Annotated in this window: 35 protein-coding genes; 20 read left to right on the forward strand and 15 right to left on the reverse strand. The window is 72.3% G+C overall.

All coding sequences use genetic code 11. From position 1 onward, the window contains the following. Positions 1-107 precede the first annotated feature (107 nt). Positions 108-602, reverse strand: coding sequence for a DUF4188 domain-containing protein (locus ACMA1D_RS30220; protein WP_414727176.1), 495 nt, complete (start codon positions 600-602; stop codon positions 108-110). Between the two features lie 601 nt (positions 603-1,203). Here ACMA1D_RS30220 and ACMA1D_RS30225 point away from each other — a divergent pair. Then, positions 1,204-1,956: a dienelactone hydrolase family protein gene (locus tag ACMA1D_RS30225; protein ID WP_414727177.1), complete on the forward strand. Its 753-nt coding sequence runs from the start codon at positions 1,204-1,206 to the stop codon at positions 1,954-1,956. A gap of 126 nt (positions 1,957-2,082) precedes the next feature. Here the strand turns inward: ACMA1D_RS30225 and ACMA1D_RS30230 are convergent, their stop codons facing one another. Then, a complete protein-coding gene (locus ACMA1D_RS30230) occupies positions 2,083-3,156 on the reverse strand; it encodes a chitinase (RefSeq protein WP_414727178.1) in 1,074 nt (357 codons plus the stop codon). 187 nt (positions 3,157-3,343) lie between these two features. On the opposite strand from ACMA1D_RS30230, the gene ACMA1D_RS30235 reads away from it, so the two are divergent. Then, positions 3,344-4,864, forward strand: a complete 1,521-nt coding sequence (locus ACMA1D_RS30235) for an Nramp family divalent metal transporter (RefSeq protein WP_414727179.1) — start codon at positions 3,344-3,346, stop codon at positions 4,862-4,864. Between the two features lie 228 nt (positions 4,865-5,092). Here the strand turns inward: ACMA1D_RS30235 and ACMA1D_RS30240 are convergent, their stop codons facing one another. Continuing rightward, the gene (locus tag ACMA1D_RS30240; protein ID WP_414727180.1) at positions 5,093-6,826 is read right to left on the reverse strand and encodes a chitinase; all 1,734 of its coding nucleotides are present in this window, start codon (positions 6,824-6,826) and stop codon (positions 5,093-5,095) included. A 703-nt stretch (positions 6,827-7,529) separates the two neighbouring features. On the opposite strand from ACMA1D_RS30240, the gene ACMA1D_RS30245 reads away from it, so the two are divergent. The 11 genes from ACMA1D_RS30245 to ACMA1D_RS30295 all read left to right on the forward strand — a co-directional run bounded on the left by ACMA1D_RS30245 (position 7,530) and on the right by ACMA1D_RS30295 (position 17,998). After that, positions 7,530-8,402 carry a hypothetical protein gene (locus tag ACMA1D_RS30245; RefSeq protein ID WP_414727181.1) on the forward strand — a complete coding sequence of 291 codons (873 nt, stop codon included), beginning with the start codon at positions 7,530-7,532 and terminating at the stop codon, positions 8,400-8,402. A gap of 187 nt (positions 8,403-8,589) precedes the next feature. After that, the gene (cpaB, locus tag ACMA1D_RS30250; protein ID WP_414727182.1) at positions 8,590-9,303 is read left to right on the forward strand and encodes a Flp pilus assembly protein CpaB; all 714 of its coding nucleotides are present in this window, start codon (positions 8,590-8,592) and stop codon (positions 9,301-9,303) included. Between the two features lie 30 nt (positions 9,304-9,333). Beyond that, positions 9,334-11,064: an AAA family ATPase gene (locus ACMA1D_RS30255; protein WP_414727183.1), complete on the forward strand. Its 1,731-nt coding sequence runs from the start codon at positions 9,334-9,336 to the stop codon at positions 11,062-11,064. A gap of 276 nt (positions 11,065-11,340) precedes the next feature. Continuing rightward, the gene (locus tag ACMA1D_RS30260; RefSeq protein ID WP_414727184.1) at positions 11,341-11,679 is read left to right on the forward strand and encodes a TadE/TadG family type IV pilus assembly protein; all 339 of its coding nucleotides are present in this window, start codon (positions 11,341-11,343) and stop codon (positions 11,677-11,679) included. A 60-nt stretch (positions 11,680-11,739) separates the two neighbouring features. After that, positions 11,740-13,083, forward strand: a complete 1,344-nt coding sequence (locus ACMA1D_RS30265) for a CpaF family protein (RefSeq protein ID WP_414727185.1) — start codon at positions 11,740-11,742, stop codon at positions 13,081-13,083. A 294-nt stretch (positions 13,084-13,377) separates the two neighbouring features. Then, positions 13,378-14,316 (forward strand): type II secretion system F family protein, encoded by a 939-nt coding sequence (locus tag ACMA1D_RS30270; protein WP_414727186.1) that lies wholly within the window; start codon positions 13,378-13,380, stop codon positions 14,314-14,316. Positions 14,317-14,365: 49 nt separating this feature from the next. Then, positions 14,366-15,259: a DUF5936 domain-containing protein gene (locus tag ACMA1D_RS30275; protein WP_414727187.1), complete on the forward strand. Its 894-nt coding sequence runs from the start codon at positions 14,366-14,368 to the stop codon at positions 15,257-15,259. A 548-nt stretch (positions 15,260-15,807) separates the two neighbouring features. Further along, a complete protein-coding gene (locus ACMA1D_RS30280) occupies positions 15,808-15,972 on the forward strand; it encodes a hypothetical protein (protein WP_349993089.1) in 165 nt (54 codons plus the stop codon). Beyond that, positions 15,972-16,760: a pilus assembly protein TadG-related protein gene (locus ACMA1D_RS30285; protein WP_414727203.1), complete on the forward strand. Its 789-nt coding sequence runs from the start codon at positions 15,972-15,974 to the stop codon at positions 16,758-16,760. Before ACMA1D_RS30280 ends, ACMA1D_RS30285 begins: the two co-directional genes overlap by 1 nt. Positions 16,761-16,780: 20 nt before the next feature. Continuing rightward, the gene (locus tag ACMA1D_RS30290; protein WP_414727188.1) at positions 16,781-17,380 is read left to right on the forward strand and encodes a hypothetical protein; all 600 of its coding nucleotides are present in this window, start codon (positions 16,781-16,783) and stop codon (positions 17,378-17,380) included. Positions 17,381-17,386: 6 nt separating this feature from the next. Further along, positions 17,387-17,998, forward strand: a complete 612-nt coding sequence (locus ACMA1D_RS30295) for an OmpA family protein (RefSeq protein ID WP_414727189.1) — start codon at positions 17,387-17,389, stop codon at positions 17,996-17,998. A gap of 402 nt (positions 17,999-18,400) precedes the next feature. Here ACMA1D_RS30295 and ACMA1D_RS30300 read toward each other — a convergent pair whose 3' ends face one another. Next, a complete protein-coding gene (locus ACMA1D_RS30300; RefSeq protein ID WP_414727190.1) occupies positions 18,401-18,859 on the reverse strand; it encodes a DUF192 domain-containing protein in 459 nt (152 codons plus the stop codon). Between the two features lie 105 nt (positions 18,860-18,964). Here ACMA1D_RS30300 and ACMA1D_RS30305 point away from each other — a divergent pair, with 105 nt between their 5' ends. Further along, entirely contained in the window at positions 18,965-19,852 is an 888-nt protein-coding gene (locus ACMA1D_RS30305) for a prepilin peptidase (protein ID WP_414727191.1), read from the forward strand. A 332-nt stretch (positions 19,853-20,184) separates the two neighbouring features. On the opposite strand, the gene mgrA is transcribed toward ACMA1D_RS30305, so the two are convergent. Then, positions 20,185-21,219, reverse strand: coding sequence for an L-glyceraldehyde 3-phosphate reductase (gene mgrA / locus ACMA1D_RS30310; RefSeq protein WP_414727192.1), 1,035 nt, complete (start codon positions 21,217-21,219; stop codon positions 20,185-20,187). 172 nt (positions 21,220-21,391) lie between these two features. Between mgrA and ACMA1D_RS30315 the strand changes: the two genes are divergently transcribed. The 4 genes from ACMA1D_RS30315 (at position 21,392) to ACMA1D_RS30330 (ending at position 27,001) form a co-directional block, all read left to right on the forward strand. After that, entirely contained in the window at positions 21,392-22,153 is a 762-nt protein-coding gene (locus tag ACMA1D_RS30315; RefSeq protein ID WP_349993077.1) for an isoprenyl transferase, read from the forward strand. A 381-nt stretch (positions 22,154-22,534) separates the two neighbouring features. Further along, positions 22,535-23,857: a PhoH family protein gene (locus tag ACMA1D_RS30320; protein ID WP_414727193.1), complete on the forward strand. Its 1,323-nt coding sequence runs from the start codon at positions 22,535-22,537 to the stop codon at positions 23,855-23,857. A 509-nt stretch (positions 23,858-24,366) separates the two neighbouring features. Then, a complete protein-coding gene (locus tag ACMA1D_RS30325; protein WP_414727194.1) occupies positions 24,367-25,146 on the forward strand; it encodes a transglycosylase SLT domain-containing protein in 780 nt (259 codons plus the stop codon). Between the two features lie 121 nt (positions 25,147-25,267). After that, entirely contained in the window at positions 25,268-27,001 is a 1,734-nt protein-coding gene (locus tag ACMA1D_RS30330) for an AI-2E family transporter (RefSeq protein WP_414727195.1), read from the forward strand. Between the two features lie 469 nt (positions 27,002-27,470). Here ACMA1D_RS30330 and ACMA1D_RS30335 read toward each other — a convergent pair whose 3' ends face one another. Together ACMA1D_RS30335 and ACMA1D_RS30340 are read right to left on the reverse strand one after the other, a co-directional pair. Beyond that, a complete protein-coding gene (locus ACMA1D_RS30335; RefSeq protein ID WP_349993618.1) occupies positions 27,471-28,004 on the reverse strand; it encodes an alkyl hydroperoxide reductase in 534 nt (177 codons plus the stop codon). Positions 28,005-28,027: 23 nt separating this feature from the next. Beyond that, positions 28,028-28,585, reverse strand: a complete 558-nt coding sequence (locus tag ACMA1D_RS30340) for a peroxiredoxin (protein WP_414727196.1) — start codon at positions 28,583-28,585, stop codon at positions 28,028-28,030. A 145-nt stretch (positions 28,586-28,730) separates the two neighbouring features. Between ACMA1D_RS30340 and ACMA1D_RS30345 the strand changes: the two genes are divergently transcribed. Further along, complete coding sequence (locus ACMA1D_RS30345) at positions 28,731-29,681, forward strand: LysR substrate-binding domain-containing protein (RefSeq protein WP_414727204.1); 951 nt, start codon at positions 28,731-28,733, stop codon at positions 29,679-29,681. Between the two features lie 167 nt (positions 29,682-29,848). On the opposite strand, the gene ACMA1D_RS30350 is transcribed toward ACMA1D_RS30345, so the two are convergent. From ACMA1D_RS30350 to ACMA1D_RS30375, 6 genes are all read right to left on the reverse strand, one after another. Beyond that, positions 29,849-30,385: a hypothetical protein gene (locus ACMA1D_RS30350; RefSeq protein WP_414727197.1), complete on the reverse strand. Its 537-nt coding sequence runs from the start codon at positions 30,383-30,385 to the stop codon at positions 29,849-29,851. 548 nt (positions 30,386-30,933) lie between these two features. After that, complete coding sequence (locus ACMA1D_RS30355; RefSeq protein WP_414727198.1) at positions 30,934-33,378, reverse strand: FtsX-like permease family protein; 2,445 nt, start codon at positions 33,376-33,378, stop codon at positions 30,934-30,936. Then, positions 33,375-34,061, reverse strand: a complete 687-nt coding sequence (locus tag ACMA1D_RS30360) for an ABC transporter ATP-binding protein (protein WP_414727199.1) — start codon at positions 34,059-34,061, stop codon at positions 33,375-33,377. Before ACMA1D_RS30360 ends, ACMA1D_RS30355 begins: the two co-directional genes overlap by 4 nt. Then, the gene (locus tag ACMA1D_RS30365) at positions 34,058-34,582 is read right to left on the reverse strand and encodes a PadR family transcriptional regulator (RefSeq protein WP_349993625.1); all 525 of its coding nucleotides are present in this window, start codon (positions 34,580-34,582) and stop codon (positions 34,058-34,060) included. Before ACMA1D_RS30365 ends, ACMA1D_RS30360 begins: the two co-directional genes overlap by 4 nt. Before the next feature lie 416 nt (positions 34,583-34,998). After that, complete coding sequence (locus ACMA1D_RS30370; RefSeq protein ID WP_414727205.1) at positions 34,999-35,280, reverse strand: hypothetical protein; 282 nt, start codon at positions 35,278-35,280, stop codon at positions 34,999-35,001. Between the two features lie 44 nt (positions 35,281-35,324). Further along, positions 35,325-36,314 (reverse strand): SPFH domain-containing protein, encoded by a 990-nt coding sequence (locus ACMA1D_RS30375; protein ID WP_414727200.1) that lies wholly within the window; start codon positions 36,312-36,314, stop codon positions 35,325-35,327. A gap of 570 nt (positions 36,315-36,884) precedes the next feature. On the opposite strand from ACMA1D_RS30375, the gene ACMA1D_RS30380 reads away from it, so the two are divergent. Beyond that, positions 36,885-39,233 (forward strand): transglycosylase domain-containing protein, encoded by a 2,349-nt coding sequence (locus tag ACMA1D_RS30380; protein WP_414727206.1) that lies wholly within the window; start codon positions 36,885-36,887, stop codon positions 39,231-39,233. Between the two features lie 92 nt (positions 39,234-39,325). Here ACMA1D_RS30380 and ACMA1D_RS30385 read toward each other — a convergent pair whose 3' ends face one another. Further along, positions 39,326-40,792: a catalase gene (locus tag ACMA1D_RS30385; protein ID WP_414727201.1), complete on the reverse strand. Its 1,467-nt coding sequence runs from the start codon at positions 40,790-40,792 to the stop codon at positions 39,326-39,328. 314 nt (positions 40,793-41,106) lie between these two features. Beyond that, the coding region (locus ACMA1D_RS30390; RefSeq protein WP_414727202.1) for a SpoIIE family protein phosphatase at positions 41,107-42,948 on the reverse strand (1,842 nt) is incomplete at its 5' end.

Below are 42,948 nucleotides of genomic sequence, written 5' to 3' on the forward strand. Positions count from 1 at the left end.
GGCGCGAGGGCCGCGCCCGGCGCCGGGCCGAACGTCACGGCGTCCGGCCCCACGGTCCGGCGGCTCCGCCCCCGCCCCGGCGGGCGCCCCGCCGCGTACCCGCACGCTCACTTCCCGGGCCGCGCCGCCAGCCGCTGCGCGGCCCGTTCGCCCCGGCGGGCGACCGGTTCGACGCCGTACGCCGCGCCGAGGCCGGTCGGTGGCATCGCGTGGTAGATCGACTCGTACGAGCCCGCCGGCACGAGGAAGGTCTCGTGCCAGATGCCGACGCTGCCGGCGGCCTGCCGCGCGCTGCGGTTGAACGCCGCCCAGGCGGGGTGGTGTGTGCGCTGCGGGTCGGTCGCGTAGGCGAGCAGCTTCTCGCGCGACTCCCAGTACTGGACGACCGTGAAGTTGCGCGGCCCGGACATGTGGTTGCGGTAGCCGAGGAGTCCGCTGGTCTCGTCGCGGGCGAGTTCCTTCAACATGCGCGGCATCGCCGCGACGACCGGCGGCCAGCGGCGCACCGCCAGCCAGCGGTTGATCCGCATCCCGATGAGGAACACCACCACGTCCCCGGTGGCCGCCGTGGTGACCCGCCCCGCTATGGGTGCCGTGCTCATGGTCCACTCCCCGTTCCCTGGTAGGTAGCATCGCTATCTATAATCGATAGTGCCGCTATCTGTGTGAGATGGCAAGGGGTGCCGGCCGGGTGTGCCCGGCCAACCGGCCCGGGGGTACTCGGCGGGGGCGGGTGGGGTGGCGGGGGCTGTCGGGGCTGCGGCGTACGGGCTGCGGAGATCGCGGCGTACGGGCGGCCGGGCCCGCGAACCCCAGACGGCAGTGCTGGTACGGGCTTTGGCCCGTGGGTTACGCTGCGTCCGATGAAGACCGGGACGGCCTCGCGCCACACACTGATTGGCGACCCGGTGCTCTGCTGAGCGCCGAACGGGTCGCGGCGAACGCGCAGTTCGGACGGGGAGCACCCGTCGGTGCGCGGGCCGGCGGGGCATGGGCCGTCAGTGTGCGGTCCGGCGGCGCACGGCCCGTCAGCGTCCGGGCCGCCCATGCGCGAACCGCCGGCGTGCCGGCCGTCGAAGCGCGAATCGCCAGCGCGCGGAGTGCCAGTCCGCGGACCGCCAGCGCGCGGAACGCCAGCGCACGCGCCCCACCTCCCCCGTGGTGACCACAGCTTGCCGAAGCCACCACCCACAGGAGATCCCGATGCCCACCACCACGTTGCACATTCCCACCACCGACGGCCGGGCCGACGCCTTCGTCGCCTACCCCGACCAGGGCGAACGGCACCCCGGGGTGCTGGTCTACCCCGACGCCATCGGCCTGCGCCCGGAGGTGGAGGACAAGGCCCGCGAACTGGCCGCGCACGGCTACTACGTCCTCGTCCCCAACTTCTTCTACCGCGTCGGCCCCGCCCCGATCGTCGAACTGCCCGCCTTCATCGACGCGGAGTCCAGGGGCGCGCTCTTCGAGCAGATCGTGCCGCACGTGCACGAGCACGCCGCGGACCGGGCGCTGCGCGACGCCGAGGCGTTCCTCGCCTTCCTGACCAGCAGGCCCGAGGTCAGCCCGGGCCCGGTGGGTGCGGTGGGCTACTGCATGGGGGCGGCCCTCGCGCTGCGTACCGCCGCCGCCCATCCGGACCGGGTGGCCGCGGTCGCCGGGTTCCACCCCGGCCTGGTGGTCACCGACGGGGCCGACAGCCCGCACCTGTCACTGGCCGACCTCACCGCCGAGGTGCACCTCGGGCTCGCCGAGGGCGACCTGCCGCCCGAGGAGTTGGCCGCGCTCAACCAGGCGCTGGACGCCACCGGCGTCCCGTACGCGACCGAGCTGTACGCCGGCACCCGGCACGGCTTCACCATGTCCGACACCGACGCCTTCGACGCCGACGCCCTCACGCGCCACTGGGACCGGTTGCTCCCGCTGCTGCGGCGCAACCTGACCCCGGCCCGGTGATGCGGCGGCCGGGTGTGCGCCCGCCAGTTGGTCGCACACCCGGCCGCCGGTCGGTGCGGCGCCCGGGCCGCAGGTCACGGGGTGCGGACCGCGGTGGCCGGGCGCGGGGCGCCGGGGTCGTGCGGGTTACGGCAGGCCGTGGACGTGCCCGCCGACCTGGGAGGCGAACGCGTTGCCGTTGCTGGCGTCCCAGTTGGTCGACCAGGTCATCGCGCCGCGCAGGCCCGGGTAGGTCCTCTCCGGCTTGAAGGTGCCGCAGCCGGTGCCCTTGGTGAGGCAGTCGAGCGCGGCGTTGACCACGCCGGGCGCCGCGTACCCGCCGCCGGCCGCCCGCGGCGAGGCCGGCACGCCGAGGCCGATCTGCGACGGGTCGAGCCCGTTCTCCAACTGGATGCAGGCGAGCGCGGTGAGGAAGTCGACCGTGCCCTGCGCATAGACCTTGCCGTCACAGCCGAGCATCGCCCCGCTGTTGTAGTACTGCGTGTTGACGACGGTCAGGAAGTCCTTGATCGCCAGCGCCGTCTTGAAGTACTCGCTGCCCGGCGACTGCATGTCCAGCGTCTGCGGCGCCATGGTCACCACGAGGCCGCTGTGCTGGGCGTGGATCGCCTTCAGCGCCTTGGTCATGTACGTGGAGCTGAGCCCGTTCTCCAGGTCCACGTCGACGCCGTCGAAGCCGTACTCGTCCATCAGCGACGAGATGGAGGCGGCGAACGCGTTGGCCGACGCGTCGTCGCGGACCGACACCGCGCCCTTCTCGCCGCCGACCGAGATGATCACCGACTTGCCGGCCGCCTGCTTGGCCTTGACGTCCGCCTTGAACTGGGCCTCGGTGTAGTTCAGCGCCGGATCGAGGGTGAAGTCCACCTGGCCCGGCTTGCCCGTGGCATCCGCGAAGGCGACCGCGATGATGTCGTACTCGGCGGGGACGTCGCTGAGCTTCTGCACCGTGGCGCCGTTGTTGAAGTTCTGCCAGTAGCCGGTGATGGCGTGCTTGGGTACGGCGGCGTGGGGGGCCGCGGTGCCGGTGCTGCCACTGGTCTGCGCGGGTGCCGCGGGAGCTCCGGGCGTCGCAGCGGACGCCTGCGCCGGGCCGGCGAGCGAGGCCGCAAGCAGCGCGGCTGCGGCCAGCGTGCCGTACAGAGTGCCGCGGGAACTGATCGAAGAGGTACGGGAATTGCCTGATCGTGCGCGTACCACGACTGCCTCCGTGGGGAGAGGAGATGGGGGGAAGTGGCTGTGCCTGCGCGTTCAGGGGCCCCTGAGCTTCCGGTACAAGGTGGTCCAGACCTTTGGGGATGTCAACCCCCGGGTGCGCCCCCTTGTGCGAGGGGGCGGCCGGGCGGTCTCCTGATCCGCACACCCGGGGCGAGTGCGGAGGCGACGCATGACGCACACCAGTCACAGCGGCGAGCAGCAGGGCGGCGGCACGGGGCGCGCCGCAGGCGCGGGGGCCGGGGCCGATGCGGCGGGCGCGGAACCGGCCCGGGCGCCGGCGCAGGACGCGGCGCCGACCGGCGGGCCACCGGGTTCGCGCTGGCGGGCGGTCGGGCCCGGGATCGTGGTCGCGGCGACCGGCGTCGGCGCCGGCGACCTGGTGGCGACGCTGATCGCGGGCAGCAAGTTCGGCTACACGCTGCTGTGGGCGGCGGTCATCGGCTGTCTGGTGAAGATCTCGCTGGCGGAGGCCGTCGGCCGCTGGCACCTGGCCACCGGACAGACCCTCTTCCACGGCTGGCGCACCCTCGGCCCGTGGACCAGTTGGTACTTCATCGGCTACGTGGTGATCTGGGGCTTCGTCTACGGGGCGACCGCCATGTCCTCCTCCGCGCTGCCGCTGGTGGCGCTCTTCCCCGACTTCATCGGCCTGAAGACGTGGGGCGTGATCACCGGCCTGGTGGGGCTGGCGTTCGTGTGGTGGGGGCGGTACGCGGTCTTCGAGAAGGCCATGACCGTCCTGGTCGGCGTGATGTTCGTGGTGGTGGTGTACGTCGCGGTGCGGGTCGGACCGGACGCCGGTGACTCCTTCGCGGGGCTCGCGCCCACCCTGCCGGACGGCTCGCTGCTGTACACGCTCGGCCTCATCGGCGGCGTCGGCGGCACCATCACGATGGCCGCGTACGGCTACTGGGTGAACGCCAAGGGGTGGACGGACACCCGCTGGATGCGCACGATGCGGCTCGACAACCGGGTCGCCTACCTCACCACCGGCATCTTCGTGGTGGCCATGCTGATCGTCGGCGCCGAACTGCTGCACTCCGCCGACATCGCCCTGACCAAGGGCGACAAGGGGCTGCTCGACCTCGGCGACGTACTCGAAGACCGGTACGGCACCGCCACCGCCAAGCTCTTCCTGGTCGGCTTCTTCGCCACCTCCTTCTCCTCGCTGATCGGGGTGTGGCACGGGGTGAGCGTGATGGTGGCGGACTTCGCGGCCAACCACCGGGGCGGCGGCGTGGGCCGCACGGCGGCCGGCCCGCCCCCGGGCGCCGCCCCGGCCGCCGCCGCGCCGGCCGTCGCGACTGCCTCCGCCCCGCAACCCGGCGCCCACCCGGCGGCCGACGTCGCGACCGACTCCGCCCCGGGCGAGGCCCCCGCCACCCCCACCGACGAGCGGACCATCGGCCGGCACGAGCGCTCGTTGCCCTTCCGGCTCTACCTGCTCTGGCTGACCTTCCCGCCGATCAGCCTGCTCTTCCTGGACCAGCCGTTCGGGCTGGTCATCGTGTACGGGGTGCTCGGCGCGTTCTTCATGCCCTTCCTCGCCCTGACCCTGCTGTGGCTGCTCAACACCTCCCGTACGCCGCGGCAGTGGCGCAACGGCCCGCTCAGCAACGGGATGCTCGCCGTCTCCGGGCTGCTCTTCCTGGTGCTGTGCGTGCAGCAGGTGCGCGAACTGCCCTGGTAGCGGGGCCGGGCTCGCCGCCGGGGCGCGGCGGCTGCGCGGGCCGGAACGGGAACCGGCCGTGTCACCCCGCAGCGGAGGGCAGCGGGGTGACACGGCCGGTCGGCGGACGCTGCACGGAGCGTGCCGTGCGGCGTGGCGCCGGTGGGGAACGGCGCCCGGACGTCGGGGAAGAGCCCGCCGGGCTTGGAGCGCCCACGGCCCGGGCGGCGGGCCGTGGGCTCGTACGGGTTACGGCAGCTTGTGCACGTGCGGGCCGACCACGTTGGACCAGGCGTTTCCGGCCGTGGCGTCCCAGTTGGTGGACCAGGTCATCGCGCCGCGGATGTCCGGGTACGTGGTGGACGGCTTGAACCGGCCGCAGTTGGTGCCCTTGGCCAGGCAGTCCAGCGCGTTGTTCACCACGGTCGGGGAGACGTAGCCGCCGCCCGCGCCGCGCGTCGACGCCGGCAGGCCGAGGCCGACCTGCGAGGGCTTGAGGCCGCCCTGGAGCTGGATGCAGGCGAGCGCGGTGAGGAAGTCGACGGTGCCCTGCGAGTAGACGTTGCCGTCACAGCCGAGCATCGAACCGCTGTTGTAGTACTGCATGTTGACGACGGTCAGGATGTCCTTGATGTTCAGCGCCGTCTGGAAGTAGCCACCGGAGGTCGACTGCATGTCGATGGTCTGCGGGGCCATCGTGATGACCAGGTCGGGGCCGGCCTTGGCGGACAGGGCCCGCAGCGCCTGGGTCATGTACGTCGGGTTGAGCCCGTTCTCCAGGTCGATGTCGACGCCGTCGAAGCCGAACTCCTGCATCTGGGCGTACAGCGAGTTGGCGAAGTTGGTCGCGGCGGCCGAGCTGCCCACCGAGACCGTGCCCTTCTCGCCACCGACCGAGAGGATGACCGACTTGCCGGCCGCCTGCTTGGCCTTGATGTCGGCCTTGAACTGGGCCTCGCTGTAGTTCAGCGCCGGGTCCAGGTTGAAGTCGACGGCGCCCGGGGTGCCGGTGGCGTCCGCGAAGGCGACGGCGATGATGTCGTACTGGTCCTGGACGTCGCTGATCTTCTGGACGGTCGCACCGTTGTTGAAGTTCTGCCAGTAGCCGGTCACGGCGTGCTTGGGCACGCTGCCGCCGCCGTCCCCGCCGCCCGCGGTGGTGGTGCCGGTGACCTCGGCCGACTTGGGCGACTCACCGGCCGAGTTGGTGGCGGTCACCTGGAACTTGTACGAGGTGGAGGCCGCGAGCCCGGTCACCGTGGTGGAGGTGGCCGTCACCGCCTGCACCTTCTTGCCGTCCTGGTAGACGTTGTAGCCGCTGGCGCCCTTGGTCGGGTTCCAGCTCAGCGTCACCGACGACGAGGTGGGCGCGGACGCCGCGAGGCCGGCCGGCGCCGCCGGCACCTCCTCGCCCGGCGTGCCGCCGCCGGGGCCGTTGAGCTGGAGGTCGTCCGCGTGGTAGGCGGGCTGCCCGTACCAGCCGTGCGTGTAGACCGTCACCGACGTGGTGTTGGGGCCGGTGGTGAACTTGGTGCTGAGCTGCTTCCAGTCGGAAGCGGACGCGCTCCAGGTGGAGACGTCCGTGGTGCCGGTGCCGCTGGCGCCCAGGTAGACGTAACCGCCCTGCACCCAGCCGCTCAGCTCGTACGCCGAGTTGGGGAGCACGCTGACGGTCTGCGAGCAGCGGGCCTGGTCGGCGCCGGCCGGGGTCGCCTTCAGCGAACCGGTGCCGGCGTGTACCGGGGAGGTGGCGGCGCTACCGCTGCCACCCGAACACGTCCAGCCGTTCAACCCCGACTCGAAGCCGGGGTTCTGGATGAGGTTGGGCTCGGCGGCGGCTTGGGCACCGCTGCCGCCGAGCGCGACGATCGCCGTGGCGGCGAGGGCGGACGCGGCTGCTGACGCCAGCCCCCGGTTGATCCGCCTGCGGCCGGTGGGCCACCGTCTGCCTCTGGTGTACCTGCTACGTGGTGCACGGTCCACGACTGCCTCCGTGGGGAAGTGTGGGAGGAGGGGCTTGGGAAGGGTGGCCACCGCTTGGCGTGAGACTGGTCCAGACCAATGCCCTTGTCAAGGGTGTGCGCAGCGCCGATTGCCGGTCAGTTCACCTCGGGAGGTGACCGGAAGGCCAGGTCGCGGGCCCTGCGCGGTCCCCTGTGCGACCTCTTTGCGCGGCCTGTGCGGCCCGTTTTCGAAGGCGCCGTACGGGCCGATGCGCGGGCCGCGCGCCGGCCGGATCGGCCTGTTCCGGATGGCTGAACTCCGTTCCGTACGAGCCGAGTTCGCGGCGCTGCGTACGGTCTCTTGGCTGCGGGCTGGTACGGGCCCGGCGGCCGGTTCGTACGGGTCCGGGGCGGGCCCGTGCGGGGTCCGTCAGTCGACTCGGGTCCGGGGCCGTGGGCCGGGCTCGTACGGTCCGGCAGTCGACTCGCGCATGGGTCCGGGGGCCGGCGCGCACGGGGGCCGGGGAGGCCGGTTCGTGACGGGGGCGGCGGCCCCGCGTGAACTCCCGGTGCCGAGCCCCGTGATAACCCCGGAGACCTGTTCTCAGCCGCCGCAATCGTGGCTAAAGTGCTGAGTCATCTGTACGGGGAAGTAGCGGACGGTTCCGGTCCGTGACGAGCGTGCCGCGCCCACCGCGGCGCCCGACGTGGAGGGCGGGGGCCCGGAGTGGACGGGAGCTGACGTGACCACCGCCATCGCCGTCACCGGCCCCGAGTTGGTGTTGCCGCCGCCGGACGCGCTCACCCCGTCCGCGGTCGTGCTGCGGCCCCCCGAGAGCCAGCCCCTGGAAGCCGCGATCGCCGACCTCGCCACCCTCCTCGACCAGCAGGGGTACCTGATCGCGCTCTATCCGGCGGCCTCCCCGCCGGAGCTGGTGCGCCGACTGCACACGATGCGCGCGGTCCTGGAGAGCGACCGGATCGCCCTGCTGCCGCTCGACCTGCCGCCGCTGGCCGTCGCGGTCCTGGCCCGCCAGTTACGACAGCTCTCGGTCGCCGACTTCAGCCCCGGCGTGCTGGCCTGCGCCGCCCGGCTGCTCACCCACTACGTCTACGCCGGCGCCCAACTGGCCAGCGTCGCCCGCCTCGACCGGGTCCACGTCGGCATGGGCGCCCACCTGCGGTCCTGGGTGCCCGGCGCACAGTTCGGCGTGCTCACCCACCCCGCCCCGCACCTGGTGGCCGTCGGCCGCGACGACCCGCCGGCAGCCCCCGGCTTCACCACCCAGCTCACCGTCGCCAGCGGCCAGGCCCACACCGAGTGGGTCACCGGGACGCTCGCCGCCGCCTGGCGGGTCAGCGGCGTACAGGAGGTGCCGCTGCCGGCCGAGTCGGCACGCTGGTGGGGCACCTCGCGGGTGACCGAGTTCGCCGCGGCCATCCCCGACCCGACCGTCCTCTACCAACTCGTCGCCTCCGTCCGCAGGGAAGAGTGCCACTGGTGCGGGCTCGAACTCATCGGCGACCGGTGCGCGTTCTGCTCCGCGCCGCTGCTGCGCGACGAGGAGCCCCGCGCCCTGACCGCCCCCGCCCGACCCGCGCTGGCTGCCCGTTGACCAGCCAGGACACCCCGCCCGACGGCCCCGAAGCCGCGCGCCAGAGCCCCGGTCGGCGCGCCGCGGCGGGCCAGGCCGCGCACCCCGCCGACCGGGCCGCGCACCCCGCCCGCCCTGCCGCACACCCCGCCCGCCCGGGCCGGGGCCGACCCCGCCACCCCGCTTCCGAACGAGGTCCCAGGTCTTCATGAATGCACGCCAGCGCCGCGGAGTCATCCTCCTGGTCCTGTCGGTCCTGTGCGCCGTCGGCGCGTTCGTCGGAGTGCTCTCCGTCATCAACGACGTGGAGTCCAAGGTCGGCCCGGAGACCACCGCGTACCGGCTGAAGTCCGACGTACCGGCCTACCAGGCGTTGGACGCCGGCGCGTTCGAGAAGGTCTCGATGCCCGAGCGGTGGCTGCCCGACACCGCCGTCACCGACCTCGGCGACCTCCGCGGCAAGATCGCCGTCACCCCGCTGCGCAAGGGCTCGCTGCTCCAGGCCGACATGATCGTCGAGCGGCCGGCGCTCAAGGCGGGGCAGCAGGAGATCGCCATCATGATCGACGCGGCCACCGGCGTCGCCGGCAAGATCAACCCCGGGGCGCGGGTCAACATCTTCGCCACCTTCGACGGTGAACGCGAGGGCGCCAAGCCGGTCTCCAAGGTGATCGTCGCCGGCGCCCGGGTCATCGACGTCGGCAAGCTCACCTCGCTGGACTCGGACGGCGACGCCCGGGACCGCAAGCGCCGCGAGACCGAGGCGGTGCCCATCACCTTCGCGCTCGGCACCGCCGACGCCCAGCGCGTCGCCTACGCGGAGTCCTTCGCCTCCCACGTACGGCTCGCCCTCATCGCGCCCGGCAGCGAACCGGACATCGCACCGGGCGACCGCACCTACACCCTCGATGGCGACCGGTAGCGGCCAGGAGAAGCTGGAGGTGGTGGCTGGATGACGATCAGAATCCTCCCGACGGTCGCGGACCCGGAGCTGGCCAGGACGCTCGGCGGGCTGCTGAGCCAACTCCCGGGCGTCGAGCCGTTCCCGGCGCTCGCCGACTCGACGGCGCTCATCGACACGCTCGCCGCCCTGGCCGGCGCCTCGATCGAAGAGCTGCCCGAGGTCGTCCTGGTTCACGAGCACATCGGCCCGCTGCCCGCGCTCGAACTGGTCAGAGAGGTCGCACTGCGCTTCCCCGCGGTCGGCGTGGTCCTGGTGACCGCGGACGCCGGGCCCGCGCTGTACTCGGCGGCCATGGACGCCGGCGCCCGCGGCATCTGCGCCCTGCCCCCCTCGTACGACGAACTCGCCGCCCGCACCCAGGCCGCGGCCCAGTGGGCGGTGGGCGTACGGCGCCACCTCGGCGGCGCGGGCGAGGCGCTGGCCGCCGGGCCCGGCGGCCAGCTCGTCACCGTCGCCGGCGCCAAGGGCGGCGTCGGCACCACGCTGACCGCGGTGCAACTGGCGCTGGCCGCGCAGGCCGCAGGCCGCCGCGTGGTCCTGGTCGACATGGACCTCCAGGCCGGGGACGTCGCCTCCTACCTGGACGTACAGTTCCGCCGCTCGATCGCCGACCTCGCGCAGATCAGCGACATCACGCCACGGGTGCTCCAGGAGGCCGTCTTCCAGCACCCCAGCGGCGTCGGCCTGCTGCTCGCCCCCGCCGAGGGCGAGCGCGGCGAGGAGGTCACCGACCTGGTCGCCCGGCAGGCCATGACGGCGCTGCGGTCCCGGTACGACCTGGTCGTCGTCGACTGCGGCACCCAGATGACCTCGGCGGGCTCAGCGGCCATCGAAATGGCCGACCGCGCGCTGCTCGTCGTCACGCCCGACGTGGTCGCGGTGCGGGCCGCCAAGCGGATGGCACGGCTGTGGGACCGGCTCCAGATCCGCAAGGCCGAGGAGACCCACACCCTGGTCAACCGGCACACCCGCGGCGGCGAGATCCAGCCGGGCCTGATCGAGCGGGCCACCGGCACCCGGGCGCTGCGCACCACGGTGCCGGCCGCGTTCAAGGAGCTCCAGCCGGCCGTGGATTCGGGCCGGATGCAGGACCTGGACGCCAAGTCGACGGTCAGACAAGCGCTGTGGACGCTCGCCGGCGAACTCGGCCTCACCGACGGCGGCCAGGCCCAGCAGGGCGGCGCCCGGCACGGCAGGCCGGGCGGCGCCGAGCGCTCCGGCGGCGGGCTGCGCAAGCGGCGCGCGCTGGCCGGCGGCCGGGACCGGGAGGCCGGCGCGGCGGCCNNNGCGGCCGGCGGCCCCGAAGGCGCCGGCCCGAAGGCGCTGCCCCAGGCGCCGACCGGCAGGTTCCGGGGCCGCGGCGGCGACCGCGGCCAGGTCACCGTCGAATTCCTCGGCATGGTGCCGGTCATCCTGATCGTGCTGGCCGTGCTCTGGCAGTGCGTGCTGGTCGGCTACACCTACTCGCTGGCGGGCAACTCGGCCGACCGCGGCGCCCGCGCGGCAGCCGCCAGCGACACCGGCGGCGGCGCGGCCTGCGAGGAGGCGGCCCTGCGCGACCTGCCGAGCGCCTGGCGCGGCGACGCCTCGGTGTCCTGCCCGACCGCGGGCGGCGTGGTCAGGGCGACGGTACGGATCAAGGTCCCGGTCCTCTTCCCCGGCGCGGGGAACTTCCCCTGGACCGTCACCGGCACGGCGGGAGCTGCGGAGGAGGAGTGAGCGATGCACGACGGCAGCAGAGGCAGCAGACAGAGCACGACACCCGACGCGCGACGAGCGACCGGCGTCCGGGGGCTTGGGGTACGGGGGCGTGGCGTACGGGTTCATCGCGTACGGGCGGCTCGCGTACGGGCGTGCGGTGTCCGGGTTCCCGGCGTACGGGCCGATCGCGTCCGGAGGTTTGGCGTACGGGCACCTGGCGTACGCGCACCTGGCGTACGGGCACCTGGCGTACGGGCGCGGGGCCGGGCACGGGCGCGGGGCGAGCGCGGCTCGGTGGCCGTGGAGTTCCTCGGCTTCCTGCCGATCCTGCTGGCCGTGGCGCTCGCCGTGGTGCAGCTCGGCATCGCCGCGTACACCGTGCAGCAGGCGAACACGGCGGCCCGCGCCGCGGCCCGTACCGCCACCGTCGACGACCCCAAGAGCAGCCCGGAGTCGGCAGGTCAGGCGGCCATCAGCAGTTGGCTCGCGGACGGCACCCGGATCACGGTGACCGGCGGCGACGAGGCGCACGCCACGGCCACCATCGAGATCCCCTCGGTCATCCCGGGCGTGGACTTCGGCGACGCCCGGCGCAGCGCCACCATGCGACGCCCGGCCAGCGACGATGACTGACCCGCAGCGCAGCCGCAGCCACCGGAATCCGCCGCACCCGTCGAACCCGAGGAGCACCCCATGAGCCTGCGGGCACGCGTCGCGGCGCCCGAGCCGTCCGGTGAGCACCGGGAGAGCGGGCACCTGGTCACCAGCTACCGCACCAAACTCCTGGAAGAGATCGACCTCGCGGAGATGTCCGCGCTCACCGCCGGCGAGCGGCGCTCGCGCCTTGAACGCGTCCTCGGCCACATCATCAGCCGCGAGGGCCCGGTGCTCTCCACCGCCGAGCGCGCGCAACTGATCCGCCGGGTGGTGGACGAGGCGCTCGGCCTCGGCGTCCTCGAACCCCTGCTGGAAGACGCCTCGGTCACCGAGATCATGGTCAACGGGCCCGACCAGATCTTCGTGGAACGCTCGGGGCGGGTGGAGCGGGTGCCGGTCAGGTTCGTCTCGCACGAACAACTGATGCAGACCATCGAGCGCATCGTCTCCACCGTCAACCGCCGCGTCGACGAGTCCAACCCGATGGTGGACGCCCGGCTGCCGTCCGGCGAGCGGGTCAACGTGATCATCCCGCCGCTGGCCCTGGACGGCGCCACGCTCACCATCCGCCGCTTCCCGCGCGCCTACACGCTGTACGAGCTGATCGAGATGGGCACGCTGGACGAGCAGATGCTGATGCTGCTCGCGGCGCTGGTGCGGGCCAAGTTCAACGTGGTGGTCTCCGGGCCCACCGGCTCCGGCAAGACCACGCTGCTCAACGCGCTCTCCGGGCTCATCCCGGACGGCGAGCGGATCATCACCGTGGAGGACGCGGCCGAACTCCAACTCCAGCAGTCGCACGTGATCCGGCTGGAGTCCCGCCCGCCCAACGTGGAGGGCAAGGGCCAGATCACCATCCGCGACCTGGTCCGCAACTCGCTGCGGATGCGCCCCGACCGGATCATCGTCGGCGAGGTCCGCGGCGGCGAGACCCTCGACATGCTCCAGGCCATGTCCACCGGCCACGACGGCTCGCTGGCCACCGTGCACGCCAACAGCGCCGAGGACGCCCTGATGCGGCTCCAGACGCTGGCCTCCATGTCGGACGTGGCGATCCCGTACGAGGCGCTGCACGACCAGATCAACAGCGCCGTGGACTGCATCGTCCAACTCGTACGGAACGCCGACGGCTCCCGCCGGGTCAGCGAGATCGCGCTGCTCGACTCGCACGGGCACGAGGAGTACCGGATCACCACGGTCTGCCGGTTCGACGCCGACCCGATGGGAGCCGACCGGGTGGTGCGCGGCAGGTTCGGCTACGGGCCGCTCCCCGAACGGGTCGCCGAACGGCTCCGGATGGCCAACGAGGCCGTGCCCCCCGCCTTCGGCGTCGCCGCCTTCCCGGCCCAACTCCTCACCCGGGAGGCGTACCACCGATGACCGCACGCCCGGCGCAGTGCAGCGCGGCGGGGTGGCACGCCCCCACCGCGCGCGCCATACGCGCCCCGGGACCGGTGAGGCCCGCGAGGACACGGAACGGAAGCGGAGAGGCGTACGTGGCGTGCCGAGCGGATGAGACCGGTGAGCCGTACGGGATGAGCCAGGTGCACGAGAGGGACGGGACATGCGAGATGGGCAGGGCGTACCGGATGGGTGAGGCGTACCAGGCGGCCGGGGGAGCGCGGGGAGCGGCCGGGCCGGCGCGTGCCGGAGCCGGGCGGGCGGGGGCCACCCATGGCTGACCTGGCCGCGCTGACGACCGGCGCGACGCTGCTGTGCGGGGCGCTCGGCGTCGCCGGCGTGCAGGCGTACGCGGCGGGCCGGGCCCGCCACCAGTCCCTGGTGCAGCGCCTCGCGGACGCCGACGAACTGCCGCTGCCCGACCGTAGGCGCCGCTTCTCCGGCGTCGACCGCAAGCTGCGCGGCACCCGGCTCGGCCGGACCCTGGAACTCCGCCTCGCGGCCACCGGACTCGACGTCACGCCGGGTGAATTCTTCGTCTACACCGCAGGAACGGCGATCGGCCTGTGGCTGGTCGCCCAGGCCACCCTGGCCACCTTCTTCGGGCCCATCGCCGCCGTCGTCACCGTATGGGGAGCGTTCGCTTTCCTGAATTGGCAACGCCAGAAGCGCATCGAGAAGTTCATCAACCAACTCCCCGAACTCGCCCGCATACTCGCCAACGCCACCCAGGCCGGCCTCGCCCTGCGCACCGCGCTCGGTCTGGCGGCCGATGAGATGGAGGCGCCCGCGGGCGAGGAGTTGGCCAAGGTCGCCGACAAGCTGGCCGTCGGGCACTCCATCGAGGACGCCCTGGACGAACTGGCCGACCGGCTGCCCTCGCGCGAACTCGTCGTCCTGGTCACCACCCTGGTGCTGGCCAACCGCGCCGGCGGCTCCGTCGTCAGCTCGCTGCGCAACCTCACCCAGACCCTGGAGGAGCGCAAGGAGACCCGCCGCGAGGTCCGCACCCAGCTCTCCCAGGTCACCGTCACCGCCTACGTCGTACCGCTGATGGGCGTCGGCACGCTGCTGCTCATGGACAAGGTCTCCGCCGGCTCGATCGAGCGCATGACCTCCTCGTTCTGGGGCCAGGCCGCGGTGGTGGGGGCCTTCTCGCTGTACGGGATCGGGTTCTTCCTGATCCGCCGGATGTCCAAGATCGCCGTCTGAGGCGCCGGCGGGGCCCGCCCCCGGCACCTCACGTGAGGAGAACCCAAGGATGGGAATCGGCCTGTTGCTGGCGCTGGCCGCCGGCCTGTCCACGGCCGGCGCCTGCTACGGCATCGCGCTCTACCGCCGCGCGGCCAAGCTCCCCGACGACCTGGTGGTGGCCCTTGAGGTGGGCGCCACCCGCACCACCGCGGTGGGCTCGGCGGTGGACCGGATCGGCATGCGGTACGCGCCGCTGGTGCTGCGCCTGATGGGCCCGGGCCGGGTCGCCAAGGTGCGCCGCCGCATCGACCTGGCGGGCAACCCCGGCGGTCTGACCGTCGACCGGTACGCGGCCCGCCGCGCCGTGTACGGGGTGCTCGGCTTCGGCGGCGCGCTGGTGATGGCGCTGCGCGGGGAACTCCTGCTGGCCGTGGTGCTGGTGGCGTTCGGGCTGTTCTGGATCGAGGTCGGCATTTGGGCCGCGGTGCGCGAACGCAAGGACGCCATCGAACGCACCCTGCCGGACTTCCTCGACGTACTCGCCGTGGTCGTCAGCGCAGGACTCGGATTCCGCCAGGCGCTGGACCGGGTGGCGGAGAAGTACGAGGGGCCGTGGGCCGATGAACTGCGCATCACGCTGCGCCAGATGGATATGGGCGTCAGTCGCCGACAGGCATTCGAAGAGCTGCGGAAACGCAATGACTCCGAACAGGTGGCGCAGTTCGTCACCGCGCTCCAACAGGGCGAGGAACTCGGCTCGCCCATTGTCGAAACCTTGATCGCAATCGCTAATGACATGCGCCGTACCGATGCCCAGAACGCCCGCCGCCGGGCCGCCCGCGCGGTGCCCAAGGCGACGCTGGTCATCACCACGTTCATGGTGCCGGGCACGATGATGCTGCTGGTGGCCGGGTTCTTCATCGGCTCGGGCGTCGACTTCGGATCGGTGACGGGGGACTGACCGTGGGGCGAGGAGCCGGGCGACGACGCGGACCACGAATGAGTGAATTCGATGCTGCGGTACGGGTGGTGGCGAGCGTCGCCGCGGTGCCGGCGGGCGGCTCGGCCGGCCGTCGCGCCGCACTGCCGGGCCGGGCCCGGGCGGCGCCGGCCCCGGCCGCACCACCGGCCCGCGCCCGGGTTCCCGCGCCGCCGGCCGGGGCCGGTGCGCGCGGGCGTCCGGAAGCCGCCCCTCGTACCGTTCCGTTATCTCTCATGCCTTCGCAAATGCAATCCGCTATGGGACAGTCGTCACGCGGGCAGCGCGCGCCGGGCGGCGTGCGGTGCGGGGCGGCCGGGCCGGAGTGGAGGTGGGAATCATGGGCCGCGTGAGGCGCTTGCGACGGGAACGACCGCTGAGGTTTCAACTCAGGTGGCGCGGAAGAGAATGCTTCGGGACGCCCTGTTCCGGTGCCGGTGATTCGGCGTACTTTCTTCGTGTCGCGAGCGGCACCACGGGGACCGACGTGCCGGACCGCAGCGGAACGGCCGCCCATGGAGGGGAAAACGATGGGGAAGCGCTTTCTGGGAAACGACCGCGGACAGACCGCGGTCGAGTACCTCGGGATCATCGCCGTGGTCGTGGCGATCGTGATCGGAATTTCCGGCACGGATATCGGCAACGAGATCTTCAGTGCCATCACCGACAAGATTTCCGAGGTCACCGGCGTCTGATTCGCGCCTGGCGCGGCACGGGCCGCGGAGATTCCGGTCAGGCGTTCCCGATCTACCTCACCGCCGTGGTGGGGCTCCTCTTCCTCGGCCTCGCCCTGTTCGCGGTCGGCCAGGCGGGCGCGACTCGCGGCGGTGCGCAGACCGCGGCCGACGCGGCGGCCCTCGCCGCCGCCCAGGACCACCGCGACGCGCTGCGCGAGGAGTTGCTCGCAGCCATCGCCAGCGGCGCGGCGTGGCAGGACGTCCTCGAAGGGGACGGCACCGGCAGCCCGCGGGCGTGCGAGGAAGCGCGCTGGTACGCGGGCCAGAACGACGCCGACGTCACCGAATGCACCGTCACCGGGCGTTTCGTGCCCGCCTTCCGGGTCGCCGTGCGGACCCGCTACACCGTGGGCGACTCCATCGTGCCCGGCACGGAGTCCCAGCACGCCGAGGCCGAGGCGACCGCCGAGGTCGAACCCCGCTGCGTACGCCTGCCGCCGCGGCCGACCCCGAGCCCGACGCCCACCCCGCGCCCCACCGCCACCGGGGGCGACGGCGACCCGGGCGGCACCGACGGCACCACCGCCCCCGGCGGGAACACCGGCGGCAACAACGGTGGCAATGGTGCGAACGGTGGCAGCGGCGACGACGGCGGAGGTCCGGGTGACGGCGAACCGGACGAGGGCCCGAAGCCGCCGCCCCTCGCGGAGTTCACCTGCGACGGCGAGGACTGGTCCATCGACCCGTCGCGGCCGGACGAACTCCCGGACGCCGCCGACCTCTTCTCCGTGCATCTCGCCGACTGACCAGTGAAGGGCAGCGACTCATGACCATTCGGTACACCGCCAGGGCGCGTGGGGCGCTGGCCGCTGGAGCGGTCGCGCTCAGCGTCTCCCTGCTCGTGGCGGGCTGTGGCAGCAGCGGCGGCGACGGCGGGGACGACAAGCCCACCGGCGAGCGGACCGCGGCCCCGGCCAACGACCCCAAGGGCGCCGGCGGCCAGGGCGAGGAGGAGTTGCCCGAGGGCGAGCCGATCGCCGAACTGCGCGGCGAGTCCGGCATGGTGCTCTCGCTGTACGACGCCAAGCGGGACGACGGCGGCTTCGTCACGGTGAGCGGCATGGTGGAGAACACCGGCGACAAGACGTACACCCGGGCCAACAAGTGGCGCGGCGACGAGACCGACGTGATCAAGCACGGCTCGTCCATGGCCGGCGCGACCCTGATCGACGCCGCCGGCAAGAAGCGCTACTACGTGCTCCGCGACACCGACGGCAGATGCCTGTGCACGATGTCGCTCGGCATCATCAAGACCGGCGCCAAGGTGCCGGTCTTCATGCAGTTCCCGGCGCCCCCGGAGGGCGTCGACGAGGTGCAGTTCCAACTGCCGACGTTCCCGCCCGCCACGATCAAGATCACCGGGTGACGGGCCATGACGACGTCAACGACGGCCCGTGGCGCCCTGCTGGTGTTCACCGCGGCGGCCGTGCTCGTCCTGCCGACACCGACCGCACACGCCGACGAGGGGCCCGGCGCGCTGCGTTCGGCCCCGCCGCCGGTCGTGGTCAACGCGACCGACCCGGACCTGCGGCTGGCCCCCGGTGCCAGGCTGGGCGCGGTCAAGGTGCTCGACATCAAGTCGATCGTGGAGACCGACAACGGTGAGGAACGGCACGAGGAGACCAACGAGGACGTCACCTTCGCCCTCCAGTCCGAGGTGCTGTTCGGCAAGGACAGCGCCACGCTCTCGCCGCAGGCCACGGCCCGCATCGTGGTCATCGCCCGGGAGATCGAGGCCCAAGGCGCCCGCGAGGTCCGCGTCTTCGGCTTCACCGACGACCTCGGCACCACCGACCACGGCACCGGCCTGTCGAAGAAGCGCGCGGACGCCGTGCAACGCCGGCTGGCCAAGGAACTCGGCGCCGGCGTGAAGTACCACATCCGCGGCTACGGCGAGGACTACCCGATCGCGGACAACGGCACCGAGGCCGGCCGCAAGAAGAACCGCCGGGTGGAGGTCAGCTTCGCGCGCTCGGCCTCGTGAGCCGCTGCGTGCGGTGGCCCGCACGGCGCGGGCCGTCGGGCTGCGGGTCCGGGGCGGGGGGCCGCGGTGGCGGGCCGTACGGGGCTGTCGCGTACGGGACCGCCGGGTACGGGCACGCCGCGTACGAGATCGCCGCGTGCGGGTCGGGCGCGGGGGCGGCGTGCTGCGGGCGGGGCGCGCCGGGAGGCGGGGAGCCGGCGGGGCGGAGATGGCCGCGACCGGTGGAGCGCACCACACGGTGGAGTGAAGCAAAAAAGAGCGTAACGGACGCATCGCCTCAAAAGTGTTCAGTTCGGGCCTGGGTGGCCTACAGTCGCTTACGCACTGCTCACACGCGACGTGCTGGAAGTGCATCGCGCGGACCTGCCCGCATCCTCCTGCCCTGGGAGGGGTGCGTCCGCGTCAGGGAGACGAGCCACCAGCCGTCGCACGGGTGCCGCAGTCAGGGGGCGGGCCGATGTCGACGCGTACCCCCGGGCGCAGCCCCCAGCGCTCCATCGCACCCGCCTCGGCCTCCAGGACGTGGCGCGAGCGCGGGCGCGGCAGTCCGAGCCGTCCGGGCCGCATGGTGCGGACGGCGATGACGGTCAGCTCACGGTCAAGGTAGGCGACATCGATGGCAAACCGCATCCGAAACGTGTGCACCCCGCTGGCCGGGCTCAGCAACAGCGCACCCGCGATCCCGTCCCGCCCGAGCAGCCCCCGCGAACGGGCCCGGTAGGAAGCGGCGATCTCCAGCGGGATCGCCCCGGGCGACGGCCCGGCGCCCCCGTCCGCCGCCCGACCGGCGCCCGAACCCGCGCCGACCGCCCCCGTGTGCACCACGCGCAACACCCCGTGCCCGTCCCGCCACCGCCCCATCCCGGCCCCTCCCCGCACACCCCGTGTGCCCGTGTCGCTGTGTCGCCCCCGTCGGGTTGTACCAGTCGGGGCCGCGCGCCGTGGCCCGTTCCGTAGGCTCGGCCCGTGCATGCGCTGCTGATAGCCCTCGCCGCCGGGTACGGCGCCGCGGCCGGTCTCCTGGTCGGCCGCCCGCTGTTCCGGCTCGCCGTCCCGCCCGCCGACCCCTGGCGCACGGCCTGCCCGGGCGGCCATCCGATCGCCGGCCCGGCCGCCGGCTGGCTCGGCCGCGCCCGCTGTACGGCCTGCCGGCGCGGCGCGGCGGGGGACGACGGGGCCGGGGGAGCCGCGGGGGCGGAAGAGGCCAGCGCGGCTGAGGGGGAGAGCGCGGCTGAGGGGGACAGCAGGAGCAGCGGGGCCAGCGGGCCCGACGTGGCGCAGGGGGGCGTGCGGGCGCGCGGCGGCGAGTACGGGGCGAGTGGGCCGCTGCTGATCGGGTCCTGCGCGCTGACCTGCGCGGCGCTGGCCGCGGCCGTCGGACTGCGGCCCGAGCTCGCCGTCTGGCTGCTCCTCGTACCGCTCGGCGTGTTGCTCGCGGGCGTGGACCTCGCCGTGCACCGGCTGCCCGACGTCCTCACGCTGCCGATGGCGGTCGGCTCCGCCGCACTGCTGGGCGGCGCGGCGCTGCTGCCCGGCGCCGGTGGCTCGTGGTCACGCGCCGTGTTCGGGGGACTCGCGCTGGGCGGCGCGTATTTTGTGCTGTTTCTCATCAACCCCAGCGGCATGGGGTTCGGCGACGTCAAATTGGCGCTGACCCTCGGCGTCGCCCTCGGGTGGTACGGCTGGGACGTCCTCTTCCTGGGCGCCTTCACCGGCCTTCTCCTGGGCGCCTTCTACGGTGTAGCCCTAGTGCTGACAAGGCGGGCGAGCCGCAAGGCGGCATTGGCCTTCGGCCCTTTCATGATCGTCGGGGCCGGTGCGGGGGTGCTGCTCGGCGGTCTCGCGGCCGGCTGAGTACACGCCGCAGCGCGCCGTTGTGTCCGCAGTTGCACGCAGCACCCCTCACAAAGGGTTATGGTGGAAACCCCCCCTCGGGCCGGTCCGTATCCCCCCCACGGACCGGCCCGCTTTTTCTTGCCCACGGCCCACCCCGCGCGAAGGCCCTACCGCCGCGCGAGGGCCCGCCCCGCCCGGGCCCCAGTGCGGACCACGCCCCGGCCCCGGCCCCCGCTGCCCCGTACGCCCGGCCCCGCCCCGTACGCGCCACCGGGGCCCGACGACCGCCACCCCCCGCCACCACGCCCGCCCCCGCGCTTCACGGGCCGCTGGCGCTCAAGGGCAGCGCCCTAGCGGCGCGCCCAGATGTTGACGCCCTCCGTGCTGCGCGCGTACCGGTCGATGTCGGCGAGCTCGGCCTCGGTCAGGGGCGGGGCGCCGAGCGCGGCCACGTTCGCTTCGAGCTGGCGCACGCTGGAGGCGCCGATCAGCGCCGAGGTCATCCGCGGGTCGCGCAGCACCCAGCCCAGGGCCAACTGGGCGAGCGACTGGCCGCGCCGGGCGGCGATCTCGTGCAGCCCGCGCAGCCGCCGCACCACCTCGTCGGTGAGCAGCTCGGGCCGGAGCGACTTGCCCTGCGCGGCGCGCGAGTCGGCCGGGATGCCGTCCAGGTACTTGTCGGTCAGCAGCCCCTGCGCCAGCGGCGCGAACGCGATGCAGCCCATCCCCTCCGCCTCCAGCGCGTCGAGCAGCCCGTCGTCCTCGGTCCAGCGGTTGATCATCGAGTACGAGGGCTGGTGGATCAGGGCCGGCACGCCCATCTCCCGCAGCAGCCGGGCCGCCTCGGCGGTCTGCTCGGCGGTGTAGGAGGACACGCCCGCGTACAGCGCCTTGCCCTGCTGCACGGCCGACGCGAGTGCGCCCATCGTCTCGGCGAGCGGCGTATCGGGGTCGTAGCGGTGCGAGTAGAAGACGTCCACGTAGTCGACGCCCATCCGGCGCAGCGACGCGTCCAGCGAGGACAGCAGGTACTTCCGCGAGCCCCACTCCCCGTACGGCCCCGGGTGCATCAGATAGCCCGCCTTGGTGGACAGGATGAGTTCGTCCCGGTACGGGCGGAAATCCTGGGCGAAGATCTTGCCGAAGTTCAGCTCGGCCGAGCCGGGCGGCGGGCCGTAGTTGTTGGCCAGGTCGAAATGGGTGATGCCGAGGTCGAACGCGCGGCGCAGGATGCCGCGCTGGGACTCCAGGCTGCGGTCGTCGCCGAAGTTGTGCCACAGGCCGAGCGAGATCGCGGGCAGCTTGAGCCCGCTGCGCCCGCTGCGGCGGTACTCCATGCGGTCGTAGCGGTCGTCGGCGGCGCGGTAGGGGGAGTTGTCGTTCACGGGGTTCTGGCTCCGGCTTCACGTGGGCGCGTCCCGGTTGCGGGCCCTGTCCCCACCGACGCTATACGCACGTGACCGGCCCAGCTTCGCCCAACCCCGGCCACAGCAGTAGGGTGGCGCCCTTGGAGCGGTGCCAGGGATGGGGACGCCGCGGCATGGAGGGCTGGAGAACGTGAAGCTGCGTGACCTGGTGTACGGGCTCTACGCACGCCGGGTGGAATGGCGCCTCGATCACGACCAGGTGCCGGAGCACATCGGCGTCATTCTCGACGGCAACCGGCGCTGGGCGCGCGCCTCGGGAGGCACCACGGCCGAGGGCCACATCGCCGGCGCCAACAAGATCCGCGAGCTGCTCGGCTGGTGCACCGAGACCGACGTCAAGGTCGTCACGCTGTGGATGCTCTCCACCGACAACCTGGGCCGCCCCGACGACCAACTCCAGCCCCTGCTGCGCATCATCGAGGGCGCCGTGCGCGACCTGGCCGCCGACGGCCGCTGGCGCGTCCACCACGTCGGCACCATGGACCTGCTGCCCTCCCAGACGCAGACCGTCCTGAAGGAGGCCGAGGAGGCCACCCGGCACGTCGGCGGGATACTGGTCAACGTCGCCGTCGGTTACGGCGGGCGGCAGGAGATCGCGGACGCGGTGCGCTCGCTGCTCCTGGACCACGCCGAGCGGGGCACCACCTTCGAAGAGCTCGCCGAGATCGTCGACGTCGAGATGATCGCCGAGCACCTCTACACCCGCGGCCAGCCCGACCCCGACCTGGTCATCCGCACCAGCGGCGAGCAGCGCCTGTCCGGCTTCATGCTCTGGCAGAGCGCGCACTCCGAGTACTACTTCTGCGAGGTCTTCTGGCCCGCGTTCCGCAAGGTGGACTTCCTGCGCGCGCTGCGTGACTACGCGGCTCGGCACCGTCGCTACGGCGGTTAACGTCATGTGACGCCAGGGAACGGCAGGCGACGAATCGCCGACGTTGTCATATGCCTGGGCATGGGGCGCGCAGTTGACGGGAATATCCCTCTCACGTCGGCACCCCGCCCCTGGGGCGCCGGAATGCAGCGGGCGGCATGGGAGCCGCCCGCCCGGGAGGCCCGTTGCACCAGGACGCCCGTGCCGTACGGATGGCGCAGCCACGGCTTTCGCCGCCCCTGCACGCACGGCGCTCGCGGGAGGCCGGTAGCCGGCCCTCCCAGGGCCTGAGCCCGGCCCGTCCCCTGCCGCCGGACGGGGCCTTGGTCCCGCCACGGGCGGGGACACCCACTCACGCGACGCCGTCGCACCCCAACCTCTCCCGAGGGGGTTCGTCCACCCGTGGTGACCAGCAAGAAACGCCGCGAGCACGACCGGCGCACCTATGTCCTCGACACCAGCGTCCTGTTGGCCGACCCAGGCGCCATGGCCCGCTTCGACGAGCACGAAGTCGTGCTCCCCGTCGTGGTGGTCACGGAGCTTGAGGCCAAGCGGGCCCATCCCGAACTGGGGTATTTCGCCCGACAGGCGCTGCGCCTGCTCGACGAGTACCGCGTCCAGTTCGGCAGGCTCGACGCTCCCATCCCGATCGGTGACCTCGGCGGCACGTTGCGCGTCGAGCTCAACCACTCCGACCCGGGCATCCTGCCGGCCGGCTTCCGACTCGGGGACAACGATTCCCGAATCCTGGCCGTCGCCAGAAACCTCCAGGCCGAGGGGTACGACGTCACCGTCGTCTCCAAGGACCTGCCGCTGCGCATCAAGGCGTCGTCGGTGGGCCTGCTCGCTGAGGAGTACCGGGCGGAGTTGGCCATCACGGACTCGGGCTGGACCGGCATGGCGGAGCTCACCGTGCCGCCGGACCAGGTGGACGAGTTGTTCGCCGCCGAGACCGCGTACCTGCCCGAGGCCGCCGAACTGCCCGTGCACACCGGACTGGTGCTCCAGTCCGCGCGCGGCAAGGCGCTCGGCAGAGTCACCGCGGACGGCGCGGTGCGGTTGGTGCGCGGCGACCGGGAGGCGTTCGGCATCCACGGCCGCAGCGCCGAGCAGCGGATCGCCCTCGATCTGCTGCTCGACCCCGAGGTCGGGATCGTCTCCATGGGCGGCCGGGCCGGCACCGGCAAGTCGGCGCTGGCGCTCTGCGCGGGTCTTGAGGCCGTCCTGGAGCGGCAGCAGCACCGCAAGGTGATGATCTTCCGCCCGTTGTACGCGGTCGGCGGCCAGGAGCTCGGCTACCTGCCGGGCAGCGAGTCCGAGAAGATGAGCCCCTGGGCGCAGGCGGTCTTCGACACCCTGTCAGCCGTCACCACCGCCGACGTCATCGAGGAGATCGTGGGCCGCGGCATGCTGGAGGTGCTGCCGCTGACCCACATCAGGGGCCGCTCGCTGCACGACGCGTTCGTGATCGTGGACGAGGCGCAGTCGCTCGAACGGAACGTCCTGCTGACCGTCCTGTCGCGGATCGGGGCCAACTCGCGTGTCGTCCTCACCCACGACGTGGCACAGCGCGACAACCTACGGGTCGGCCGGTACGACGGAGTCGTCGCGGTGGTCGAGAAACTGAAGGGCCATCCGCTCTTCGCCCACGTCACGCTCACCCGTTCGGAGCGCTCGCCGATCGCGGCGTTGGTGACCGAGATGCTGGAGGAGGGGCGGGTCTGACCCGGTTCGACCGGACCGTAGCGAACCGCACCGGGACCCGCGGGATCTAGCCGGATCCAGCCGGATTCACCACTTCTCGCGGGATCTGGTCGGACCCCACCGGATCTGGTCGTTCAGCCGGGCCCGTTTGACACGGCGCCGCGCGGCGAAGCCCTGGAGCTTAGCCGCGCGGCGCCTTGTCGCGCCTGGGTTTCCTCGAATAGGTGCCGCCAAACGCCATGTGAGCTTTCCCACGCGGCGGAGAATTGCGTCCGGGCCGACGCTCCGGCAGGGTGTGGTTCCTGTCAGGCCCCGCATACGGCACAGCTACGACCCCAGCGTCGTGGCGCCCCAGGAACAGCAGAACTAAACAGCGTTCGTCGTATGCCGCCCGAGCACCACGCGGACCTCTTCGGAGGGCGCACCGGGCCCGTGTCTCCCGTGACCAGCCGGCCCCAGCTCCTGGGGGCGGAACAATGGAGACCAGCGCCAGGGGCACGATTGCGTCCGCGAGGTCACCTAAGCGGGCGATGCTGGAAGGAAACCGTGTGAGCCGGATCTCGGTCCGGGGATTCGCAGTGGCCTCCGCCACCGCGGTCACCACCGTCGGCGCCGTCGTTGGCGTCGCGTCAGGTAGCGACAAGAGCTCGTCCACCGAACCGGTGGAGGCCGTCGCAGCCGACGCGACCCTCCTTGCGGAGATCCCCGCCGGGCAGCAGGCCCAGGCGCAGACCGCATCCCTGACGCAGCAGGCAGACGTCCAGTCCACCGCCGCAGACGCGGAGGCCAAGAAGTCCGCCGAGGAAGCCGCCCGCAAGCAGGCGGCCAAGGACGCGTCGGACAAGAAGGCCGCCGCAGATCAGGCCAAGAAGGAGAAGGCGGAGAAGGAAGCGGCCGAGAAGAAGGCCGCCGAAGAGCGTGCGAAGGAGAAGGAGGAGGCCGCCAGCCGGTCCTCGTCCCGCGACTCCCTCACCTCGACCTCCGCGTCGTCCACGTCCTTCCCGCAGCGCGGCTCCTACTCGGTCGCCGACGTCCAGGCGATCGCCCGTCAGATCGTCCCGGGCGACCAGTTCCAGTGCTTCAGCAACATCGTGAACCACGAGAGCACCTGGAACTACAAGGCCGTCAACCCGTCCTCGGGCGCGTACGGCCTGGTGCAGGCGCTGCCGGCCAGCAAGATGTCCTCCGCGGGCGCCGACTGGCAGACCAACCCGGCCACGCAGATCAAGTGGGGTCTGAACTACATGAACGAGGCGTACCAGAGCCCCTGTGGCGCCTGGTCGTTCTGGCAGACCAACCACTGGTACTAGAAACGTCGGCCCCGGCGGGGCCACGCGACGTCACGAAGCCCCCGACCGCGACCGGTCGGGGGCTTCGTGTGTGTAACGTCTTCCCGGACGGCCTTGGGGGAGTGGGGGTAGGGAAAGACAGATGTCCAAATTGCCACGGTTGGTCGGCGGTCTCGGCGCCGGCTTGACCCGGCTCGCCGAACGGCTCGACGCACGACGCAAGGACAAGGGCCACGCCGGGCCCGAAGAGCCGCCCGGGGCCGCGCGCACGTCCGGGCCGCAGAGCCACGGCGCCGAGCGCACCGAGGAACCGGCCGCCGGGCCCGCCGCAGGCGCCACGGGGCCGACCGGCGTGGCCGGCGCGCCGGCTGACGCCGCCCCAGCCGAGCACGGCGCCCGACCGGCCGCTCCCGGCCCCGTACCGCAGGCCGCGGTGGCGGTCGCGGACGAGCCGTCACAGGTGCCCGCGCCGCCGCAGTACGCACCGGCGGTGGTGCCCCGCCCGGACCCGGTGGCCGCCGTGCCCTGGGGGGTGCGGGTCGCCGCCGAGGTGGGATGGCGGTTGCTGGTCCTCGCGGGCACGGTCTGGGTGCTCATGCGGGTCATCAGCGCGGTGCGGCTGGTGGTCCTCGCCTTTGTGGCGGGGCTGCTGATCACCGCCCTGCTGGAGCCGACGGTCTCCCGGCTCCGGCGCCGGGGCGTGCCCCGCGGTCTGGCCACCGCCATCGTCTTCGTCTCCGGGTTCATCGTGATGGGCCTGGTGGGCTGGTTCGTGGTGTGGCAGGTGATGGAGAACCTGGACTCGCTCTCCGAACGGGTCCAGGACGGCATCGACGAGCTCCGCCGCTGGCTGCTGAACAGCCCGTTCCACGTCACCGAGGACCAGATCAACGACATCGCGAAGAACCTGCGCGAGTCGGTCGGGGAGAACACCGAGGAGATCACCTCGGCCGGTCTGGAAGGCGTCACGTTCATCGTCGAGCTGCTGACCGGCATCATGCTCGCGATGTTCAGCACGCTGTTCCTGCTCTACGACGGGCCCAAGATCTGGAACTGGGTCCTCAAGCTCTTCCCGAGCTCGGCCAGGGAGGGGGTGGCGGGCGCCGGGCCGCGGGCCTGGCAGACGCTCACCGGCTATGTGCGGGGCACGGTGATAGTGGCCCTCATCGACGCGATCTTCATCGGCACCGGGATCTTCTTCCTCGACGTGCCGATGGCCGTGCCGCTGGCCGTCTTCATCTTCCTGTTCGCCTTCATCCCGCTGGTCGGGGCGGTCATCTCGGGCGCGCTCGCGGTCGTGGTGGCGCTGGTGACGCAGGACGTGTTCACCGCGGGCATGGTGCTCATCGTGGTGCTGGCGGTGCAGCAGATCGAGGGCCACATCCTCCAGCCGTTCATCCTGGGCCGGGCGGTGCGCGTGCATCCGCTGGCGGTGGTGCTCTCGGTCGCCGCGGGCTCGCTGATCGCCGGCATCGGCGGTGCGGTGGTCGCGGTCCCGCTGGTCGCCGTCGCCAACACGGTGGTCGGCTACCTCCGCGCCCACGCCAAGGAACAGGCGCTGCGCGCCACGCCCGGGCCGCACGGCGCGACGGTGGCCGCACTCGCCCCGGTGCCCCCGACGGCGGGCACCGCACCGGCCGGCGCGGCGACCGCTGACGCTGCCGGTCCGGCTGGTGCTGGTGTCAGCGTCGGCGAGGGTACGCGTGCGGCGGGTGGTGGCGGCGCGGTAGGCGGTGGCGTGGCCGGCGGGGACGCCGCGCCCGCGTCCGGCCAGGCGCCGGCCGCCGGCGCACCCGACCCCGTACCACCGGCGACGGACGGACGGCCGGCCCCGGAGCCGGGCGACGAACAGCAGCCGCCCCCGTCGAACCGCTGACCGCGGCCCTACTCACCAGTCGGGCCCCCGCCCGCACCGCTCCCCGGTGCCGGCGGGGGCCCGCGCCGTACGGCCCCGGGCTCTCCCCCGTTCGGCGGCCGGCCCGCGTGTCGCGGCGTACGCCGCTCGGGGCCGTGCGCGCCTGGGCGAACGGGTGACGCGGCGCCCGGGGGCTCGGCGGACGCGTGTCGTGGCGTACGAGGGATAGGGCGTACGAGGCAAAGGCGTACGCAGAAGGGGCGTACGGGCGCGGGCGGATGGGAGGGGCGGGCGGGGGTGGTCGGTCGGGTGGCGGGGCGGTGCTCCGCGCGCGCGTCGCGCGTGCGTACGCCGAAGGCCCCGTGGACAGCGGACTGTCCACGGGGCCCGGGCGGTGCCGGTGACGGCGCGTTCGTACCAGCGGCGTGCGCCGCGCCGTCGGGCCGTCGGGGCGGGCGCGCCCGGTGGGCGTGCGCGCCGGTGACGGCTGTTATTCGGCCAGGGTCGCCTCGGCGTCCAGGGTGGCGCCGACCGCCTGGAGGACGGCCGCGATCTTGAACGCCTCCTGGATCGTCTCCCGGTCCACGCCGGCCTTGCGCAGCACCTGCTCGTGCGAGTCCAGGCACATGCCGCAGCCATTGATCGCGGAGACCGCGAGCGACCAGAGTTCGAAGTCGACCTTCTCCACGCCCGGGTTGCCGATGACGTTCATCCGCAGGCCCGCACGCAGGTTGCCGTACTCCGGGTCCGACAGCAGGTGCCGGGTCCGGTAGTAGACGTTGTTCATCGCCATGATGGCGGCGGCCGACTTGGCCGCGGTGTACGCCTCGGCCGTCAGGTTGGCCTTGGCCTCCGGCTCCAGCTCCCGCAGGACGCGCGGCGAGCGCGAGGCGATGGCGCAGGCGAGCACCGTGCCCCAGAGCTGCTGCTGCGGCAGGCTGGAGTTGCCGATCACCGAACCGAGGTTCAGCTTCAGGTCCTTGGCGTAGTCCGGGACGGCGGACTTCAGGTCATCGAGTGCCACGGGTGTCTCTCAGTCTCGTTCGTTCACTCGCCGGAGAGCAGCGCGACCGGGTCGAGGGTCTCGTCGCCCTTGCTCCAGTTGCACGGGCACAGCTCGTCGGTCTGGAGGGCGTCGAGGACCCGCAGGACCTCCTTGGGGTTACGACCCACGGAGCCGGCGGTGACCATGGTGAACTGGATCTCGTTGTTCTGGTCCACGATGAAGACGGCGCGCTGGGCGAAGCCGTCGGCACCCTCGACGCCGAGCGCGCGCATGAGCTCGTGCTTGGAGTCGGCCAGCATCGGGAAGGGCAGGTCGTTCAGGTCGGCGTGGTCCTTGCGCCAGGCGTGGTGCACGAACTCGGAGTCGCCGGAGACGCCGAGGACCTTGGCGTCACGGTCGGCGAACTCGTCGTTCAGCTTGCCGAACGCGGCGATCTCGGTCGGGCAGACGAAGGTGAAGTCCTTGGGCCAGAAGAAGACGACCGACCAGCCGGACTTGTACTCCTCCGAGCTGAACTCCTTGATCTCCAGCTTGTCGACCGAGGGGCCTTCGACGCCGAGGAGCTTCCAGTCGGGGAACTGGTCACCAACAGTGAGCACGCGATCTCCTTGTGAGCGAGGAAACCCCTGTGGTAGCGGGGGTTCCAGGGGCTGGACGAGAGCCACAGTGCCACAGGAGGCATTGATCGCGGAAATAGCTAAACTGGGAACAGTTGATCGGAGGTGGTTATCAGTGGTGGCGCCCATCACACCCGTGAGCAGGCCGCGACAGCCGAGCCTGGCCCAGTTGCGGGCCTTCGCCGCCGTCGCCGAGCACCTGCACTTCCGCGACGCCGCAGCGGCCATCGGCATGAGCCAACCCGCGCTCTCGGGAGCCGTCGCCGCCCTTGAGGAATCCCTCGGCGTGCAGCTTCTTGAGCGTACGACGCGAAAGGTGCTGCTCTCACCTGCGGGGGAGCGACTGGCCGAGCGTGCCCGTACGGTACTGGACGCGGTCGGCGAGCTCATGGAGGAGGCGGAGGCGGCGCGCGCCCCCTTCACCGGGGTGCTGCGGCTCGGGGTGATCCCCACCGTCGCCCCCTATCTGCTGCCGACCGTGCTCAAACTGGTCCGCAAGCGGTATCCGCTGCTCGACCTCCAGGTGCACGAGGAGCAGACCAGTTCGCTGCTGGACGGCCTCGCTCACGGCCGGCTCGACCTGCTGCTGCTCGCGGTGCCGCTCGGGGTGCCGCAGGTGACGGAGTTGCCGCTGTTCGAGGAGGACTTCGTCCTGGTCATGCCGCAGGACCACTGGCTCGGCGGGCGCGGTGACGTGCCGCGCGAGGCGCTGAAGGAACTCGACCTGCTGCTCCTTGACGAGGGCCACTGCCTGCGGGACCAGGCGCTCGACATCTGCCGCGAGGTGGGCCGCACCGAAGGCGCCCCGGTGACCACGAGCGCGGCCGGCCTCTCCACCCTGGTGCAACTCGTGGCCGGCGGCCTCGGCGTGACGCTCCTTCCGCGCACCGCCCTGAAGGTGGAGACGGCCCGCAACGACCAGCTCACCACCGGCTGCTTCGCCGCCCCGGCCCCCGCCCGCCAGATCGCCCTGGCCATGCGCACGGGCGCGGCCCGCCAGCCCGAATTCGAATCCTTCGCGCAGGCGCTGCGCGAGGCGATGCGGGCGCTGCCGGTGCGGGTGGCTGAGGTGGGGTGAAGGGCAAATGTGGGGTCGGGTGGGGAGGCTCAGCCGGCCCGCCCCGACCCCTCGCACTGCCTCACGGCGGCGCGAAGGGCCGGAGCTTTGGCGCTAGCTCGCGGTTGGTGGCGACGTGCCAATCAATCAAAGGCGCGATAGCAATGCGCCGGAGAATCAAGAATGCATTAGTTGCAAGGGAAGATGTACCGGCTCTTGTAGTTGATGTACAGGCTGCTTGAGCTATTTCCGACCTTCGCGGTCACGGGCGCGCAGGCGACGCTGGGAACGTAGACCGGGCCCGCGTAGTCGGTGAAGTACCCCGAATCGGTGTCGCAGTTCTTACCGTCGATGTCGCAGACGTTGAGGTACATGTACTTCTTGCCCTCGGTGTTGTTGTCGAGGATCGCGCACCCCCTTCCATTTCCCTTATTGGAGATGTAGGTGAAGAGAGTCGCACGTCGGAGCCGGGGGTCCGTTCCTTCGGGGAGTGGCTTGGCGGCGCTCACCTCGTTGAATTCTGAACCGCAGGTGGTGGCAGCCACCGATACAGCCGCCGGGTCCTCGGCGGCGATCAGGCGGGTGTCCGCATCCGCGTCCGCGGAGAGCGTGACGGCGGGCCGCTCGGTTGCGGTCGCGTGCGGCGCGGTCGCCAGGGCGCCGACGAGGGCCGAGGTGGCGACGACCGAGTGCAGCAGTACTTTGCTGGCCTTTATGGAAACCACTTCCTCTGTTGAAAAGGCGGGTACGGCTTCCTCCCCCTCGCTCCGTTCTGGCTTTCGAAATGCGGGGAGTGGAGTGCCGCTCGATCGGATCGACCTTATCCATGTGGTGCTGGGGCGGGTAGATGTTTATTTCTGGCATCGCGAAAAAACGACATTGCGGGGTCACGTAGCGTGGCGGTCCGGTGCGGGCTTCGAAAGACTGTGAGCTAGGGCGCTCGGCGTCCCTTTTGGGAATATCGCAATCCGTTAAATTAGTGGTGCGGGTCACAGTGAAGAAAGGGCCGTAGCAGGCAAGGCTCCGGAGCGGGCTCGCGGATGCGTTGGCCGTTTGGTGCATGGCAGCAAGATGACGGGCACGAGCCCGTTGTGCCGTGGCGGGCGTTCGGCCCCCACCACCGGGGAAAGCCGCCGCCCTTCCGTACGGGAACTACGCCACTGCCCTTCCGTACGGGAAAGACGCCGCCGGCCCCCGCCCGCAGTTCATGCGGGTGGGGGCCGGGCGGCGTTGGCCGGCCGGGGCCGGTGGGGTCGGGGCGGGTGCGCGGGGGTTACTCCGTGCGCAGGCCGTCCGGGCGCATCATGCGCCACAGGGGTGGCAGGCTGGTCAGGGTGACCAGGGCGATGACGCCGGCGCCGATGCCGACCATGGGGAGCATCGACGACCAGTCCTGTACGGGCCTGTCGACCATCTTCAGGAGGACCACGCCCAGCGTGGCGCCGCCGACGACGGACAGCAGCAGGCCGATGACGACCGGGATGGCCGTCTGCCACAGGACCGAGTAGGCCAGCGTGGTGCGACGGGTGCCGAAGGCCACCAGGACCGACAGCAGGCGCCTGCGCTCCCGTAGCTGTTCGAGCTGGGTGACGACCATGGAGGCGCCGATGAGCAGCAGGGTGACCGTCGCGCCGACGAACAGGCCGGTCTGGATGTCCGCGAAGCGTTCGTTGCGCTCCACGTCGGTGTAGACGTCCACGCCGGCCGTCGGGTCGAGCCGCACCACCGCATTGCGCAGATGCTCCAGCGCCTCCGGCGCCTTCGGGTCCACTTCGAGCCGCATGGAGAGCCCGGCCGGCGTGTCCAGCTTCTCGATCGGCAGTGCCTTCGGCGTGGCCACGATGGCGTTCGCCAGGTCGCCGGGGGCCACCCCGGTCGGCTTCACGACGGGGGAGGACTTCGGCACCGTCCACAGCGGCCTCGGCACGCCCTTCTCGCCCTGGGTGTCGGGCGCGAGGTCGATGCGGGTGCCGGGCCGGACGGGGGTGCTCAGGCCGTCCCGGGTCAGGAAGGTGTCCCCGTCCTTGCAGGAAGACAGGTCGAAGAGGGTGCGCAGGCTCTGGCAGTCGGAGATGAACAGCGTCGTTTCGATGTTGTCGTCGTTGGTGCCGGGGCGGGCGCCGGCCAGCGTGAACGTGGAGCGGATGCTGGCCACCACGTCCCGGGTGCCGTGCACCCCGCGGACGGTGGAGATGGCGTGCCGGGCCTCGGCGTTGTTGCTGACGTCGGCGATCACGGCGATGTTCGGGCCGCTGGGGCCGAGCCCGGTGTGGGTCTCGAAGTCGTCCTGGACGCCGGCGAACAGCATCTGGATGGCGATCGCACCGGCCACCGCCACGGTGACGCCGCTGATCGTACGGGCCGCCGTACCGCTGCTCAGTTGCAGCCGGCGGACGGCGAGTTGCCAGGACAGCGGGCCGTGCTTGAAGCGGTTGACGAACCCTTCGACCAACCAGGCGAGCAGGGTGGTGACGCCGATCAGGACGAGCATGGCGCCGGCCGCCACCTGGTAGGTGTTCAGGTCGCTGCCCTCCCGGTAGCTGACCTTGCCGATCATCGGCAGCAGCAGCCCGAAGCCGAGCGCGGGCAGCGCGAGGCGCCACCACAGCCGGCGCCGCTTCGGGGCGCCGCTGCGGACCACGCCCAGCGGTTCGATGGCGATGCTGCGCATCGCCAGCAGCGTGACCAGCACGGCGCAGGCCGGTACGGTCACCGCCACCAGGGCCGCGAGCGCCGGGTGCGGGGCCACGTCGGACGGGAAGACGTTGATGTCCCACACCGTGACCGAGCCGGCGAACTCCCGCCCGACGAGGAAGAACGCGGTGCCGACCAGCAGCCCGAACAACGCGCCCACCAGCGCCTCGCCGGCCGCGATCCGGTGCGTCATGCGCAGGTCGGCGCCGACCAGGCGCAGCGCGGCCAGCCGACGGTCGCGCTGTTCGCCGCCGAACCGCACCGCCGTACCGATGAACATCGCCACCGGCATCAGCAGCACCACGCACACCATGACGACCAGCAGGATGAGCACGGCGCTCATCGGCTCGCTCTCACCGGTGCGGCCGAACCGGTCGGCGCGCTGCGCGTTGTCCGCGGTGACCTTGTCGCTGCCCGCGATGAACATCAGCTCGGCGGGGCCGCGCAGGCCCTGGTCACCGATGGTGCCGACGATGCGGTACGCCGCGAACCGCTCCCCGAGCACCTTTGCGTCGTCGCTGCGCAGCAGGTCCCGCAGGGCGGGCGAGACCAGCATCTCGCCGGGGCGCGGCATGCCCGTGGTGCCCGGCGGGGTGGGCGGCTGAGCGCCCTCCGCGCGCAGCAGGTGACCCACGATCTCCTGGTCGTGCCAGGCGGTGCTGCCGTTCACGTACAGGAAGGTGTGCGGGCCCGGCTTGAGGCTCTCCTCGTAGAAGACGGGGACGTTGCGCGCGTCGCCCCGCTCGCCGCGGTTGCTGAGGATGCTCGGCACGGAGGCCGCGAGCAGCAGCAGCGCGACCCCGAGGCCGACGCCGATGCCGGTGAGCGTGGTACGGGTCCAGCCGGCCCGGCCGCCGGCGGTCGCGAAGCGGGCTCCGAGCCCGAGGTCGCGCACCCAGGCGGCGAGTCCCGCCCGGGCCCGAACGCCGAACGACCGGCCGCCCGCGCTGGGGCTGGCGCCGCCGGACACCGGTGCGTCCGGCGCGTCGGCCTGCGGCGCGGTGGGGTGCGGTTGGGTGATCATGCGACGCCCGCCATGTCCCGGGCCTTGCCGTCCCGTACGACGACCTCGCGGTCGGAGTACGCGGCCACCCGTGCCTCGTGGGTGACGAGCACCACCGCCGCCCGGGTGTCCCGGGCCGCGTCCGTGAACAACTGCATGACGCGCTCGCCGTTGAGCGAGTCGAGCGCGCCGGTCGGCTCGTCGGCGAAGAGCACCCGCGGCTTGGTGACCAGCGAACGCGCCACCGCCACCCGCTGCCCCTGACCACCGGAGACCTCACTGGGCCGCTGGCCGGCGACGCCGTCCACCTCAAGCCGCTCAAGCCACTCCAGGGCCTGCGCCTCGGCGGCCTTGCGGCCGGTGCCGTTCAGCCGCAGCGGCAGGGCCACGTTCTCCAGGCAGGTCAGCTCGGGGACGAGCTGGCCGAACTGGAAGACGAAGCCGAACTCGCTCCGGCGCAGCGCGCTGCGCTCCCGGTCGGGCAGCGAGGACATCGCCCGGCCGCCGTAGGAGACGGTGCCCGAGTCGGGCTGGACGATCCCGGCCAGGCAGTGCAGCAGCGTGGACTTGCCGGAGCCCGACGGGCCCATGATCGCGACCACCTCGGCGGGGTGGATGGAGAAGTCGGCGCCGTCCAGGGCCGGGGTGGGCCCGTAGGACTTGTGCAGTCCGGAGGCGACGAGCAGGGAGCCGGCGGGGGTCATCCGCGCACCGCCTTGTCGAGTTGGTCGAGTCGGGCCGCGGTGAGTTCGAGCCACCGCAGATCGGCTTCGAGGTGGAACAGCGCGTGGTCGCAGATGAGCTGGTCGGCGAGGTCGCCGTTGCGCTTGCGTTGGGTCAGGTCGCGCATCAGGCGCAGGTGCTCGGCGCGCTGGGTGTCCAGCAGGTCGGCCGCGTTGCGCCCGGTGAGCAGGGCCAGCACGACCTTGGTGTAGAGGGTCGACTGGAGGTACGGATCGGGCTTTTCGGGCTGGGCGAGCCAGTGCCCGACGTCGGTGATCCCGGCGTCGGTGATGGCGTACCGCTTGCGCTCGGGGCCGCCTCCGGCCTCTATTCCGTCGACCTCCACGAGGCCGTTCTTCAGTAGCCGGGACATGGTCGAGTAGACCTGCCCGTAGTGCAGGGGGCGGTCGTGCCCGAAGCGCTCGTCGAAGGCGCGCTTGAGGTCGTAACCGTGTCGGGGGCCGGACTCCAGGAGCCCGAGAAGGGTGTGGCCAATGGACATGTCGGGGACTCTACACCATGTGTATACGCTCTATGTATAGCCGCAGTGCATAGATGATCTTCGCAGGTCAGGGGTGGTGTGCTGGGTTTCAGTGGGAGATGGGTTCCGCGCGGGGCCGGGATGGCGCTCGGAGGCCGGAGGGATGGGTTCCGTACGGGGTCGTCGGCGAGGCCGGTCCGTACGGGGTCGGGGTGTCCGCCCGCGGCATGTGAAAGGCCCGCCCGGCGCCGGTGGGCGGAGCTGGGCGGGCCTGCGGGAGTGGGGCCGCGGCGGTGGGGCGGGGGTGTGCGGTGGAGCGGGGGGCGGGGTGGGTTGGATTCGGCTTGGGGTGGGTCGGGCGCGCCGCGGCCGGAATCCGCCGCGCCGCCGCCGGGCGCCGGACTGGCGCGAGGCGCCGCGCCCCCGCCGCGGCGGAGTCAGGGACCCCGCCCGGTCCCCTCTGATGTGTCGGAAATCTCCGTACCGTCCGAGTCGTCCGCCCCGGGGCGATCACGTGCCCCCGGCGGGTCGGCCGGTTCCGCGGCGGGCTTCGGTGGTCGGCCGCGGCGGGGGATCGCGCCCACGCCGCCCGGCAGTCGGCCGGCGTCCGCCAGCGCCCGGCGCAGCAGGAACTCCACGTGGGCGTTGGCGCTGCGGAGTTCGTCGCCTGCCCAGCGGGCCAGCGCGTCGTGGACGGCGGGGTCGAGCCGCAGCAGCATCTGCTTGCGCTGCTGCTGCGGCCTGCGCCGCGGGGAACCCTCCGTCACTGGTAGAGCGATCCCGTGTTCAGCACCGGCTGCGGGGAGCGGTCGCCGCAGAGCACGACCAGCAGATTGCTCACCATCGCCGCCTTGCGCTCCTCGTCCAGCTCCACGATGTCCTGTTCCGCGATCCGCTCCAGCGCGTCCTCGACCATGCCGACCGCGCCCTCCACGATCTGCCGGCGCGCCGCGACCACGGCCCCGGCCTGCTGCCGCTGGAGCATGGCCGAGGCGATCTCGGGCGCGTACGCGAGGTGCGTGAAGCGCGACTCGATGATCCGTACGCCGGCCGCCTCCACCCGGGCGTGCAGTTCGACGGCGAGCTTCTCGGTGATCTCCTCGGCGTTGCCGCGCAGCGACAGGCCGCCCTCGTCGTGGGCGTCGTACGGGTACTCGATGGCGATGTGTCGCACGGCCGCCTCGGTCTGGGTGGCGACGAACTCCAGGAAGTCGTCCACCTCGAACACGGCCTGCGCGGTGTCCTCGACCTTCCAGACCACCACGGCCGCGAGCTCGATCGGGTTGCCGTACGCGTCGTTGACCTTGAGCACCGCGGTCTCGTGGTTGCGCACCCGGGTGGAGATCTTCTGCCGGCTGGTGAACGGGTTCACCCAGCGCAGGCCGTCGGTGCGGATGGTGCCGCGGTAGCGGCCGAAGAGCTGGACCACGCGGGCCTCGCCGGGCGCGACCATGTTCAGCCCGCACATGGCGAGGAAGGCGCCGATGGAGATCAACGGGCCGGCGATGATCAGCGGCACCCCGACCACCGGCGCGCCGTCGCTGGCCGCCGCTATGCCGGCGATCAGCAGGGCGACGCCGCCGAAGAGGCCGACGAGGCCGCAGAGCAGGGCGAGCCCGCCGCTCACGCTGTGCGCGGGGAACTCGGTGACCCGGGGCTCGGGCATGGCGGGCAGGTCGGCGCCGTCGCCGGTGCCGGCACTGGCGGCCGGGGCGCCGGGCGGGGTGGTGGCCGGCGTGTTGGGTGTGGGCATGGCGTGGTTCCCCGTCCGTGAGCGTGGCCGGGCCCGCCCGGCGGGGCCGGGGGCGCGGCGCCGAGGCGGTCGTCCCTCGGCTATCAAAGTGATAGCACATTAAGGCGCCGGGACAACCCTCCGGGCCCCCAATTCGTCGGTTCCCGTGGAAAGGGTGCTGATTGTCACGTCCCGAAATGGCTTGATCAATGGGCTTTTGCCGCCACTTGCGGTGTTAGCTACTTGGATTGGCTGGCTTGGGGTGAAGCGACTGGAGCGGCAGACATGGGCCGAGCGGACGACAGGCGAGCGCGCCGGAAGCGCGCTCGCCGCGGAAAGACGGAAGGGGCCGGCGCGGGCGCGGCGGACGGCGTGACCGCGGCGATACCCGGCGACATACCCGGCACGTCGGGCACACCCGGCACCACGGGTGCGCGCGACGGATCCACCACACCCGAGACACCCACCACGCCCGAGACGGCTGAGACGACTGAGGCGTACGAGGCATCCGGGGGAGCCCGTACCGCCAGTGCGGCCCGTACGACCAGCGCGCCGGCCCCCGCAGCGGCGAGCACGGCAACCCAGAAGTCCCTGAACTCCCAGCGGGCCCAGCAGGCCCAAGAAGCCCCGCAGGCCCGAGAGGCCCAGCAGGCCGAGAAGCCCGAAAAGCCGAAGAAGCCCAAGAAGCCCAAGAAGAAGGGCTTCCGCCGCTTCTTCACCTGGAAGAAGCTGCTGGCCTACTTCCTCGGCTTCATCGCCCTGTGCGCCGGCGCCTTCGCCGCGCTCTACTTCTCCGTCGACGTACCGTCGGGCAACGCGGCGGCGAAGGCGCAGAGCAACATCTACCGCTACAGCGACGGCACGGTCTTCGCCCGCACCGGCGACATCAACCGCGAGTCGGTGAAGCTGTCCAAGGTGCCGAAGGACGTCCAGCACACCTTCGTGGCGGCCGAGAACAAGAACTTCTACAACGACTCGGGCATCGACCTGAAGGGCACCACCCGCGGCGTGCTCAACACCCTGCTCGGCCGCGGCAAGCAGGGTGGCTCGACCATCACCCAGCAGTACGTCAAGAACTACTACCTCACCCAGGAACAGACCGTCTCCCGCAAGCTCAAGGAGCTGGTCATCTCGCTCAAGCTGGACCGCGAGAAGTCCAAGGACGAGATCCTTGAGGGGTACGTCAACACCAGCTACTTCGGCCGCAACGCCTACGGCATCCAGGCCGCCTCCCGCGCGTACTACGGCAAGGAGGTCGAGAAGCTGACCGTCGCCGAGGGCGCGTACCTGGCGGCGCTGCTCCAGGCCCCGAGCCAGTACGACTGGGCGGTGGCCGGGCCGGTCAGCAAGAAGCTGGTCAAGCAGCGCTGGAACTACGTGCTCGACAACATGGTCGAGAAGAAGTGGCTGGACGCCGACGAGCGCGCGGCTATGAAGTTCCCGGTGCCCGGGCCGCCCAAGGCGGTGGCAGGTCTCGACGGGCAGCGCGGCTACCTGGTCAAGCTCGCCGAGCAGGAGCTGATCAAGGCCGGCGTCAACGAGCAGGACCTGCTGGCCGCCGGCGGCTGGGACATCACGCTCAACATCGACCGGCACAAGCAGCGCGACCTGGAGCGGGCCGTCAAGACCGAACTGCTGGCCGACCTGGACCCGGCCACCCGCCCGGTGGACGCCAGGGCGCAGGCCGGTGCGGTCTCGGTGGACCCGAAGACGGGCCGCATCCTCGCCCTGTACGGCGGCCGGGACTACACCAGGCACTACGTCAACAACGCCACCCGCCAGGACTACCAGCCGGCCTCCACCTTCAAGCCGCTCATCCTCGCCTCGGCCTTCGAGAACGACGCCCGCACCCGATCCGGCCTGCCGATCCGACCGGGCACGATCTACGACGGCACCAGCAAGCGGCCGATCCAGGGCAGCACGACGCCGTTCGCCCCGCCCAACGAGGACGGCCGAAGCTACGGCCCGATCAGCGTGCAGCGGGCCATGAACAAGTCGGTCAACTCCGTCTTCGCGCAGATGGCCGTCGACGTCGGGCTCCCCGAGGTCAAGCAGACCGCGGTCGACCTCGGCATGAACCCCAAGGCCGGCGGCTTCGACGAGCGGCCCGCGATGTCGCTGGGCGTGATGGGCGCCAGCCCGCTGGAGATGGCCGGCGTGTACGCCACGCTCGACAACCACGGCAAGAAGGTCACCCCGACCATCGTGAAGTCGGCGGAGAAGCGCGACGAGAAGGCCGACCTGCCGGACCCGGTCGGCGAGGAGGCCATCAGCCGCAACTCGGCCGACGCCGTCACCTCCGTCCTCACCGGCGTGGTGGACGACGGCACCGGCTCCGCGGTGCGCACCGAGGGCCAGGCGGTGGCCGGCAAGACCGGCACCTCCGACGACAACAAGTCGGCCTGGTTCGTCGGCTACACCCCGGACCTGGTGACGGCCGTCGGCCTGTTCGGCGAGGCCGACCGTACGCAGGGCAAGGTCAAGCAGGGCCAGCAGGTCTCGCTGCGCGGCACCGGGGGCGGCGGCCGGGTCAACGGTGGCGCCTACCCGGCGCAGATCTGGGCCGCGTACACCCGGGCCGCGCTGAGCGGCGACGCCGCCTCGCGGTTCGACCTCGATACGCACCTGGGGTCGGCCGCCCCGGCCACCAGGGAGCCCACCGTGGCGCCGCCGACCACCCGCGCGCCCGTGCCCGACCCGACGACGGCCGAGCCCACGCCGGACCCGACGCGGACCACGCCGACGCCCGACCCGGAGCCGACGACCAGCACGCCCACGCCGGACCCGGAGCCGACCACCGGCAGCCCGACGCCCGATCCGGAGCCGACGACGACCCCGCCGACCACCGCGCCCACGCCCACCGGGGAGCCGACGACCGGATCGCCGTCCCCACCGGCCCGCCCGGGCCGCGACGAGACGCGCGGGCCACTGGTCCCGTAACGTCGCGCGGGCCGCCGGGCCCGTCACCGCCTCGCAGCGCCGTACCGGCCCCGCCGCCGGAGACCCGGTGGCGGGGGCGGTGCCGGACGGGCTCAGCCCCGGCCCACCGTCTCCGCGATCCGGTCGCCGATGTTCTGGTCCACGTTGCGCCAGTACTGGAAGGCCCGGTCGAGCACCGGCGGGGTCACCCCGTCGAGCAGGTGCTGCGAGACGTTGGTGACCAGCCGCTCCCGCGCCGCGTCGTCCAGCACCTCGCGCACCAGCGTGCCCGCCTGCCCGAAGTCGTCGTCATCGCGCCGCAGCCGGTACGCCTCGCGCACCATCTCGCCCTCCGCGTACCACCCGGCGGGCTCCCCGAACCGGTCCGTGTCGGCCGCGGGACCGCCGTGCGAGTTGGGGGCGTAGACCGCGCCGACCCGGTTCGGTTCGTACCGCATCGGCCCGTCCTTGGCGTACGAGTAGACCGGCACGTGCGGCCGGTTCGGCGGGAGCTGCGCGAAGTTGGGGCCGATCCGGTAGCGGTGCGTGTCCGGGTAGGAGAAGAGCCGGCCGAGCAGCATCTTGTCCGGCGAGGGGCCGATGCCGGGCACCAGGTTGGAGGGGGCGAACGCGGCCTGCTCGATGTGGACGAAGAAGTCGTCCGGATTGCGGTTGAGGATCATCTTGCCGACCTCGATGAGCGGGTAGTCGGCGTGCGGCCACACCTTCGTCAGGTCGAACGGGTTGAAGCGGTAGTCCGCCGCCTCCGCGAACGGCATCACCTGCACGTGCACCGTCCACGACGGTGCGTCCCCGGCCTCGATGGACTCGTACAGGTCCCTGCGGTGCTTGTCCGCGTCGAGCCCGGCGAGTTCGTCCGCCTCCCGCTGGGTGTAGAACTCGATGCCCTGGTCGGTCTTGATGTGGTACTTGACCCAGAACTTCTCGCCACCGCCGTTGACCCACAGGTAGGTGTGCGAGCTGTAGCCGTTCATGTGCCGCCAGGTCTTGGGCACCCCGCGGTCGCCCATCAGCCACGTCACCATGTGCGCCGACTCGGGCGAGAGGGTCCAGAAGTCCCACTGCATGTCGTTGCTGCGCAGCCCGGTGGCCGGGTGCCGCTTCTGGGAGCGGATGAAGTCCTGGAACTTCTGCGGGTCGCGCACGAAGAAGACCGGGGTGTTGTTGCCGACCAGGTCGTAGTTGCCGTGCTCGGTGTAGAACTTGAGCGCGAAGCCGCGCGGGTCCCGCCAGGTGTCCGGGCTGCCCTGCTCGCCGGCGACGGTCGAGAAGCGGGCCAGCATCCCGCACCGCTTGCCCGGCTGGAACAGGTCGGCCTTGGTGAACTGGCTGACGTCCCCGGTCACCTCGAAGGTCCCGTACGCCCCGCCCCCCTTGGCGTGCACCACCCGCTCCGGCACCCGCTCCCGGTTGAACTGGGCCATCTTCTCGATCAGGTAGTGGTCCTGGAGCAGGATCGGCCCGTCGGGCCCCACGGTCAGCGAGTGCTCGTCGCTCTCGACCGGAATGCCGGCGTTGTTGGTGGTGTACGGAAAGTTCTGCTGCCCGGGGTCGGTCATCGAGCGTCTCCCATCGAGAAAAGCGCATCGCTCAGCACGAAATGTCCCGATAGCAGTCAATCTCGCCGACAGAACGTCGGCAACTGAGGGCGGGCAGGTGGGTGGCGCGCGTGGGGACGCGGGCGCGGGTGGGTGCTTGGGCAGTGGGTGGTCTCCACCCCTCACCCGCCCCCCACCACGCTGACCAGGCAAGTCACCGCGCGTAGCGTCCGCACGGCGGAGTACTCCGGAGGGAGGCGGCGGGCGGGGCTGATCGGGAAGCGCGGGGGAGGCGGGGGCGCCGGTGGGGTTCGGGGCGGCCGGCGCCGGGCCGACTACCCCGGGTGGGCCGTGGCCTTCGGTGGCATGGCCAGTTCGAACCACACCACCTTGCCGGTGCTCAGCCGGGTCGCGCCCCAGCGTCTGGCCATCCGGTTGACCAGGTACAGGCCGCGCCCGCCCTCGTCGGACGGCCGGGCCTGACGCAGTCGCGGCAACTGCGGCACGTCGTCGCCGACCTCGCAGCGCAGCACGTCCGTCCGCAGCAGCCGCAGCGTGATCGGCCGCTCGGCGTACCGCACCGCGTTCGTGACCACCTCGGAGACCAGCAGCTCCACCGGATCGGTCAGCTCCTCCAGGTCCCAGCGGGAGAGCGCCCGGCGCGCCAACCGGCGGGCCTGACCCGCGGTCTGCGCCTTCGGATCGAGGAACCAGTACGCGACGTCACTGGGCGCGATCCCCTCGAAGCGGGCGGCGAGCAGCGCCACGTCGTCGTCCCGGTCGCCCGGCCCGAGCATGTCGAGGACCTCGTCGCAGAGCGCTTCGAGCGGCGGCGGGTTGGGCCCGGTCAGCCGGGCCGTCTCGGTCAGTCGCTCGCTGAGCTGGTTGATCCCGGTCCACACGTCGCGGATGCGCGACTCGACGAGGCCGTCGGTGTACAGCATCAGCGTGGCCCCGGCCGGCGCGTCCAGCTCGACCGCCTCGAAGTCCACGCCGCCGACGCCGATCGGCGCGCCCGGCGGCACCCGCAGCACCTCCGCCCGGCCGCCGCGGTGCAGCAGCACCGGCGGCGGATGCCCGGCGTTGGCCACCACGATGCGGTGCGCGACGGGGTCGTAGACCGCGTACATGCAGGTGGCCATGCGGTCCGTGCCGAGCCGCTGGGCCTGCTCGTCGAGGTGGTGGAGCACCTCCTGCGGCGGCAGGTCGAGCCCGGCCAGCGTCTGCGCCGTGGTGCGGAGCTGACCCATGATCGCGGCGGAGGTCATCGAGTGCCCCATCACGTCGCCGACCACCAGCGCCACCCGGTTGCCCGGCAGCGGGATCGCGTCGTACCAGTCGCCGCCGACCCGCGCCGTCTCGGCCGCCGGCAGATAGCGGCTGGCCAGCCGTACGCCGGTGGGCTGCGGCAGCGAATCGGGCAGCATGGTGCGCTGCAACTCGTCCGCGATGTACACCTCGCGCCCGTACAGCACCGCCTTGTCCACACCGAGCGCGGTGTGCGTGGCCAACTGCGCCGCCACCAGCAGGTCGTCCCGCTCGAAGGGCGGCCGGTCGGGGCGGCGGATGAAGACGGCCGCGCCGATCACCCGCCGCCGCCCGCGCAGCGGCGCCAGGATCGTGCGGTGCCCCATCGCCACCGTGCGGCCCGAACCCAGCAGCTCGGGCAGTGCGGCCCGGGCCGCGGCAGAGTCGCCGAAGACCGGCCGCACCCCGCGCAGCACCTCGGCGAGCGGCCCGCCGGCGCGCACCTCGCACAGGTCGGCCGCCGGACCGCCGCCGAGCGCCGGCGACAGGTCGGGGCCCGAGGGCAGCAGCGGCATCCGGGTCTCGGTGTCGGCCTCGGCCGGGATGCGGTCGGTGCGCCGCAGCCGGAGCATGACCGGGTCCACCGGGCGCTCGTCGCCCACCGGCAGCGGGTCCCGCAGGTAGACCAGGATCGCGTCGGCGAAGGTGGGCACGGTGGCCCGGCACAGGCCGAGGACGATCTCGTCCAGGTCGATGCCGCGGGCGATGCGCCGGGTCGCGGCGCCCACGTAGCGCAGCCGCTCACCACCGCGCGCCGCCAGCGCACTCACATCGGCGTCGGGCGCGCCGGCCGGCCGCTGCGCCGCGGCCTCGGCGGGCACGCCGGCGGACCGCCCGGGCGGCCCGCTCGGCCCTGGCGGTCCCTGGGC

This window comes from Streptomyces sp. 796.1 (genome assembly GCF_047525675.1).
Lineage (GTDB): Bacteria > Actinomycetota > Actinomycetes > Streptomycetales > Streptomycetaceae > Streptomyces.

Coding starts and splice junctions, on each gene's coding strand:
- ACMA1D_RS30235 (WP_414727179.1), top strand. CDS start 3,344: ATGACGCACACCAGTCACAGCGGCGAGCAGCAGGGCGGCGGCACGGGG.
- cpaB (WP_414727182.1), top strand. CDS start 8,590: ATGAATGCACGCCAGCGCCGCGGAGTCATCCTCCTGGTCCTGTCGGTC.
- ACMA1D_RS30290 (WP_414727188.1), top strand. CDS start 16,781: ATGACCATTCGGTACACCGCCAGGGCGCGTGGGGCGCTGGCCGCTGGA.
- ACMA1D_RS30370 (WP_414727205.1), bottom strand. CDS start 35,280: ATGCTGCTGCGGCTCGACCCCGCCGTCCACGACGCGCTGGCCCGCTGG.
- ACMA1D_RS30225 (WP_414727177.1), top strand. CDS start 1,204: ATGCCCACCACCACGTTGCACATTCCCACCACCGACGGCCGGGCCGAC.
- ACMA1D_RS30295 (WP_414727189.1), top strand. CDS start 17,387: ATGACGACGTCAACGACGGCCCGTGGCGCCCTGCTGGTGTTCACCGCG.
- ACMA1D_RS30330 (WP_414727195.1), top strand. CDS start 25,268: ATGTCCAAATTGCCACGGTTGGTCGGCGGTCTCGGCGCCGGCTTGACC.
- ACMA1D_RS30265 (WP_414727185.1), top strand. CDS start 11,740: ATGAGCCTGCGGGCACGCGTCGCGGCGCCCGAGCCGTCCGGTGAGCAC.
- ACMA1D_RS30365 (WP_349993625.1), bottom strand. CDS start 34,582: ATGTCCATTGGCCACACCCTTCTCGGGCTCCTGGAGTCCGGCCCCCGA.
- ACMA1D_RS30220 (WP_414727176.1), bottom strand. CDS start 602: ATGAGCACGGCACCCATAGCGGGGCGGGTCACCACGGCGGCCACCGGG.
- ACMA1D_RS30360 (WP_414727199.1), bottom strand. CDS start 34,061: ATGACCCCCGCCGGCTCCCTGCTCGTCGCCTCCGGACTGCACAAGTCC.
- ACMA1D_RS30325 (WP_414727194.1), top strand. CDS start 24,367: ATGCTGGAAGGAAACCGTGTGAGCCGGATCTCGGTCCGGGGATTCGCA.
- ACMA1D_RS30385 (WP_414727201.1), bottom strand. CDS start 40,792: ATGACCGACCCCGGGCAGCAGAACTTTCCGTACACCACCAACAACGCC.
- ACMA1D_RS30275 (WP_414727187.1), top strand. CDS start 14,366: ATGGGAATCGGCCTGTTGCTGGCGCTGGCCGCCGGCCTGTCCACGGCC.
- ACMA1D_RS30355 (WP_414727198.1), bottom strand. CDS start 33,378: ATGATCACCCAACCGCACCCCACCGCGCCGCAGGCCGACGCGCCGGAC.
- ACMA1D_RS30375 (WP_414727200.1), bottom strand. CDS start 36,314: ATGCCCACACCCAACACGCCGGCCACCACCCCGCCCGGCGCCCCGGCC.
- ACMA1D_RS30280 (WP_349993089.1), top strand. CDS start 15,808: ATGGGGAAGCGCTTTCTGGGAAACGACCGCGGACAGACCGCGGTCGAG.
- ACMA1D_RS30300 (WP_414727190.1), bottom strand. CDS start 18,859: ATGGGGCGGTGGCGGGACGGGCACGGGGTGTTGCGCGTGGTGCACACG.
- ACMA1D_RS30270 (WP_414727186.1), top strand. CDS start 13,378: ATGGCTGACCTGGCCGCGCTGACGACCGGCGCGACGCTGCTGTGCGGG.